A 56863-nucleotide genomic window follows, 5' to 3' on the forward strand; every position below is an offset into this window, starting at 1 on the left:
GGGCGTCGACTTGACCGTGCGCGAGGGCGAGTTCCTCTCCCTGCTCGGCCCCTCCGGCTGCGGCAAGACGACCATCCTGCGCATCCTCGCAGGGCTCGACGAGCCGACATCGGGGACGGTCGCAGGCCCGGTGTTGCCGCTGCGCAAGGCGGGCGGAGTCGGCTACGTCTTCCAGGACGCGACCCTGATGCCGTGGGCGAGCGTTGCCGACAACGTCTACCTCCCGCTGCGGATCGCCGGTACGCCGCGCCGTGACGCGGACGGTGCGATTGGCGAGATGCTCAGTCTCGTCGGGATCAGCGAGGCCGCGAGGCTGCTGCCGCACGAACTGTCCGGCGGTATGCGGATGCGCGTTTCCATCGCGCGGGCCCTCGTGACGCGTCCCGGGCTCCTGCTGATGGACGAGCCTTTTGCGGCGCTCGACGAGATCACCCGCTTCAGGCTGAACGACGATCTCGTGCGGCTGGCGGCCGAACTCGGCTGCACCGTCGTTTTCGTGACGCACTCGATCTACGAGAGCGTGTTCCTGTCCGATCGGATCGCGATGATGCCGCCGCGTCCCGGACGGATAGCGCGCGAGCTGCGCATCGAATTTCCGCAACCGCGCACGGCAGCGTTGCGGCGCAGCCCCGCCTATCAGGCCGCCTGCGCAGAGGCGTCGGCACTGTTCGAGGACGTGGTCAGGAGCTGAGCAGGCTCACCACGAGACCGGCCGCCGTGACGACGCCGAGCGTCTCGAACAGGCCGCGGCGCAGCACCAGAAGCATGAGCACCGCCAGCGCGCAGAGGCCGGCGCTGTCCAGCCTGACGCTGGAGGGATCGACGGTCGGGATCCGGAACGGGCCCGCCGCCGCCTCGCCCACATCTGCGAAGAGCACGTGGAGGCCGAACCACACGGCCACGTAGGCGATGACGCCGACGACCGCGGCGCTGATTGCGGCGAGCGCTCCGCCCAGGGCTTGGTTGTGGCGCAAGCGCTCGATGTAGGGCGCGCCCGCGAAGATCCACAGGAACGACGGCGCGAAGGTGACCCACGTCGTCATCGCCGCGGCGAGGACGGCCGAGACCGCCGGGTTGAGCGGTCCGGGCGCGCGAAGGCCGGCGAGGAAGCCGACGAACTGCGTGACGAGGATGGTCGGGCCGGGCGTCGTCTCGGCGAGGCCGAGACCATCGACCATCTGGGCCGGGGAGAGCCACCCCTTGGTCTCCACCGCGGCCTGGGCAAGCCAGGCCAAGAGCGCGTAGGCCCCGCCGAAGGTGAGGGCCGCCAGCTTAGCGAAGAAAAGCCCGACGTCGACCAGCACATGGCCCGGCCCGAGCACCGCCGCCGCGGCCGCAACCGGTGCAAACCATACGGCGAGCCACAGGACGACGACGCGAAGGGTCGCCATCCATGGCGGGCTGACCGCCGAGCCCGGCGCTTTGCCCGACGACGGAGCCGCACCCAGGGCCCCTGGCCAGTTCCGAACCACGACGGCGCCCAGCAATCCCGCGCCGACTACGATGGCAGGGAAAGGCAGCCCCAGCAGGATGGTGGCAGTGAAGGCGACGATAGCCAGCGCCACGGCGAGCCGCGTCTTCAGGGCTCGCCGCCCGATCCGGATGACGGCATCCACGACGATGGCCAGCACCGCCGCCTTGAGCCCCAGGAACAGTGCCGCGACAAATGGGATGTGTCCCGCATAGGCATAGACGAGGCTCAGCCCCAGCATCACCAACGCGCCGGGCAGCACGAAGAGGAGTCCGGCGACGAGCCCTCCCCGCGTCCCGTGCAGCAGCCAGCCGACATAGGTTGCGAGTTGCTGTGCCTCGGGGCCCGGCAGGAGCATGCAGAAGTTCAGCGCATGCAGGAACCGCTGCTCGTCCAGCCAGCGCCGCTCCTCGACGACGAGGCGGTGCAGCATTGCGATCTGGGCGGCAGCGCCCCCGAACGACAGGAAGCCGATCTTCGCCCAGAGCCGCGCGGCCTCCCCGAGGGTCGCCGGGGGCACGGCGGCCCGTTCGTCATGGTCGGGCATGGCCGCTGCGGTCATCGGCCTGCGTTCCGGCCATCATGCAGGGGAGACGCGCGCCGGAGCCAGTCGCCGGCAGCACTGCGCTGCGCTACAGGAGGACGGGGCTGGAGCCGGGCTGGGGGCATGAAGGAGGCGAGCGACGGGGCCGCTTCGCGCGACGCGAAGCGCGAGCGCCTGCTGGGCATCGGCATGATGTGCGGCGCGCTCCTTTGCTTCTCCGGCCTCGATACCAGCGCCAAGTATCTGGGGCACCTGCTGCCCAACGTTCAGATCGTCTGGGCGCGGTACTTCTTCAGCGTCGTCATCATCTTCACCGTCGTGAATCCCTGGACGACGCCGGGCGTCCTGCGCACGCGCCGTCCGGTCGTGCAGTTGGTCCGCTCGCTGCTGGTCCTGTGCTCGACCCTGCTCAATTTCCTCGCGCTCCGCTACCTGCAGCTGGCCGAGACCACCTCGATCACGTTCGCCACGCCGCTCATTGTCGCGCTGCTGGCCGTGCCGGTGCTGGGCGAGAAGGTCGGCGCCCAGAGGCTGGGTGCCATCATCGTCGGCTTCACGGGTGTCCTCGTCGTCACGCGCCCGGGCGTGGGCCACGTCCACCCGGCGGCGATCCTCTCCATCGGAGCAGCCTTCTGCTACGCCGGCTACGCCATCATGACGCGCATGCTGGCGGGCTGGGACCGGACAGAGACGACCCTCGTCTATTCCGGCATCGCCGGGGTGCTGGTCCTTCTGCCGGCCCTGCCGTTCGTTTGGGTGACACCGTCGGGCGCGCTGCAATGGGGCCTGATGGTCGCCATGGGCGCTTTCGGCACGGTGGGGCACTGGCTGCTGATCTCGGCGCATCAGCGTGCGCCGGCCGTGGTGCTGTCGCCCTTCATGTACACCCAGCTGATCTGGATGACGGGGCTGGGCTACGTCGTCTTCGGCGACCTGCCCGACATGTACACGCTGGCCGGCGCCGCGATCGTGGTTGCGTCCGGACTGTACCTGCTCAGCCTCGAGCGGCGGCGACCCTGAGTGTCACACCGCGGCGGAATGCCGCGCGGCGCCTGCATGGAGATAGGCGTCGAAGGCCGCCGCGGCGAGACGCATGAAGGGCCTGCCTTCCAGGGTCAGCGTGATCCTGCGCCCATCGCGTACCAGGACGCCCTGCTGCGCCAGCCCGTCCAGTTCCTCCGCGGCATCGTCCATCGCCGTTGCGTCGCCGAGCATGGTCCTGGAGATTGCGCCGAAATCCACGGCGAAGTCGCACATCAGCCGCTCGATGACGGCGGCGCGGGCAAGGTCTTCTCCCGAGAAGGCGACGCCCCGCGTAACGGGGATCGAGCCCGCTTCGACGGCCCTGCGCCAGCCGCCATTGTCGGACGCATTCTGCACGTAGCCCTCCGGCAGCCGACCAACTGACGACGGGCCGAGGCCCAGCAGCGCGTCGGCGCTGTCGGTTGTGTAGCCCTGGAAGTTGCGGCGCAGCGTTCCGTTGCGCGCCGCGACGGCCATGGGGTCGTCAGGCCGGGCAAAGTGGTCCAACCCGATCGTCTCGTATCCGAAGCCCTCGAGTGTCTCCCGCGCGGCGTTGGCCTGGGCGATGCGCTCGGCGGCTCCCGGAAGCGTCGCGGCATCGATGAGCCGCTGGTGCACCTTGAACCAGGGGACGTGGGCGTAGCCGAAGATCGCCAGCCTCGAGGGGGACAGCCCGGCAGCCAGCTCCGCCGTGCGCCGAACCTCGGCCAGCCCCTGGAAGGGCAGGCCATACATCAGGTCGAGGTTGACGGCCGAGATGCCGGCATCGCGCAGCATCGTCACGCAGTCCACGACCGTCTCGTACGGCTGGACGCGTCCGATCGCCTCCTGCACCTTGAGGTTCATGTCCTGGACGCCGAGGCTCGCCCGGTTGATGCCGATCCCGGCAAGCGCCGCGACGAGTTCCCGCCCGACGGTGCGGGGATCGAGCTCGATGGCGTGCTCGCGCATGGCGGAGAGGTCGAAGGCCTCGCCGATCCGGCCGGCGAGGCGTCTCAGCCGCTCCGGCCCCAGCAGGCTCGGGGTGCCGCCGCCCCAATGGATGTGGGTCACCTTTCGTGCGCGCGTTGCCGCGGCGAGATTCGCGATCTCGCGCTCGACCGTCTCGACATAGGCGTCGAGCGGCTCTTCCCGGCGCACAGCCTTCGTATGGCAACCGCAATAGGTGCAGATCGTCCGGCAATACGGCACGTGGACGTAGAGCGAGAGGGTCGCCGTGCGGGGAAGGTCGGCGAGCCAGGCAGCGGCGAGTGTCCCGTCAACGGCCGGGCCGAAATGCGGCGCCGTGGGGTAGCTCGTGTAGCGCGGGACGGCGCGTTCGGCCAGGACGAGAGAGGTGGGGAGAGTGCTCATCCCCCTTTGTCGCAGGACCCGGGGCAGCTCTCTTTGACGAACGTCAATGCGGACCGCCCCGGGCGAGATTCTGCGTCAGTCCTTCTTGGCAGGCTCCAGGTCGACGCCGTTCACGCCGGCGATGAAGGTCGCCAGCATCGGCACGAACTTGTCCAACTGGCCGGCGCCTCCAGCCAGCGCGAAGGAGTTCTTCACCGCGTTGCCGAGCGGGTTAGCGACGCCGGCCGCGTCCGCCATGGACTCCAGGTAGCGCAGGTCCTTGAACGCGTTGGACAGCGTGAACTTGTGCGCCTCGGGATCGCGGTCCAGCGTCCACTTCATGAAGGTCTGGTAGAAGCCGCAATCCATGCGGCCGCCTCGGATCACTGCGTCGAAGCGCGCCGGCGTGATGCCGACCTTCTGCGCCAGCGTCAGTGCTTCGGCGTAGAGCGCCGCGTAGCCGAGCGACACGAAGTTGTTGAGGAGCTTCATGCGGTGTCCGTCCCCGGTGCCGCCGATATGCACGACCCGGCCGGCCCAGGTGTCGATGACGGGCTTCACGCGGGCGAAGACGGCGTCGCTAGCCCCGACCATGCAGTCCAGCGTGCCCTCCCAGGCCTCCTTCGGCGTGCGGGAGAGTGGCGCGTCGACATAGTCGATGCCGAGCGGGGCGAGGTCTGCGGCGAGAGCGAGGGTCGAGTTGGGGTCGGCTGTCGAGCAGTCGACAATCACGGAGCCCTTCTTCATGGTCTCCTTCAGGCCGCCCGGCCCGCGCACGATCGCCTCCACCTCCGGCGACCCGGTGACGCACAGGAAGACGATGCTGGAGGCAGCGCCGACTTCGCCCACGCTGCCCGTTTCGCGTGCGCCACGCTTGACGAGGTCGTCGATCGGAGCCCGGTTCTTGCGCGCAAGGACGGTCAGCGGATAGCCCTTCTCGACGATGTTCTTGGCCATGCCATGGCCCATCAGGCCCACGCCGATGAAGCCGACACGTTCGGTGGGTTCACTCACTGCTTCCTCCCCTGTACATTCGCTTGCTGCCCGCAGCGCCGCCGGGCCGCGGGCATATGAAGCGAGCCGGACGCAACAGGCAAGCAGGGCGAATGCACGGGGGGAATGACGAGCGCGTCGATCAGGGACGCGTGACGCTGCAGGCGATCGCCGAGCGGCTGTCCGTGTCGACGGCCACGGTTTCGCTGGCGTTGCGGGGCAATTCCGTGGTGGCGGAGGCGACGCGTGAGCGGGTTCGCCGCGTCGCCGAGGAGATGGGCTACGTCTACAACCGCAGCGCGGCGTCGTTGCGGACGGACCGCTCGCAGATCGTGGCGGTCGGCATTCACGACGTCACCAACCCGTACTTCGCGGAACTGCTGGGCGTGCTGGACGAACAGGTCGGCGAGGTCGGGCGATCGCTTCTCCTGGGTACCTATGGCGAAAGCCGCGAGAGGCAGCAGCGCGTCCTGCGCACACTGAAGGAATACCGCCCGGACGGGATCGTGTTCTGTCCCGCCGACGGCAGTCTCCTGGAAGACTTCGTCAGCCTCGCCGCGAGCCGCATCCCGGCGGTCCAGATCGCGCGCTATGTCGAGGGCCTCGCCTTCGACTTCGTCGGCTGCGACGATTGCGGCGCCATCGGGCTCGGGATCGACCACCTCGTCGAACTCGGGCACAGGCGCATCGCCATGATCGGCGGTTCGGAGCGGACCTCAACCGGGCGCGATCGGCTGCGCGGCTACCGCGAGGCGCTCTCCCGCCACGGCCTGCAATATGATCGGGCCCTCGTCCAGACCGGTCACGGGACCCGCGACCATGGCATGCGCGCCATCGGCGCCGTGCTTCAGGCCGACCCGAAGCCCACGGCGGCGGTGTGCTTCAGCGATCTCGTCGCTTTCGGCGCGATGCTGGGGCTCCGTCATGCCGGGCTCGAGGCGGGACAGGACTTCTCCATCGTCGGGTGCGACGACGTCGCCGAGGCTGCGCTCTGGTTTCCGGCACTCACGACGTTGCGCCTGAAGCCCAGGGATCTCGGCCGCCACGCAGCGGCATTCCTGCACAGCCGCATCGCCAACCCGGCGCTGCCGCCACGCCGGCTCGTGCTCCCGGCGGAGCTCGTGGTGCGCGCCTCGGCAGTGCCAGCCTGATCCGCGGCGCGGCTTGCCCGGGGGCGCCCCGGCGGACAGAATGCCGCTGCGGTGACGAATCGAGAGAGTATGGGCGGTTGGCATGAGCAGTTTGAAGAGTGTCGAGATCCTCGCCGCCGGCCGCATGATGCCGCTGATCACCGATCAGTTGGAGGCCAGCTTCACCCTGCACAGGCTGCCGGACGAGGCGGAGCGGGAGGCGTTCTTCAGGGAGGTCGGGCCCCGCATCCGGGGCATGGCCACCGGCGGCCACGTGGCAACGGACGGCGCGCTGATGAGCCGCATGCCGTCCCTTGAGATCGTCGCCAATTTCGGTGTCGGCTACGACACGGTTGATGCCGCCTGGGCCGGCAAGCACGGCATCGTCGTCACCAACACGCCCGACGTCCTCACGGACGAAGTCGCCGACACGACGTTCGGCCTCCTGCTGATGACCGTGCGCGAGCTCTCGAAGGCCGAGGCGTGGCTGCGGCAGGGCCGGTGGGAGAAGGAGGGGCCCTACCCCCTCACCCATGGCACGCTGCGGGGTAAGCGGGTCGGCATTCTGGGGCTCGGGCGGATCGGCAAGGTGATCGCAGCCCGCTGCGAGGCCTTCGGGCTGGCGGTGGCCTACCACGGCCGGAGCAGGCAGGACGACGTACCCTACCGGTACGTGCCCTCGCTCATCGATCTGGCGAAGGAGTCCGACATCCTGATCAGCGTTGCCCCCGGCGGAGCCGCGACCCACCACATGATCGGCCGCGAGGTGTTCCAGGCGCTGGGGCCGCAAGGCGTCTTCATCAATGTCGGGCGCGGCAGCGTCGTGGACGAAGCGGCCCTGGTGGAGGCGCTTCGCTCCAAAACCATCTTCATGGCGGGCCTGGACGTGTTCGAGCACGAGCCACACGTCCCGGCCGAACTGATCGCACTCGACAATGCAGTGCTGCTGCCGCATGTCGGGTCGGCCACCCATCACACCCGCGGCCGAATGGGCCAGCTCGTCGTCGACAACGTCACGTCATGGTTCTCGGGCAAGGGCCCGGTCACGCCGGTCTCCGAGACACCGTGGCCGAGGGCGTGAGAGGGAGATGCCGATGAGGGCGATGCCGCGCCTGACGCTGGCCGGGTGCCTGGCGCTCCTGCTGGTCGCCGGAGGCGCCGCCCGCGCCGCCACCGCTGAAGCTCCTGCTCCCACCGCGCTGGTCAGCGCGATGGCGGGCGGCTGGGAGCTGGCGGACGGCAAGTCCGGGCGCAAGTGCCGGCTGACGCTCACCGACAACCCCGTTCCGCACGGCTACGGCCTCGGCGCGCCGCCGGCCTGCCGCACGGCCGTCCCGCTCCTCGTCCAGGCATCGGCATGGACGCTGACGCCGGAGAAGCGCATCGAATTCCTCGATGCGTCCGGCAAGGCCGTCCTCGGCTTCGACAGGGCCAACGCGCCGGGCGCCTTCACCGCGAGCCAGGGCGGAAGCTTTACGCTGGCTGCGGTGGGCGGCACGAAGGACGCCCCGCGTTCGGCCGTCGTTGCCGCCGCGCTGGATGCGAAGGCAGCCGCCCCCGCCACGCCGGAAGCCGTGCTGCCGCCGCTGAGCCCCGACGAGATCGTCGGCACCTGGGGGATGGCGCGCGAGCGGTTCAAGCCGCTCTGCTCGATCGACCTGCTTCCGGCGCGTGGAAAAAAGGTTGGCACGTTTGCCGCGAAGCTCTCCGGCGGCTGCATCGACATCGGGCTGAAAGTCTTCAGCCCGATCGCGTGGCGCACCGACCGGGGCCGGCTGGTCCTGATCGCGGCCAAGGGTCACGAGCAGAGCTTCGCGCCGGGCAAGGACGGCGTCTTCGGGAAGGACCCGCCGTCGGGGGCCGAGCTCTACATGCGCAAGCAGTAGGCTCAGGCGCGCCAGACCACGACGAGTTCGCGCCCGTCGCCCCCGGCCGGAACCGACACGCGAAGTTCCCCGCCCTCGTCGCGTGTCACCGCCGGCTGGCCGCCGACCGTCGCCAGCAGCACGGACCCAGGAGGAACGCGCGGCAGGGTGATCTCCCCGGCTCCGTCCGGCAGCACCATGGAGACGTGCCCGGTCTCAAAGCGCAGCCGGCTCAGGCGGCCCCGGATGCCGGTGCGCATCAGGACGCGCTCACCGCAGACCAGCTCCAGCACACCCTCCTCGACCCGCAGCGTGGCAAGTCCCGCAGGTGTGCGCAGCGGGCCCATGCCGACGTTGCCGCCGTCATTGACCACCGTCCATCCATGCCAGGGCGAGACGTCGAGGATCTCGCCGACAGCCATCATCGGCATCAGCGCGCCCCAGCCGTAGAAGCCCTCCGTGTCCGGCTGGTCCAGCGGCTCGCCGGTCACGGCATTGTAGTTCTCCGGGCAGAGCCGCCTGTCCCACGCCGAGCGGAACAGGCGCTCGCTGTCTCGGGCCAGAGCCGTGGCCTCGGCGAACCGCCCGTAGCGGCGCAACCCTTGCCAGATCGTCCAGTTGAGCGGCGGCCAGACGCGCCCGCGCCAGTAGACATTGTGGTGGAACGAGGGATCGTCCCGGCTGACGCTGGGCACGCGGAACTCGCCGCCGAAGGTCCCGTCATCGGCGAGATGGCGCAGAAGGCTCTCCACCTGCTCCTCGTCGGCGGCGGCGGCAATCAGTGGGTAGAAGCTGGTCGGCCCGACGCTGCGCACGAAGCCGCCGCCGCGCAGGCGGTTGGCGAAAATCCCGCGCGAGGCATCCCACAGTTCCGTGCGGATGTTCGTCCGCGTACGCTCGGCGAGGTGGGCAAACTTGGTCGCCTCAGCCTCGTGGCCGAGCTCGGCGGCGATGAGCGAAAGCATTTCCGCGTCGAGCGCCAGCATGCTATTGAGGCCGACATCGATCGTCGTCAGCGTCCGCGTCTCGGGGTCGTACTCCGCCTCGTCATGGATGGGCGAGTTGTCCATCGAGGATTCATTGCGGGCGCCGAACGAGGTGCCCTTGTAGAGCCCTTCCCCCACGTCGGACGTGCCGTAGGAGACGAGGCCGCGCCGCTCGGGATCGCGGTTCTCCCACCACCAGCGGTGGTTGCGGGCCAGCGTCTCCCACGCCTGCCGGAGCACGGCTTCGCCTCCGCCGCGCAGATAGAGCATCCAGACCAGCAGCGAGGCGACGGGGATCTGGGTGCGGTCCACCCAGGCGTCGTTGGCGGTGACGAGACAGGCCAGGTTGCCATGCGGCGTGACGTTTGCGAGAGCGGTGGCGAGGTTCTCGCGGGCCTGCTCCGGGTCGAACAGGCCGGCGAACAGCGCGGTGTAGAGCTGGTCGTCGAGCCAGACGCCGAAGCCGCCGAACTTGGTGAGGTCCCAGCTGCGGCTGATCGCGGTGTATGGGCGCCGGTTGACCGGGTCCCAGACCGTCAGCCAGCCGACGACGTCACGGATGGCGTCGAGCATGCCCTGTGACCGGCCGGTATGAATGGGCCGCGGAAGATCCCCGTGATCCCTGGCCGCGTCGCGGGCGCGGGCAGCGGCCAGCGCGAGATCATCCGCAACCGAGACGCCGAAGCCGAAGTCGGACTGCATTTCGAGGTTGAAGCGCAGGGCAAGCACAGGTGCCTCTTCCGCCCTCGCCGACAGCGAAAAGTATCCCTTTGCCTCGTAGTCGGCGGCCACCGCCTCGACCGTCTCGTGCCCGGTCACCTGGACCGGCTCGCTCCGGGGTGCGAGGGCGACGAACCGGTGCCCGACCTTGACCCATGCGACGCCGAACGAAGGATCCCATTGCACCGTCTCGCCGCCCTCGGCGGAGAGGCAGACGTTGACCCAGAAGCGCAGGCCCCACTCGCCGGTCTGGCGGGTCCGCCAGCCGCCCGAGAGATCGAACGGGCCCTGCTTTCGCCAGTGCCACTCCAGCAGCGTCCCGGCATGCTCGAGCTCCAGCGACACGGACGAGCCGTCCAGCGCGTGGACACCCTGCGTCAGCCCTTTCCCGGCCGGAAACAGCGTGGCCTTCCGGACGGAGTCGGCATAGGCGACCGGCGTCACCCGAACGCCCAGTGGCAGGAACACCATCTCCGCCGGCCGGCTCGACCACGTGTTCCAGGCGCGTTCAACGGGGATCGTGGTGTGGCGCAGCATGGGATGGGTCCGCTGGTTCGGAGCGCGGGTCTTCAGACCCGCCCTCTGCATGGCGAAAAAAGCGCGTCGGAAGACCTGCAGCCCGGCTGGTCAGCCGCGAGATCCGTGAGTGCGAGCGGACTTCCGCTTCCCGCTTTTACGCCCAGCCTTGTCATCCCCGGCCGGAGCGGCAGAGCCGCGGAGGGGAAGGGGATCCAGAGGCCAAAACGCGTCTGAGCAGAACGAGCCTGGTTCCCCTTCCCCGCCCTGCGGGCGGCCGGGGATGACAAGAGAGAGCCAAACATCACCGCCACGCCTGCAGGATCGTGGCGGTGTCCGCTATTTCGACCTGCTGGTCGAAGCGCGGGTAGACATGAGCCATCGCCGCCTCGTGCGCGGCCTGCGAGGAACTCGCCAGGGCGTCGGCGGCGAGCACGACGCGGTAGCCGAGGTCGATGGCTTGCATCACGCTCGAGAGAACGCAGACATCCGTCTCCACCCCGGTGACCACGAGCGTCGAGATGCCTTGCGCCGCCAGCAATTGGTGCAGGTCCGGCGGCCCGAAGGCGGAGTAACCGGGCTTGTCGATGACGGCCGCGGGTGGAACCAGCGAGGCGAACTCCCCAGCAAGCCCGATCAGCTCCGGATCCAGCCGTTCTCCGGTGAAGGCGCCCCAGCGCCGGTAGTAGCGCACCCATGCTCCGACGGCATGGTCGGCCGTCTCGGGCACCACGAAACGCGTGAACACCGTGCGCTCCGGCCGGTGCCGGGCGAGGGCAGCAACGTGGCGCAGGATGCCCGGGAGGCCCGGGACGTGCCACTCGCCGGGCTCGGCGAAGAGGCGCTGCACGTCGATGCAGAGATGGGCGGTCTCTGGCCCGAGCGGGCCGTGCGGCAGGGCCATCTCAGTCCTCCAGCGGCACGGCGTGGGCGGGGGAGAATGCCAGGTGCGCCTTCTCGCCGACCTGCGGCCCACCGCCCTCGCGGTTCTGGGCGAAGACCCGGAAGGTCCCGTCCATGATGCCGGCGGCCGGGCAGTCCAGCCGGTAGGTCGAGCTCGCGCCGGCATAGACCACCTGCCGGACGATGGCCTCGAGCCGGTTGCTCCCGTCCTCGGGTGTACCGGCAGGCACGAACGCGATCTTCTCAGGCCGGACGGCGAGCGTCACCGTGGTGCCCTGCGCGGGGAGTTGCAGGCTGCTGCGCAGCAGGCGGCCGCCCACCTGCACGCCCTCGGGCGTCGTGATGCCGGTGAGGAAGTTGGCGTCGCCGAGAAAGGCGGCGGAGAAGCGCGTCCGCGGATGCTCGTAGATCTCGCCCGGCGCTCCGTCCTGCACGATGCGGCCCCGGTCGAGGATGGCGATCCGGTCGGACAGCGTGAGCGCCTCCTCCTGGTCGTGCGTGACGAAGATCGTGGTCAGCCCGCTCTCGCGCTGGATGCGCCGGAGTTCCACCTGCATCTCGTGGCGCAGCCGCCGGTCGAGGGCAGACAGCGGTTCGTCCAGGAGGAGCACGGTGGGGTTGGTGACGATGGCGCGGGCCAGCGCGACGCGCTGCTGCTGTCCGCCGGAGAGCTGCTTCGGGCGGCGGTTCTCGAAGCCGGTGAGCCGGACGAGTTCCAGCGCGCGCGCCACTTCCCTGTTGGCTTCGGCACCTCTGACGCCGCGCCGGTGCAAGCCGAAGACGACGTTCTGCGCCACGCTCATGTGCGGGAAGAGGGCGTAGGACTGGAACACCATGCCGATGCGCCGCTTCCACACCGGCTCCTGTGTCACGTCGGCCCCGGCAATCGAAATGCGCCCCCGGTCGGGGTTCACGAAGCCGGCGATGATGCGCAGGAGCGTCGTCTTGCCCGAGCCGGACGGTCCCAGGAGGCTCGTGAACTTGCCGGCCTCGAAGCCGATCGAGACACCGCTGAGCACGGTCGTCAGGCCGTAGCTGCGCGAGACCCCCTCGACGTCAACGGCGCTCATCGGCCCGCCCCAGGTTGGAGAGCTGCGCAAAGACGAGGACGATGATCATCGAGGCTCCCAGCAGGATCGTCGACACTGCATTGATCTCGGGCGTGAAGCCCTTGCGGATCGAGGAATAGATTTCCACCGGCAGCGTGGCAAAGCCGGGGGTGGCGAGGAAATAGGACACCACGAACTGGTCGAGCGACACGGCGAAGGCGAACAGCGCCGCGGCGATGATGCTGGGCGCCAGCAGCGGAAGCGTGACGGAGATGAAGGCGCGCACCGGCGTGGCGCCGAGGCTCATCGCCGCCTCCTCCAGTTCCGGCCGGAGTGCCTGCAGGCCGGAGCCGACGACGATGACGACATAGGGGATGGCGAGCGCGACGTGGCCGAGCAGCATGGCGTGCAGGCCACGGCCGATTCCGGTCCAGAAAAAGAACACAAGCATGGACGTGCCGACGATGAGCCAGGGGATGGCGATCGGCGGCAGCAGCAGGATCTGCAACAGACTCCTGCCCCGCACCACGCGCCTGTCGAGGGCGACGGCGGCCAGCGTCCCGACCGTGGTGGCCACCACCATGGTGAAGAGCGCCACGAGAACGCTGTTGCTGCTGGCGGTCAGAAGCTTCTCGTTGCCGGCGAGATCGCTGAACCAGCGCGTCGTGAACGCGATCGGGAGCGTGTAGAATTGCGAGGCGTTGAACGCCATCAGCATCATCATGGCGATCGGCAGATAAAGGAAAGCGACGACGCCGAGGATCCAGGCGAGACCGAGCCGGCGCATCACCGCCCTCCCCCGGTCGCCCCGGCCAGCCTGCCGCGCAGCACGCGGGAGAACGCCGCAAAGATCACCAGCACCACCGCCAGCATGGTGAAGGACAGCGCCGAGCCGAGCGGCCAGTTGAAGCCCTGGGTGAACTGGTCCTCGATGGCGGTGCCGAGCACGATGCCCGACTTCCCGCCGAGAATGCGCGGCTCCATGAAGCTGCCGATGACCGGCACGAAGATCAGCACGGCGCCCGCGAGGATCCCCGGCGCGGCGAGCGGCAGGACGATTTTCCAGAACACCACCGGCGCGCGGGCGCCGAGGCTCTCCGCCGCCTCGAACACCTGGTCGTCTATCGACTGGATGGCGAGGTAGCAGGTCAGGATCATGTAGGGCAGGTAGGCATGCACCAGCCCGATGACGATGGCCGGGGTGCTGTAAAGGATGCCGAGCGGCGGGGCCGACGGCCAAGCGGCGTGGATCAGCCAGTCCAGCACGCCGCCGTCGCGCAGCACCATCGTCCACGAGAAGACGCGCACCAGCCCGTTGGACCAGAAGGGCAGGATGATGAGCAGGAACAGGATCGACCTGAACCGCCCCTGCGTCGCCCGCGACAGAGCGAGCGCGGCGGGCAGGCCGATGGCGACGCACAGGCCGGTGGTCCAAAGCCCCAGCGACAGTGACGACAAAGCGAGGTCGATGAGGTAGGGCCGCCGCGCGAAGGCGAGATAGTGCTCGATGGTGAAGCCGACCTGGCGGCCGCCTATCGGCGCGGCCGTCAGGAAGCTGAAGGCGAACATCGTGAGGAGCGGCAGGAATACGGCGATGGTCAGCCAGCCATAGGCGGGCAGCAGCATCGCGGCGGTGGTGATCCACCGCCGCCTCTCGCCCGGCCCTGCAGCGGCGGCCGGCGCTTCCGCCCCGGCCGTCACGGCAGTCGTCCTGCGTCGCGCCCGTTCACTTGGCGTAGAAGGCCTTCACCTCGGTCCAGGTATCGACGAAGGACTGGCGGACCTCGTCCGACAAGGGGCCGTTGATCTGCATCTTCGACAGGTATTTGGGGTCGTGGACGATCTTGTTGAGATCGTCGGCCGGCAGCGCGTTCATCGCCGCCGTGTTGGCCGAGGCCGGCGCTCCCACCTTGGTCGCCCACTCCACGTAGAAGCCGGGGTCGATCATGTAGTTGATGAAGGCGGCTGCGGCGTCCTTGTTCTTGCTGGAGGTCGGGATGGTCAGCGTATCCAGCCAGCCGATCGGGCCTTCCTTCGGGACGATGAACTCGACCGGCAGTTTGGAATTGCGGAACGAGCGCACGGCTGCGCCGGACCAGTACAGCGAGATGTCGAACTGTTCGGCGGCGAAGGCCTTGTTCCACTCGTCCTCGGACTGCCAGAGCAGCTTGACGTTGGGCTTCAGCGACTTCAGCTTCTCGGCCGCGGCCTTCAGGTCCTTCGGGGCGTTGATGTCCTGGCCGGTCATCATGCAGCCGAGCGCGATGGCGACGATCGGGTCGTCGTTCATCGCGAAGCGGTCCTTCCACTTCGGATCGAGGAACACGTCGAAGCTGACGTCCTTGCCGACCTTCCCCTGCCGTGCGCCGATGGCCGTCATGCCCCAGAGCCAGGCGACGCCGTAGGGCTTGCCGTCCACCACGAAGTTCGGGTGCATCTTCAACGCGGGATCGAGATCCTTCGCGTTGGGAAACTTCGAGAGGTCCACCGCGTCGACGAATCCGTCGGTCAGCTGGCGCACCCGGCCGCTGTTGACCAGCACGACGTCATAGGCGCCGGGGTTGGTCTGGACCTTGGTGATCATCTCCGATTCGGCGTTGAAGTAGTCGTGCTTGACCTCGATGCCGGTCTTCTCCTGGAAGAGCTTCAGCGCCCACGGCTCGTCGGTGCCGTAGCCCTGCCAGTTCAGAACCGTAATCGTCGTCGCAGCTTTCGCGGACGAGGCGCCGAGCCCCGTTCCGGCCAGCGCCCCCGCGCCGAGCATCAGGTTGAACTGCCGCCTGTCCAGACGCATCGTCATCACTACCCTCCACGGAAAGCAGGCTCTGCGGCCCGCGCCGGCGCGTTGTGCGCCTTGGTGAAGGGGAGCTTATGGCGTCTTTTGCAGCCGCGCGAGGGGGTTTCCGTGAGATTTGACGGAGTTTTCGACGCCTAGCGTCGTGCAGCGCGGATCAGCAGGCGGCTCGCCTCGGCAAAGGCGAGGCGCTCTTCCTCGGCCTTGCGCCAGGCCTGCTCGGTGGGTTCCTTCGCCAGCTCTCGCTCCGCCGCGGCGAGGCGCAGGCGCGCCAGCATGTAGGCTTGGTCGGGCGAGATGTCGGGCCGGTCGCGCAGGACGGCCGCCGTCGCGTCGGCCGGCGAGGCATTTGGAGCCGCAGAGCTGTCGTGGACCAGACGGAGGAAAGAGCGCATGCATCAGACCTTGCAGGCATCACACCGAATCCACGCAGCAGCGTGGCCGGGCAAGAGAGTATCCGCCTTGTAGCGTTCAAGGCGGCCCTCGTCGATGCCTGAGTCTTGAGTAGGATAACGGAGGTCAGGCCGAGAGCAGCCGCCGGATCTCGATGTCCAGTTCGTCCGGCGAAAGGCTTTGATGCCTCGAGACGTGGAGGGCCGCCGCGGCGTTGCCATAGCGCGCAGCGTCGACGAGCGTGTCGCCGGCGGCGAGCCTCGCTGCCAGCGCGCCCGTGAAGGCGTCGCCCGCGCCATGGGTCGAGACGAGCTTCACCGGGAAGGCGGGAATGGAAACCGGCTCGGAACCGCGCTGTGCCACAACGAGACCGGCCCCTCCCAGCGTCACGACCGCGGCCGGCACCGTCTCCAGCAGCGCCTCGGCCGCTGCCGGCGCGCAGCGCGCATCCCGCAGCAGGATGCCTGAGATTTCCTCGGCCTCGATCTCGTTTGCCACCAGCACGTCGACCGAGAGGTCGGCCGGCATCGGCCGGGCCGGAGCCGCGTTCAGCACGACCAGCGAGCCGGAGCGCCGCGCGATGCGGGCTGCTGCGGCGTTCGCGGCATCGGGGATCTCGTTCTGCAGCACGACAGCTCCAGCACCATCGAACGCGGCGCGCGAGGCTTCGACGAACTCGGCGCCGATGGCGAGGTTCACGCCGGAGACGATGATGGCGCCGTAGTCGCCGGAGGGATCCACGATGGCCACGCTCATGCCTGAGCCATGGCCCGCCACGACCTGCACCAGCATCGTGTCGACACCCTCGGCCGCGAGGTTCTCGACCAGCCGGCGGCCGAAATCGTCGGCCCCCACGGCGCCCACCATGCGCGCCGCAGCACCAAGACGTGCGGCGGCGACCGCCTGGTTGCCGCCCTTGCCACCGAACTTCTGGCCCCACGCGGTGCCGCGCAGGGTTTCGCCCTTGCGGGGCCTATCGGGTGCCTCGACCATGATGTCGAGGTGCAGGCTGCCGACGACGGTCACCGCCGGGCGGTTGGAGAGCGCCATGGCTCAGCCCTCCCGGCCGTACAGCGCGCGCTGGACGATGACGTGGCTCGCCACCGCGTCCTGCCGGGCCATCGCGGCCTCCAGGGCCGTGTCGCCCTTCAGCCGCCCGGCGACGGCCCGCAGGGCTTCCACCGAGGCGATGTTCGCGGCGCATTCGCGCACAGGGTCGAGGCCCGTGTGGTCGGGAAAGGTGTCGAAGTAGATCACGCCGTCATAGCCGATGCGCTCGAGCGTCCAGAGCAGTTCCACGGTCTGCACCGGGTGGACCGCCCCTACCATGAGCCCGTCATCGCGCTTGCCCCATCCGTCGTTGAGATGGACGCCGTGCAGGACGGCGCGCTTGGCGATGAGCGTCGCGGCAAAGGCGGGGATCTCGTCGGCGAACAGAACATGCGCGAAATCCAGCGTGACGCCGACGTTCCTGCAGCCCGTATCGGCCACCGCGAGCAAAGTCGTCGCCGCGTCCGGCAGGAGGCTGAAGCTTCGTGGCTCGTTGGGCTTGTACTCGATGCTGACCGCGACGGCAGGATCGTGCGAGGCCACCTCGCGCAGCGCCTCCACCGTGTGGTCCCACATGGCGGAATAGTCGCCCTGGAAGGAGTAGTCGACGCCGTCCTGTCCCAGCCAGATCGTCATGACCTTGCCACCAGCAGCCGACATCGCGTCAACGCCACGCTTCGTCAGGTCGATGGCGGCGCGGCGGATCGCCGGGTCGGGATTGGTGAAGGCGCCGAGGCGGTAGGCGGGTTCGCCGTAGTAGCGCATGGCGAAGCCGTTCAGCGCGAGCCCAAGACCCGCCAGCCTGCCCTTCAGGTCGGCCTCCGAGCCGACGACATGATCGGGGTAGTTGAGGTCGACGGCGTTGAGACCCTCCACCGAGGCGGCACGCGCGAGCATGTCCTGCGTCGTCACGGTCCCGCCCGGTCCCGTCCCCCGCGCCCCGATCTTGAAGGCGTTCAGGCGGGCGGCATAGCTGTAGGCAAAGTTGCGCGACATCGGGGGCTCCGGGCGGAGCGCGACACTAGGCTGGCCCGGCGACGGCGTGCAAGGGACCGGCAGGAGGTGAGTGAAGGCGGCAGGAGACGGCGACTTGTCATCCCCGGCGGCCCGAAGGGCCGGAAAGGGGATCCAGGCTTTTGCCCAATGGCCCCGGGGGCCCCTTTCCCTCCGCCGATTCGCGGCTCCGGCCGGGGATGACACCTAACTGCGCAGCCTCGCTCCCTCGGGATCGTGCAGTGGAGCCAGGCGCACGGTGGCGCGGCAGGGCTCTCCGAAAATGTCGATCTCGAACGTCTCGCCGTCCCGCGCGAGCGCCGTCGGGACGTAGCCGCAGGCGAGGCTGCGGCCGACCCAGTGGCCGAAGGCGCCGGAGGTGACGTAGCCCACTGCAGCCCCGTCCTTCATGATCGACTCGTAGCCGACCACGTCCGCGTCCCTCGCCTCGACCTCCATGACGACAAAGCGGCGCTTCGGACCCGCCGCACGCTCGGCCAGAACGGCCTCGCGGCCAGTGAAGCCGTGCTTGTCGAACGATACGAAGCGGTCGAGCGCGGTCTCGGCGGGGGTGTAGTCGGGCCGAAAATCCTTGTTGAACGAGCCGTAGCCCTTCTCCAGCCGCAGCGAGGACAGTGCCCTTCCGCCGAACCGCGTGAGGCCGAACTCCGCGCCCGCCTCATGCAATTCGTCATCGAGCGTCGCGAGGTAGTCGGGCGTGGTCCAAATTTCGTAGCCGAGCTCGCCGGTGAAGCCCGCGCGGCCGACGATGGCCGGCGCGAGCCCCACCGCCGTCTCGCGCACGTCGAACAGCCGAAAGGCCGCCGGCGAGAGGTCGTCGCGCACCAGCTTCCGCAGCACGTCGCGCGCATGCGGCCCCGACAGTGAGAACCCCGCCAGGGTGGACGATGCCGCGCGCACGAAGACGTCGGCCGGCGGCTCCTGCTGCCAGAACCAGCGCATGTGGAACTCCTCGGCAAAGCCGGAGCCGACGATCAGGAAGCGGTCCTCGGCGAGGCAGGCGATGGAGAGGTCGCCGACGATGCGGCCCGCCGGGTTCAGCATCGGCGCCAGCGCGATCCGGCCCGGGCGCGGGATGCGGCAGGCGAAGACCCGGTCGAGCCAGGCGCGGGCGCCGCGGCCCGTCACCTCGTACTTGCCGTAGTTGGTCGTCTCGTAGAGCCCCACCTTCGTCCGAACGGCGTGGCACTCGGCCCGGACGTGCTCGAAGGCCTCGGAGCGGCGGTAGGTCGGCGTCTCCGTCGGCTCGACGCCGGGGGGTGCGAACCAGAGGGCGTGTTCAAGGCCGAAATTGGCGCCCATCACGCCGCCAGCAGCGACCAGCCGGTCATGGATGGGCGAGCGGCGCAGCGGACGGGCCGCCGTCAGTTCCTCGTTCGGGTAGGCGAGCCGGAAACGCCGGGCGTAGTTCTCCGGCACCTTGAGGCTGGTGTATTTCGGCGTGGCGAAGGCGCCGAAGCGCGAGACATCCATGGAGATGACGTCCTGCCCGGGATCGCCCTGCGTCATCCACCGCGACAGCACGAGCCCGATGCCGCCGCCCTGGCTGAAGCCGGCCATCACGGCGCAGGCCACCCAGTAGTTGCGGATGCCACGCACCGGCCCGACCAGCGGGTTTCCATCCGGCGCGAAGGTGAAAGGCCCGTTGATCGCCTTCCGGATTCCCGCGCGACCAATGACGGGGAAGTGGCTGAACCCGACCTCGAAATACGGCGCCAGCCGCTCGAGGTCGTCGGGAAGCAGCTGCATGGAAAAGTCGTCGGGGGTCTTCACCGGCGCCCAGACAACACCGTCCGGCTCGTAGGTGCCGATGAGGGCGCCCCTGCCCTCCTGGCGCACATAGATCTCGCCGGAGTAGTCCGTCGTGTTGACGATCTCCTTCTCCAGGCCCTCCAGCTCCGGGATAGCCTCTGTGAGGAGGTAGTGATGCGCCATGGCGAGCACGGGCAGGTTCGCGCCCACCATGCGGCCCACCTCGCGGGCCCAGAGCCCGGCGCAGTTGACGACGTGCTCGGCGCGGATAGTGCCCTTGTCCGTGACTACGTCCCAGGAATGGTCGGCGCGCTGGTTCAGCTCCAGCACCCGCGTGAAGCGCTCGACCTCGGCTCCCAACGTGCGGGCGGCCCTGGCGTAGGCGTGCGTCGTTCCGGAAGGGTCGCAGTGGCCACCGTCGGCTCGCCAGAGCGCGCCGATGAAGTGGCTGGTGTCGATCAGCGGGTTCAGCCGCTTCGCTTCCTCGAGCGGGATCATCTCGGTCTCCATGCCGAGATAGCGGGCGCGCGAGCAGATGAGCTTCAGCGAATCGAGCTCGCCCTGGTTGGCCGCCAGCATCAGGCCGCCATTGGGGTGGAGCCCGCAGGACTGGCCGGAGAGCTCCTCGATCTCGCGGTAGAGGTCGATCGTGTACTTCTGCAGGCGCGAGATATTGGCTTCGCCGTTGAAGGTGTGCATGCCGCCGGCGGCGTGCCAGGTCGAGCCCGAGGTCAGCTCGCTCTTTTCCACGAGCACGACGTCGCGCCAGCCCGCCTTGGCCAGATGGTAGAGCACGCTCGCGCCCACCACCCCGCCACCGATCACCACCGCCCTCGCCGTCGTCCGCATGCGCCTGCTCCCTTTGCTCCTCATTGAAGCCGGTTTCGGCGCCGCACAAGCGGAAACCGGGCGGCATTGCAGCGCGGATCCCACGCCCGCTGTGCTGCTGTTTGGCCAACGGGCGCGTCTGAAGACACGCGCTCCGGACCGCAGGTCTTCAGACCCGCATGGCGCCAGCGCTGGCGGAAAAAGCGCGTCTGAAGAGGCGCGGTCCGAGCGGCGGCGCTCTGGCGCGAGGTCCGCCCTGCCTGTAGCTTCCGACGGCCATGAGCGACACCGCATCCGCCGCGCCCGAAGCCTCCTCCCGCCGCAGGGAGCGGCGTGCCCCACGCGCGGCCCACGCCGCGACCCCGCCCTTGCCGAGGCTCGTCAACCGGTCGGCGCCTGTCGAGGTGCTGAGCGCCGAACAAGTCGAGCGGATCGTCGACGCGGCCTTCCGGGTCCTCGCCGAGCAGGGGCTCGAAATCCGCGGCGCCGCGGCACGCGAGATCTTCCGGCGGAACGGCGCGCTGGCGGACGAGGACACCCAGCTCGTGCGGATCCCGCGCGAGGTGGCCGAGGCCCATCTGGCGCATGCGCCTGCGAGCTTCGTCCTGCACGCCCGCAACCCCGCTCGCGACCTCCATGTCGGGGGCAACGTCGTCAATTTCGGCCCGGTGAACGGCGCACCGCACATAGCCGACGCCGAGGGCGGGCGCCGCTACGGCGACATTGCCGCCTTCGAGGACATTCTCAAGGTCACGCATGGCCTCGGCGTGCTGCACTGGCAGGGCGGCGTGGTCGTGGAGCCGACCGACATTCCCGTGCCGCTGCGGCAGCTCGCCATGTACCGGGCCCATGTCACATTGTCAGACATCGTCTGGGCGGCGCGCGGCGTCGGCGGCACGGCCGCCGAGGACGCGCTCGCCATCTCCGCCATCGAGCACGGCACGACGGTGGAAGCGCTGGCGGAGCGCCCTACCCTCCTCACGGTCACCAACGTCAACTCGCCCCGGCGGGTGGACGAGGAGATCCTCGACAACATCTTGGTCATGGCGCGGCATGGCCAGTGCGTCTGCATCACGCCCTTCACGCTGATGGGGGCGATGGCGCCGGTGACGCTGGCGGGAGCGCTGGTGCAGCAGACGGCCGAGGCGCTCGGCATCGTGGCCCTGGTGCAGATGGTCCGGCCGGGCTGCCCCGTCGTCATGGGCGGCTTTACCTCCAACGTCGACATGCGCACGGGCAGCCCCGCCTTCGGCACGCCGGAATACGTGAAGGCGACGCTGGCCACCGCGCAGCTGGGGCGCCGGCTCGGCCTGCCGGTCCGGGCCTCCGCGGTCTGCGCCTCTCCCTGCGTCGACGCCCAGGCCACCTACGAGACGGGGTTCTCGCTGTGGGCTGCCATCGCGTCCCACTCCCACCTCATCAACCACGCCGCGGGGTGGCTGGAGGGCGGGCTGACGGCGTCGATGGAGAAGATCGTCGTCGATGCCGAGATGCTGCGCGGCTGGGCCGAGATCCTCAAGCCGGTCGAGTTCACCGACGACGACATCGGGCTCGACGCCATCGCCCATGTCGCCCCGGGCGGGCACTATTTCGGCGAGGCGCATACGCTGGCGCGCTACGAGACAGCCTTCTACCGGCCGATCCTGTCGGACTGGTCCAACTACGAGAACTGGCGCGACGCGGGGGCAAAGGACGCGACGGCGCGCGCCTCCGGCGTCTGGCGAAGGCTGCGCGACGAGTACCAGCCGCCGCCGCTCGATCCCGCTATCCGCGAGGCGGTCGACGACTATGTGGCGCGGCGCTCCCGCGACATCGGCGCGTGAGCTCGCGCTTCGTCGTCAACGCGAGGATGTATTCGGTCACCGCCGAAGCGGAAGCCGCCTGGCAGGGCCTGCTCGCGCACGTGCTGGACGATGCGGGGCTGGGCGGCCTTGCCGGAGACTACGCCTACCTTCCCTGGCCCGCCCCGAAGCCGCTGGAGGATCTCTGGCGGCGGCCGGACCTCGGCTGCGCCTTCATGTGCGGCTACCCGATCGCTCTCGGCCTTGCCGACGTGACGCCGATCGCTGCGCCCCTGATCGACGCGCCATGGACGCAGGGGGCTCCTGTCTACCGGAGCGACCTCATCGTGCGCGCGGATTCGCCCTGGACGACACTGGAAGAGACCTTCGGCGGACGGGTGGGCTGGACTGTCGACCACTCGCATTCCGGCTTCAACGCCTTGAGGCGGCACCTGCTCCCGCACCTGCTCCCGGGCCGGCGAACGGTCTACGCCGGCGTGACGGGCAACCTCGTCACCGCACGCGCCATCCTCGATGCGGTGAAGGACGGCCGGATCGACATCGGCCCCCTCGATGCCTACTGGCACCTGCTGCTTCGCGCCTACCGGCCGGACCTCGTGGAAGGAGTCCGTACCCTCGTCTCCACTGACCTCGCGCCCGCCCCGGCCTTTGTCGCCGGACCCGATATGCCGGCTGAGCACGTGGCGCGGCTTGGTGCCGCGTTCGAGGCTGCTTCATCGCGGGTTTGGTTTCCCGACTTCGCGCACAAGTTGAAGATCGTCGGCTTTTCCCGAGTCACGCGAGTCACTTACGCGCCGATGTTGCAGTGGCGTGACGAGGCGCTGGCCGCGGGCTATCCGGAACCAAGGTGATCCACACAGGGGTGTCATCCCCGGCGCGCCGAAGGCGCGGGAAGGGGATCCAGCGTTTCGTTGCGGGCAGGGCCAGGGTGTCGGCGTAGCGTGCCCCTGGATCCCCATCCCCTCCGCCGCTTTGCGGCTCCGGCCGGGGATGACAAGGGTTGGGCCGTTCGCTCGGCGGAATGAAGCGCGGGCCCTCAGCCGCCGCGCTTGACCCTGCCGAAGGGGTGCAGTGCGCCGTCGTGTGAACGCAGGAGGAAACGGCGCGCCACGTCGAAGTAGCCTTTGTAGACGAGCCCGCCATTCTCCCGGACCAGCCGCTCGCGGTTCTCGGCATACCAGGCCGGGATCCTGTACCACGGTACCGTCGGCGCCTCGTGGTGCACGGCGTGGAGATTGTTGAACAGGAAGAGCGGCCCGAGGATCCAGGCATTCTCGACGATGGCGGTGCGCTCCGCCACGCCCTCGGCCGCGCGGTGCTCGGCAAAGGAGCGGATCAGCATCAGGCTCGTACCGGGATAGACGAAGGCGACCAGATAGAGCCAAAGCGGCATGCCGCAGACGACCGTGACCCACAGCACGACCGGGATGCACCAGAGCAGGTGCTCCGCCCAGACGCTCCTGACCTCCCGGTCGCCGGCCAAGACGGCGCGGATTTCGCCGCGCAGGAACAAGCCGGCGCTCCAGGCGGGCCCGATGACAAGGCGGCCGAGCAGCGTGGTCTGCGCCTGCACGAGGAAGCGCCCCACTGGCCCCAGCTCCTCCCAGGCTCCGGGCTCCCAGTAGTAGGATTCGGGGTCGTCGAAGGGGTCGGTCAGCCGGTCGTCCACATGGTGGAGAAGATGGCTGCGACGGTAGCGCTCATAGGGGATCCAGAGCGACAGCGGAACGATGCCGAGCAGCCGGTTGATGCGGCGCGAGCGCGTGGGGTGGCCGTGCAGGATCTCGTGCTGGAGAGAACTCTGCCACGCGACGAACCACGCTCCGCCGGCAACCAGCGCCCAGACCGGCAGGCTCTCCCACGCGAGCGTGAGCGCGATCCACCCACCGTAGATCACCGTCGTCAGCGCTGCCGTCGGCCACTCGACGGCTGCACGCGAGCGATGGACGGTCTTCGTGTCCCAGCGCTGTGCCGCCGCCCCGATCGCCTGATCCGACATGCCCGTTCCGAAGTGACGATATTCCAGTCACTTAAGCTCGCCGACTCACGACGTTATGGCAACGCTCGTGTTGTTACCGATGTGCAGCTTCTTATCGTTTCATCGCATGTTGTTGTGTTATATGAACGCTGTTTCCTGATATCTACAGTGGGGACAGGTTGTGGCCGTGAGACGTGTCGCCGACCCGGAGGAATTCCGCTCCCGGCTCAGGTCGGTGATCGATCGAACGGGCCTGAGCTTCGCGGCGTTCGCCCGCAAGGCGGGCATCGACCGCTCGACCCTCTCGCAGCTCCTCGATTCGGATGCAGACCGCCTGCCGCGGGCCGAGACGCTCGCCGCCATCGCAGCAGGCAGCAACGTCTCCGTCGACTGGCTGCTGGGACTGAGCCAGCGCGAGGAGATCGGCGCCGCCATCATCGAGGCCGTGCTTCGCATCGAAACGAGCCAGCAAAGTCCGCTGGACGACCGCTACGTCGAGTGGCTCAAGGAAGCCGCGGGATTTCGCATCAAGACGGTGCCGGCCACACTCCCCGACTTCCTGAAGACGGAAGCGGTCCTGCGGTTCGAATATGCGCCCTCGGTCAGCGTCGACGCGGAACGCAGCCTGGAACTCGCCCGCGCCCGGCTGGACTTCTGCCGCCGGCCGGACACCGAGGTGGAAGCGGCCGTGCCGCTGCAGGCCTTCCAGGCCTTGGCCTCGGGAGCCGGCATCTGGGCCGGCATGCCGGCATCCGACAGGCGTGCCCAGCTGCAGCACGCCGCCACGCTCTACGACGAGCTCTACCCCGGCGTGCGGCTCTATCTGTTCGACGCGCTCGCGACTTTCTCGGTGCCTTTCACGGTCTTCGGGCAGAAGCGGACGGTCGTCTATCTCGGCGACAGCTACCTCGTGCTTAACGCGATCGAGCACATCCGTGCATTCGCCCAGCGCTTCGACGCGCTGATCCGGGCCAGCGTGGTGCAACCCCACGCCGCGCGCGACCACATCGTCGCTCTCGCGGCACAAGTCCGGGGGTGAGAACCTCCTCCGCGGACCGGGGCGGGCATTACCCTCGCAACGTCTTTGCGGTCGCCTCGTCGGCAGGGAAGAACGCCTCGATGGCGAGTTCGGCCAGGGTGACGTCGACCGGGGTGCCGAAGACGGTCGTCGTCGACAGGAACGAGAGCGTGCCCGCGGGCGTGGCGAGTTCGAGAGGCACCGCCACCCCCGCATAGTCGCGCTGCTCCACCAGGCGCGGCCTGGCGCGGGGCGCGGGAAGCGCCGCGAGTTCGTCGGCCAGAGCCGCGAGGACGGCGTCCGCCGTCGTCCAGACCTGCTGGCGGAGCCGTTCCAGGATATGCGCGCGCCATTCCGCCAGGTTGAGAATGCGCGGCGCAAGGCCGCCGGGGTGAAGCGACAGCCGCAGCACGTTCACCGGCGGCTGCAGCAGGGACAGGTCCGCAACGCCTTCGAGCAGCGGCGGAACGGCGGCGTTGGCAGCCACGAGCGTCCAGTGACGGTCCACGGCGAGCGCGGGGAAAGGCTCGTGGCCCTTCAGCACGAGGTCCACGGCAGCGCGGGCGGCCTGCATGGCGGGGTCGGTGAGCGGCCGTTCCTGAAACATGGGCGCGTACCCGGCGGCGAGAAGGAGGGCGTTGCGCTCCCGCAGCGGCACGTCCAGCTCCTCGGCGAGGCGCAGCACCATCTCGCGGCTGGGCAGCGAGCGGCCGCTCTCGACGAAGCTGAGGTGCCGTTGCGAGATCTCGGCATCGAGGGAGAGGTCGAGCTGGGAGCGGCGGCGACGCAGTCGCCACTCGCGAAGCTGCTGGCCGACCGTTCCTGCAGGGGATGGGGCAGTGCGCATGAGCCCTCCTACCAGGCGGGCTTGCGCGGCGCGATGACGTGAGAGGTAATCGCCCTACCGCGCCACCCGTGCGCTCACCGTGACGACCAGCATGAGCGAAGCGACGAGCAGGAGCGCGATGGGCAGGCTCGTGCCCTGCGCGACGAAGCCGACCATCGCCGGACCGAGCAGCACACCGGCATAGCCGATCGTCGTGATCGCCGAGACCGCATGGCTGCCGGGCATGAGCGTCTGCCGGCCACCGAGCGAGAACAGCACCGGGACAATGTTCGACGCGCCCGCGCCGACCAGCACGAACCCCGCGATCGCGGCCACCGGCGAGGGAGCCGCCACGGCGAAGGTGAAGCCGGCCGCCACGAGCAGCGATCCGAACAGGAGGATGCGCACCCCACCGAGCGCGGCGACCACCCGGTCGCCGACGAGCCGCCCGATGGTCATCGCCGTGGCAAAGGCGGCATAGCCGAAGCCCGCGCTCGCGGGGTCCATGCCCTTGCCGGAGAGGAACAGCGCGCCCCAGTCGAGCACCACGCCCTCGGCGAGGAACACGATGAAGCAGAGCACGCCCAGGAACAGTACGGGTCCTCGCGGGGCCACGAAGAGCGGCACGTCGCTCTCCCTGTTGCCGTAGGTCAGCAGCCCGGGCGCCGCCACCGCGAGAAGCGCCGCGCAGACCAGGGCAACGAGGCTGATGGCGAAAAGTGGCGTTGCCCCGAGCCAGAGCAGCAGGCTCACGAAGGCGGAGCCGACGATGCCGCCGACGCTCCACAGGCCGTGAAAGCCGGACATCATCGGCCGCCCGGCGTCTTTCTCGACGTGAACGGCCTGCATGTTCATCGCCACGTCCATGGTGCCCATGGCGCCGCCGAAGGCGAGAAGCGCCACCCCCAACGCAGCGAAGGTCGAGCCGATGGCGAGGAGCGGCAAAGCGAGGCAGAGCACGATTCCGGGGATCAGGATCAGGGCTTTGCAGCCGAAGCGGCCCAGCAGGATGCCGGTGACCGGCATGGTGACCACCGAGCCGAGACCCAGGCAAAGCAGCAGCGCGCCGAGGGACGCGTCGTCGGCGCCGAGGCGCTCTTTGGCGAAGGGAACGAGCGGCGCCCAGCCACCGACCGACACGCCGACGACGAAGAACGCCGCGCGGGTCGCCCACTGCTCGCGAAGACCCGACACATGGTCCATCGCGGAAACGGTGCCGGCCCTCGCGTTCATGCCCTCGATCTCCTCGCCCGGCAATGCGGCCGGGGCTCGAGCGGCTGACTCGCACTTCCCGCCGCGCCGGGCAAGCAAAGGCTTGGCGCTGAGCCCTACGCCGGACTGCGCGACAGCAGGAATGTCCGGACAGCGGGATCGTCGGTCAGGCCGGCGGCGCGGGAATAGGCTTCCGACGCGTCGGGGATGCGCCCGAGACGCGCCAGCATGTGCGCCCTCGCGGCCCAGTAGGGCTGGTAGCCTGCCATGCGGTCAGCCGGCAGTTCGGCGAGCAGCGCGAGACCGGCATCCGGCCCGTAGGCTTCCGCCCGGGCTGCGGCGCGTGCCACGAGCACGCCGAGAGTGGGCGCGATGGCGGCCAGCCCTTCGTAGAGCACCGCGATGTTCTCCCAGTCCGTCCGGCCGGTGATGCCGCGCCCGGCATGGACCGACTGGATGGCCGCTTCCAGTTGAAACCTCCCGAGGCGGCCAGCCCGTCCGGCCTCACCGAGGTGGCGCTCGGCCTCCGCGATCATCTGCACGATCCATAGCTCTGGATCCTGCTCGACGAGGGGCACGAACTCGCCCTTCATGCGCCGGGCCGGACGCCTCGCCTCGCAGTGGAGCATGAGCGCCAGCAGCCCACGCGGCTCCGGCTCTCCCGGCAGGAGGTCGACGAGCACGCGACCGAGCCAGATTGCCTCCTCGGCAAGGCCCTGCGTGGCGCCGCCGGCGCCTGCGACATCGTCCCAGCCGCTGCCGAAAGCGGCGTAGACGGCCTGCAGCACGGCATCCAGCCGCTCGGGCATATCTGCCCTCTCGGGTACGGCGAAGGCGAGGCCGGCCTCGCGGATCCGCGTCTTGGCCCGAACGAGGCGCTGGCTCATCGTCGCCGGGTGAACGAGAAAGGCGGAGGCGATCCGGGCAGCGTCGAGGCCCAGCACGGCCTGCAGCATCAGGGGCGTACGGGCCGCCTCGTCGATGTCGGGGTGGGCGCAGACGAACATCAGGCGCAGGCGCTCGTCCGGGATGGTCGATGCTTCGGTGCCTGCCTCGCCGCGCGCCGCGGCCAGCATCTCCAGCGTCGGCTGCGCGCCGGCATGAACGGCACGGGACCGCCCCGAACGGATCAGCGACCGCCGGGCGACCGTCAGCAGCCACGCCTCCGGCCGGTCGGGGATGCCGCGCTCGGGCCAGGCCTCGAGCGCCTTGCGAAAGGCTTCCGCAAGGGCGTCCTCGGCGGCGGTGACGTCCCGCCACTCGCGCGCCAGCCAGGCCAGGAGCCGGCCGTAGGAGAGCCGCGCGGCCTGTTCCGCCGCGCGGCGAGCCTCCGTGTGGCCGGCTCCCGGCATCGGCTCAGGCCACCGGGGCGCCGGCCGGCGGCCGCATGATCGGGCGCACTTCCGAAAAGCCGTAGCTCGCGGCCGGCGAACGGGCCGCCCATTCCAGCGCCGTCTCCAGGTCCGGCACGTCGACGACGAAGAACCCGCCCAGATTTTCCTTGCTGTCGGGGTGGGGGCCGTCCTGCACCTGCCTGCGCCCGTCGCGCACCCGCACCAGCGTGCCGGTGGGGGGCGGCTCCAGACCGTAGCCCGTCACCACGATGCCGCTCTCGCGCAGTGCACCGATATAGGCGCCCCACGCGCCCCAATACGGGCCCGACCGCTCGGGATCCGTGCGGACAGCGACTTGTTCGTTCGGTTCCCAGAAGGAGATCATGTACTGCATGGCTCGACCCTACCTTTGGCTTGGCTTTTGTCAGCGTGGCACGCCGTCCCGTCCGGGAGGCATGGAGGAGGTCCTTGCCGCCTCAGCCACACCGACGCCTGGGCCGCAGCGGTTTCGACAGGATGCCCGAAAATTTTCGGGGGCGCAGTTTCCGGCGGGAATCAGGTATGGAAACGAATCCAGAACAGCCGCGTGCTGATGCGGAGCCTGCCATGCGTTTCACGTTCCTCCATGCCGCCGACCTTCACCTCGGCAGTCCCTTCTCCGGACTCTCCCTCAAGGACGAGGCGGTGGCACGGCGGCTGGCCGCCGCGAGCCGGGACGCCTTCTCCGACCTCGTCAGCCGCGCGCTCGAGGAGAAGGTGGCGTTCGCCGTGATTGCCGGCGACGTTTATGACGGCGACTGGAAGGACACGTCGATCGGGCTGTTCTTCAACCGTGAAGTGTCGCGGCTCCACCGCGCGGGCATCCCGGTGTTCATGATCCGCGGCAATCACGACGCGGAAAGCGAGATCACGAAGGCGATCACGCTTCCCGACAGCGTCACCCTGTTCCCGGCCGGCAAGGCTGCCACGCACCGGCTGGCCGAGTTGCGGGTGGCCCTCCACGGCCGCAGCTTTCAGGATCGCGCCGCCGCCGAGAACTACGCCCTCGCCTACCCGAAGCCGGTCGAGGGCTGGTTCAACATCGGCATCCTGCACACGTCGTGCGAAGGCCACGCCGCGCACGCCACATACGCGCCCTGCACCGTCGCCCAGCTCACGCAGCACGGCTACGAATACTGGGCGCTGGGGCACGTCCACGAGCACAAGGTGCTGTCGACCGCCCCGCACATCGTGTTCCCCGGCAACCTCCAGGGCCGCAGCGTGCGTGAATGCGGGCCGAAGGGAGCGGTGCTCGTCGACGTCTCGGACGGGCGGGTAGAGGGCCTGAGGCTGGTCCACGTCGAGAAGGCGCGCTGGCTGCACGAGACGGTGGACCTGTCCGGCGCGGCCGACCAGCGCGAGGCGCTGCACCGCGTCCGCGAGGCGCTTGCGCCGCCGCTGTCCGCGGCGGCCGGGCGGCCCGTCGTCCTGCGGGTCACGCTCGCCGGCGCCACGGCCGTGCATCATCGCCTCAAGGCCGATGCCGCCCAGTTGCGGGCGGAAGTGCAGGCTCTCGCAGACCAGTGCAGCGAGGATGTGTGGATCGAGACCGTGAAGGTGGCGACCGCCCCGGCCGAGGCTCCGCCTGCTCCCGCCGGAGGCGACCTGCCGGATGCTGCCGCCCTGTTCGAGGACGCGGATACCGACCCAGCCATGAAGGCACTGGCTTCGGACCTTTTGGCGCAGGTTCTCGCCAAGATCCCGCCGGCCGCGGACGGGCGCGAGGCGCTCGAAGCCGAGATCGACGCCATCCTGGCCGATGCCCGCTCGCTGGCGCTGGCCCGCGCCGAAGCCGCCGGGGAGCGCTGACGCTTTGCGGATCCTGTCGCTCGGGCTCGACCGCTTCGGCCCGTTTACCGGCCGAACGCTCGCCTTTCGCGGCGATGCGCGGCTGCACGTCGTCTATGGGCGGAACGAGGCGGGCAAGAGTTCATCCCTTGCCGCCGTCACCGACCTGCTGTTCGGCATCGAGCGCAGCACGGCGTGGGACTTCCAGCATGCCGGCAAGGACCTGCTGCTCCAGGCGACGGTGGCGGACCGCGCGGGGGTCACGCTCACCTTCCAGCGCCGCAAGAACCGTCCCGTTCTCTCCGCCCCGGACGGCGCCGTCCTCCCTGACGACGTCCTGGCGCCCTTCCTCGGCGGCATCACGCGGGATGTTTTCCGCCGTGCCTTCGGACTCGATGCGGAAGCCCTCCGGCGCAGCGCCGAGGAGTTGCAGAAGAGCGACGGCGAGCTCGGCGCCGCGCTTCTCTCGGCCGGCTCGGGACTGCGCGGCTTCACGGCCTTGCGCAAGGAACTGGACGCGGAGGCAGATACCATCTTCGCCCCGCGCTCCGGCAAGGACCGCCGTTTCTACCAGGCAGCAGAGCGCTTCGAGCAGGCTCGCAAGCAATTGCGCGAGACCGAGACGCGCGCCGGCGCCCTGAAGAGCCTGCGCGACGAGATCGCGGCATGCGAGGACGACATCGCACGCGCCTCGATCCGCCGGTCGGAGATCGCCGTCGACAGGGCCCGCATCGAGCGGCTGCGGCGCGCGGCACCGATCATCGCCGCGATCGACGACGTGCAGGCCCGCCTCGCGGGCCTGAGCGGGCTGCCCGATGCGCCGGAGGGGTCAGGGGGCCGGCTCGCGAAATCCCTGGAGGCGCTCGACGCAGCTAGAAGCGCTCGCGACCAGGCGGCGCAGCGCGAGCAGAAGCTGGCCCGTGACAGGGATGCACTGCATCTCGATGGGTCCGTGATCGAACACGCCGACGAGATCGAGCGACTCGCGGAAGAGGCCGGCGCCTTTCTGAAAGCTCAGCAGGATTTGCCGCGCGTGCAGGCGGACACCGACGCGGCCATCGCCGCGCTGGACCAGCTCGCCAGGCGGCTCGGCCTTGCCGACGCCGACGCTGTGATCGCCAGGCGCCCGGATGATGCCGCGCAGGCAAAGGTTGAAGAGCTGCTGTCGCGCGGCGTTGCTCTCGAGGCCCGGGCGCGCTCCGCTACCGAGGCGCTGGAGCGGCATGCCGAGCAGCTCGCGGCGCGGCGGCGCGAGCGGGAGGATCGGGGAGCGCTGGCCGATCCGGCGCCGCTGCGCGAGCGCCTCGCCGCCCTGCGGCCGGCCCTGCGCCGCATCGCCCAGGCCCGCGGTGATCTCGCCCTTCTCGCCGGAGAGGATGCCGAACTCGCCCTGCGCGCCGCGCGCCTCGTGCCGCCTGTGCAGGATCTCGAAGCGCTGGCGCGTGCACCCCTTCCGGCCCGCGAGACGGTGCTGCGTTTCGGCCAGCGCCTTGCCGCACTGGAGGAGAATATGCGCCGTGAGGCGGCGGCGCTGGAGGCGGCGGGGCTGGAGGTCGCCCGGACGGAAGCAACGCTCGCAAGCCTGTCCGCCGGACGTCCCGTGCCCACGCCCGAGGCCATCGCTGCCGCGCGGGCCGCCCGGGGACAAGCGTGGGGGCGGCTGAGGCCCGTGCTCTTCGGCGAAGGCGACGCGCTCTCGCCGGCCGCTCTCGCGGCAGCTGTGGCCGATTTTGAAACGCGCATGGTGGGTGCCGACGTGCTAGCCGACGCGGCGGTCGATGATGCCGCGCGGGTGGAGAGCCATGCGGCCGAGACGCGCAGGCTCGCCGACCGCCGCGCCACTGCGCTGGCGGCTTCCGTGCGGCTCGACGAGGTCACGGCTTCTCTCCTCGCGCTGGAGGCCGAATGGACCGCCGCATGGCGGCCGGCGGGCGTCGAGCCGCTGCCGCCCGGTGAGATGGCGTCCTGGCTGGAAAGGCTGGCGGGATTGATCGAGGCGCGCGAAGGGCATGCGCGCCGCCGAGTACAGATCGAAGCCGCGCTGGCGGAGGAAGAGCGGCTGCAGCCTCACCTCGCGGCGCTGTCGGGGGAGCTGGCCCTCGCGCCGCTCGCCGGCCTCGATGCCGAGACGCTCGGCGGCCGTATCGAAACCGAGATCGAGCGCATGGCGCGCCGCTGGGGTGACGCACGCGAACTCGACGGCGCCATCGCAGGGCTTGCGAAGCAGGTGGAGACCGGCACGGCGGAGAACGAGGCCGCCACGTCTGCCCTCGCGTCCTGGCAGGCCGCGTTTGCCGCTTCCCTCCCCGCCATCGGACTGCCGGAGAGCGCCGGCGCGCGCGAGGCAGCCGCCGCCCTGAAGGCGTGGCAGGAGCTGCCGGGCGTGCTGCGCGAGCGCAACGACCTGCAGCGGCGCGTCGCGGGTATTCGCCGCGACACGTCGGAGTTCGAGAAGGCCGTCGGCGCCCTCAGGGCCGTGCTCGGACCGGCGGAGCGCGGCGAGACAGCCGATGTCGCCATTCGCCGCCTCGTGCAGAGGCTGAAGGGCGCGCGCGACACTCATGCCCGGCTGGGACAGATCGACGAGGCGCTCGCAGACGCGAGGGAGGAATTGGAGGGCGCGGACGCCACCCTTGCCGCGGCACGCAGCGCCGCCGCGGCACTCGGCGCCGGGCTCGGCTGCGAGGATCCCGATGCGTTCGCGGAAACCGCGCGCAACCTGACGCGCCGCGACGCCCTCGCCGAAATGCTGCGCGGACGCCGGCTGGAACTCGCCAACGCGGCCGACGGGCGCGACGAGGCGAGCCTGCGTGAGGCGCTCGCCGGTCACGATCCCGACCCCGCGGACGCGGAGCTGGCCTTGTTCAAGCGGGAAGAAGACACGCTGGATGCCGCCATCCGGCAGGCCTCGGCGGCCAAGGCGCTGGCCGAGCAGCGGCTGGCGGCCATCCAGGGCTCCGTGGGCGCCGAGACGGCCCTGATCCAGCGCCGCGGCGCCGAAGCGGAGATGGTCGAGGCGGCAAGGGACTGGGCAGTGGTGAAGCTCGCCGCGCTGATGGTCGGCGCGGCGGTCGAGCGGCGCCGTTCCGCCCAGCACGGCCCCATGCTGGCGCGCACCGGCGCCCTGTTCGCCACGCTGACGGGCGGGTCATATACCGGCATCGCGCAGCGTTACGACGACCATGATGCGCCGCACCTCGTCGGCTGCCGTGCCAGCGGCGAGGAGAAGCCGGTCGCGGCGATGAGCGAGGGCGCGCGGGACCAGCTTTGCCTGGCCCTGCGGCTCGCCTATCTCGAAGACTTCGCGGCGCGGGCGGAACCTGCCCCTTTCATCGGCGACGACCTGTTCTCCTCCTTCGACGAGGAGCGCACCGCGCACGGCCTCGCGGCGCTGGCCGCGATCGGCGGGAACGTTCAGCCGATCCTGTTCACTCACCATCGCTTCGTTGCCGACACGGCCGTGCGTGAGCTCGGGACAGCGGTGGACGTGATCGAGCTCTGAGGCGTCGCATCGAGCCCGCTATGGCGCGGGCCGCCTGAGGTCCAGCGTCATCGGGAACTCGATCGATGGCTCCGCCGGCGGCACACGCATGATGCCCGGAGTATGGCCGATGGCCTCGAAACGCGCGAGACGCCGGGCCTCCGCCTCGTAGGCGTTGACGGGCATCGTCTCGTAGTTGCGACCGCCGGGATGCGCGACGTGGTAGACGCAGCCGCCCAGCGAGCGCCCGTTCCACCTGTCGAGGATGTCGAAGGTGAGCGGCGCGTGCACGGGGATGGTGGGGTGCAGGCCAGAGGCCGGCTGCCAGGCCTTGAACCGGACGCCGGCGACCGCCTCGCCCGGCCTGCCTGTGGATGTCATCGGCACGCGCCTGCCGTTGCAGGCGATCACGTGGCGCTCGGGATTGAAGCCGTCCGCCTTCACCTGCAGGCGCTCGACGGAGGAATCGACGAAGCGAACCGTGCCGCCGATGGCGCCGGTCTCTCCCATGACGTGCCAGGGCTCCAGCGCCTGCCGGATCTGCAGCCGCACGCCGCCCTGCTCGACCTGTCCGTAGAAGGGAAAGCGGAACTCCAGCTGCGCTGCGAACCAGGCGGGGTCGAAGGCGTAGCCCTGGCCCTGCAAATCGCCGAGCACGTCGAGGAAGTCGCTCCACACGAAGTGCGGCAGCATGAAGCGGTCGTGCAGGGCGGTGCCCCACCGGACCAGTCGCCCGTCCTGCGGCCGGGTCCAGAACCACGCGATCAGCGCCCGCAGCAGCACCTGCTGTGCCAGGCTCATGCGCGCATCCGGCGGCATCTCGAAGGAGCGGAACTCGACAAGCCCCAGCCTTCCCGTCGGCCCGTCGGGCGAGAACAGCTTGTCGATGCAGATCTCGGATCGGTGCGTGTTGCCGGTGACGTCGACCAGCAGGTTGCGGAACAGCCGGTCGACGAGCCAGGGCCGCGTCGGGACGTCCGACGGGGCCGAGACTTTCGCCATGGCGATCTCGAGCTCGTAGAGCGCGTCATGCCGCGCCTCGTCGATGCGCGGCGCCTGGCTGGTCGGACCGATGAAGAGCCCGGAGAACAGATAGGACAGCGCGGGATGGCGCTGCCAGTAGACGACGAGGCTCTTCAACAGGTCAGGCCGGCGCAGGAACGGGCTGTCGGGAGCGGTGGCCCCGCCGACGACGACGTGGTTGCCGCCGCCCGTCCCGCAGTGCCGGCCGTCCACCATGAACTTGTCGGTGCCCAGCCGGGCGAGGCGTGCCTCCTCGTAAACGCCCTGCGTGATGTCCACCGCCTGCCGCCAGCTCGCGGCCGGCTGCACGTTCACTTCAATGACGCCGGGGTCGGGCGTGACCTTGATGACGTCGATGCGGGGATCGGGAGGCGGCGCATAGCCTTCGACGCGAACGGGCGTGCCGAGCCGGCGGGCCGTGTCCTCGAGCGCCGTGACGAGGTCGAGATAGTCTTCGAGCGCCTCCACCGGGGGCATGAAGGCGTAGAGGTTGCCGTCGCGCACCTCGAAGGCGATGGCGGTCCGTACGGCATCGGCGGAGGCGACCTGCTCGACGACGTCCTGCCGTTCGGCGCCGCCCACCTCCGACGCATGTTGCACTTGCGCCTGGGCGTGGAGGCGATGGCTGAACACCTCGGGTGGCGGCAGTGGCTCGCGCGGCGCGAAAGGATCGACGGTGTGGATGTAGGGATAGGCGGACGGCGGGACGTGCGGCAGCCCTCCCAGCGGAAGCCGGAAGCCGACGGGGCTGTCGCCCGGGACGAGGAACAGCTTGCCGCGGCGCACCTTCCAGCGCTCGGTCCGCCAGCGGCGGTCCGACGCTGCGGCGTTCCATCGCTGGATCGGGAGCACGTGGCCGACGGGATTGGACAGGCCCCTTTCGAAGACACGGGCCATGCGGGCCCGGGCCTCAGGGTCGTCTAGCTTGGAGTCGAGGGGGTCGACGTTGACGGGAAGGTCCGCCTCCTTCTTCACCCACTCGCCGGGATCCTCGTAGGCCGGAAGGACGTACTCTGTGGGAAGGCCGAGTTCTTCGGCGAAAATCGTCGCGGCACGCTGCGTCGCGTCGGCAGGCGGCGGGTCGTGTGGCGTCTCGACGGCGAGGAGCGAGGGGTCGCGCCAGACTGGCTGGCCGTCCTTGCGCCAGTAGAGGGCGAAGGTCCAGCGCGGGAGGGACTCCCCCGGGTACCACTTCCCCTGCCCGTGATGCAGCAGGCCGCCCGGAGCGAAACGCGCGCGCAGCCGGCGGACGAGGTCGTCTGCGCGCAGCCTCTTGGTCGGCCCCACCGCAGCGGTGTTCCACTCGTCGCCCTCATAGTCGTCGACCGACACGAAGGTGGGCTCGCCTCCCATGGTGAGCCTGACGTCGCGGGCGGCGAGATCCCGGTCGACTGCCTCGCCCAAAGTGTCGAGTGCCTGCCAGGCCTCGTCGGAAAAGGGGAAGGTGACGCGCGGCGCCTCGTGCACCCGCTGCACGTCCATGTGGAAGGCGAAGTCGACCTCGGCATAGCCGACCAGGCCGGAGATCGGGGCGGCGGACCGGTAATGCGGCGTCGCGGCAAGCGGGATGTGCCCTTCGCCGCAGAACAGGCCGGAGGTCGGGTCCATCCCGATCCAGCCGGCTCCGGGTACATAGACTTCCGCCCAGGCGTGCAGGTCGGTGAAGTCGTGGTCCGTGCCGGTTGGGCCGTCGAGCGCCTTGAGGTCGTGCTTGAGCTGGATGAGGTAGCCGGACACGAAGCGGGCGGCGAGCCCGAGGCGGCGCATGACCTGCACCAGGAGCCAGCCGGAGTCACGGCATGAGCCGCGACGCAACGCCAGCGTCTGGTCCGGGGCTTGCACCCCCGCCTCCAGGCGAATGACGTAGCCGATGTCCTGCTGCACGCGCTGGTTCAGCCAGACTAGGAAATCGACGATCTGGCGCTTTTCCAGCGGGATCGAGGCGACGTAGTCGTCGAGGAGCGGCCCATCCTCCTCGCGTTCGAGATAGGGAAGAAGCTCGTGCCTCAGTTCCGGCGGGTATGTGAACGGAAACTGGTCCGCATAGTCTTCGACGAAGAAGTCGAACGGGTTGACGACCGCGAGGTCGGCAACGAGGTCGACCTCGATCTTCAGCTCCGTCGCGGGCTCCGGGAACACGTATCGCGCCAGCCAGTTGCCGTGGGGATCCTGCTGCCAGTTGATGAAGTGATTGGCCGGCAGCACCTTGAGCGAATAGCTCTTCACGATCGTGCGGCTGTGCGGGGCCGGGCGCAGCCGGATCACCTGGGGGCCGATGACCACCGGACGGTCGTAGCGATAATGCGTGACGTGGTGGAGGGCAGCGACAATGGACACTGGGCGGTGCTTCCGGTGAGACTGGCTTCGGGCGGCGCGGCGTTGCTGCAGCCTAGTCGGCACCGTTCGAGAGGCAAGCGCCGTGCCGTCGCCCCAAGCTGCAACCAAGCCGTCCAATCGCCGTTGATGGCGGAGCCGCGTTAGGCCAACTACGGCCTGCCGCGCCGGCGACATCCCGCAAGCCCGTCCGCGCCAAGCCGAACCCCGCGCAGGCAGTCCGGAGAATACCGTGAGACCCTTCACCTGCGACGCCTGCGACCATCCGCTTCATTTCGAGACCATCCGCTGCGATAGCTGCAACCGCAGGCAAGGCTTCGACCCCGGCGTGATGGACCTGATCGCCTTCGACGAAGACGGAATGCCTGTCCGCGGCGGCGCGTCGGCCGTGTTCTGTGCCAATGCCGAGGGTGCGGGCTGCAACTGGATGGCTGTGCCCGGCGAGGTATTCTGTGCCGCCTGCCGTTACAACCGGACCATTCCGGACCTCTCCGTCCCAGATAACCGCGAGCGCTGGACGCGGATCGAGGCGGCCAAGCGGCGCATGGTCTACGGGCTGTTCCGCCTTGGCCTGAAGCCACCGACCAGGCAGGAGGCGCCGGACGGCCTCGCTTTCGACTTCCTCTCGGACGCGCCGCATCTCGAGCAGCGGGTGATGACCGGCCATGACGAGGGCCTGATTACGCTCAACATCGTCGAGGCCGACGATGTCGAGCGCGAGCGGCTGCGGCTGCAGATGGGCGAGCCCTACCGGACGCTGGTCGGACACTTCCGGCACGAGGTCGGGCACTATGTCTGGATCCTAATGGCGCAGTCGCCCGATACGCTGGCCCGCTACCGCGAGGTGTTCGGGGACGAACGCGAAGACTATGGCGAGGCGCTGAAGCGTCACTATGCCAACGGCCCCCCGGAGCGCTGGCAGGACCACTTCGTCAGCGCCTATGCGAGTTCCCATTCCTGGGAGGATTTCGCCGAGACTTGGGCACACTATCTGCACATCGTCGACACGCTCGAGACGGCGCATGCGCTGACGATGTCGTTCCGGACGGGAAAGAGCCGGACGTTCCGGATCGACTTCGACCCCTATGTGGAGCCGCGGTTTCCCGTGATGGTCGAAGCGTGGATGCACATGGCCTTCGGGCTGAACGAGCTCGCCCGCAGCATGGGCACCTCGGACCTCTACCCGTTTGCGCTCTCGCCGGAGGTGATCGGCAAGCTCGCCTTCATCCACACCTGGCTCGCGGCACGATCCGGCCGGCTGCCGGCGGCGGCGGTCGAGACCCAGCCGCTGGAGGCGATGGCGGCGGGCCTGCGCTCCGGCTTCGCGGTGCCCGCCCCCGAGCCGCAGCCCGAGGCGAACGTCGCCCCGACCTAGGCCTGCTCTTCAGGCGGAACGGGCCTCGGGCGGCCTTCGTCGTCGATCGCGACGAAGGTGAAGGTGGCCTCGGTCACCTTTTCGCGGAAGTTCTTGCGGAAGCGCCGGGCCCAGGCCTCGATCTCAATGCGCATCGAGGTGCGGCCGACCGAGACGATGCGGGTGTAGACGCACAGCACGTCGCCGACCTGCACGGGGCGGTGGAAGGTCATTGCCTCCACGGCAACCGTCACGACACGCCCCATCGCCCTCTCGACGCCCGCGATACCACCGGCCTGGTCCATCTGCGACATGACCCAGCCGCCGAAGATGTCGCCGTTCGCGTTCGTATCCGCCGGCATCGCGATCGTGCGCACGGTGAGTTCGCCGCGCGGCTGGTCGCCTCCGGAGGTGACTTCGGCCTTCGCGCTCATGCGGTTTGCTCCCTTGCTCGCCTACCCTAGCACGGGAGGGGCAGCCGGACGGAAGGGCTCCCCGCCGCTTGCGCGCGCGGCATTTTTTGTGATACGTAAACTCATATTTCGAGCAGTTATTCGATGATTGAATTCGACGTCGCGAAGGATGCCGCGAATATCGCCAAGCATGGGATTTCGCTCGCTCGGGCAGCGGAAATGCAAGTTGTCACGCGGGTTTTGGACACCCGTTTCGAGGAACGACGTTTTCGGGCTTACGGCTTTTTGGATGGGAGAATGTACTGCCTCGCCTACACGCTACGCTCGGATGTCGTCCGTGCCATCAGTCTGCGAAGAGCCAGGACGAAGGAGTATCGCCAATATGTCCCGTGAGCCGCTTCATCCCGAAATTCTGGCGAAGCTGGCGGCGATCGACCTTAACGACATGAACGACGACCCCATCGACGACCCCGACAATCCCGAGTGGACGGCGGAGGATTTCGCGCGTGCAGTGGGGCCCGAAGGTTTGTCGGACGTCGAACTCGCTGCCTTCCCCAACACCAAGGTGCGCGGCCGCCCCCGGGCTGCCAGCCCGAAGGTGCAGATCTCCATCAGGCTCGAGCCCGACATCGTCGACGACCTGAAGGCACACGGTCCGGGTTGGCAGAGACTGGCCAACGACATGCTGCGCGAGGGCCTGCGCAACCGGAAGAAGCGGGCCTGAGCGACGCGCTCAGCCCTCGTGCAGCGCAGCCGCCTCGTCCTCGCCGAGCGCGTCGGGGCGCACGGCTGTCGCCGGCAGGGTCACGGGACCGGCGCCCTGCGCCGCGGAGGCAAGGATTGCCTCCATGATCTCGAGGACGTGCAGAGCGAGGGCGCCAGAGGCGCGCGGCGTCCCGCCGGTCGCAATTGCGCGGGCGAAATCGGCCACCCCGAGCATGCGGTAATTGGCGAGCCGCGGCGCGTCGAAGGGCCAATTGATGCGCCCGTGCAGACCCTCGCCGGTCGGGAAGTCGCGCCAGGGCGCTCCCTGCTCGGAGAGCGACACCGTTCCGCCAAAGGTGTCGGGGTCGGGCAGGCGGAGGGATCCCCGGTCGCCATGGATTTCGAGCGGCTCGCTGGAGTGGCGGAACACGTCCCAACTCATGCCCAGCGTAACGATGGGACCGGCGACGAAGCCGATCACGGCCATCAGCGTCGTCGGTGTACCCACCTTGAACGTCGTGTTCTTGTAAGGCCCGTCCGCTGTGATCAGGCGCTCGGCCGAGCCGGTCGCCGCCATGGCCGTGACGCTGCGTGCCGGGCCGAGGAGGTTCACCAGCATGGTCAGGTAGTAGGGCCCCATGTCCAGCACGGGGCCGCCACTCGGCTGGTAGTAGAATTGCGGGTTCGGGTGCCAGTGCTCCATGCCGCGGCCCATCATGGTGGCCGTGCCCGCCACGGGCCTTCCGATCGCGCCCTCGTCGATAAGCCGCCGTGCCATGCGCCCGGCCGCGCCGAGGAACGTGTCCGGCGCCGAGCCGATCCCGAGCCCGCGCGAGGCAGCCTCCTCGACGAGCTTGCGTCCGTCCGCTGCCGTCACGGCCAGGGGCTTTTCCGTGAAGACGTGCTTGCCGGCCGTCAGCGCGGCGTGGCTTACGGCGAAATGAGCGTTGGGCACCGTAAGGTTGAGGACGAGGTCGATGTCCTCCGCCTTCAGGAGATCGTCGAGCGGCAAGGCGCGGATGCCGTACTCCTCCGCCCGTCTGCGGGCGAGATCCTCGGACAGGTCCGCGCAGGCGCGCAGTTCGACGCCGGGAAAGAGAGATGCATTGCGCATGTAGGTCATCGAGATGTTGCCGCATCCAACGACACCGATGCCGAGCTTGCGCATGACTTGGCTCCTCCCCTGCTGAAGCGGGATTGGGGCATGATCCCGTCGGGCGCAAGCCGCAAGGTTGCGATCAGGCGCGCAGCACCCTTGCACGACGCTGGCTTGACGGCGGCAGGCCCACGCCGACAATCGCGCGCCTCGACCGAGCCGCCGGAGCGCCCATGCTGAAGATCGGATGCCAGACCTACACGTGGGAGATGCTGGGAGACGCCTGGCGGGGCGACCCAGACGACCTCCTGCGCGCCGTCGCAGCCGGAGGCTACGCGGGCATCGAGATCACCGACACCATGATCGGGCGCTATGCCGACGACGCACCAGCCTTCGCGGAGGCACTGTCACGCCAGGGGCTCACCTTCGTCGCTTTCGCCGCCGCGAGCCCGTCCGGCTACACCGAGCCCGCAATGCTCGCCTCCGACCTCGCCATGGTGGAGAACCACGTCCGCTTCCTGTCGGCCTTTCCCGGCACCATCCTGTCGCTCGGCAGCGCGACGGTGATGTCTCCCGGCACGCGGGAGGACAAGTTCGACGCGGCCGCGCGGCTCTACAACGATGCAGCGAAGATCGGCGCCCGCCACGGCGTCGACGTGGCGGTGCATCCGAGTTCACACCACGACACGCTGCTCTTCACGCGCGAGGACTACGACGCTCTGATGGCGCGGCTGGACCCGGCGGTCGGGTGGGTGCCGGATACCGGCCATATCCTCAGGGGCGGGCAGGACATCCTCGACGTCCTCAGCACCTATCGCGACCGCATCCGCTACCTGCACCTCAAGGATGTCGATGCCGGCGGCCACTGGGCCATGCTCGGCCGCGGCATATGCGACACGGCCGCAGTGGTGAAGAGCGTCGCGTCGGCGCCGCACTTCAACGGCTGGCTCGTGCTGGAGGAGGAATCCGACGAGGCGCGCGCCGATCCCGCTGGAGCTGTCAGGGCGAACCGGCAGACTCTGCGAAAACTTCTCGACGCCTGAAGCCGTCAGGCTGCCGCCGGCGCTTCCCCGCGCAGCCTGCGTGTCCACGCCGCCAGCGCCTCGAGGTGCTGGCGGATCAGCGCACGGGACGTCTCGTCGGTCAGCCGCAATCCGTCGTCAAAGCGCGTGGCTGCCTGCCCGATCATCACCTCCGGCCTGTTCACCGGGAAGGCGTTCAGGAAAACCAGCATTTGCCGAAGATGGTACTGGGCTCGCGCCGTGCCGAGCAGGCCGGTGGCCGCTCCCATGATGCCGACGGGCTTTCCGTCGAAAGGCTGGCTCGGCGGGCGGGAGGCCCAGTCGATGGCGTTCTTGAGCACTCCGGGGATCGAGTAATTGTACTCGGGCGTCACGAACAGCACGGCGTCCGCAGCCGCGAGCGCGGCCCGGAACGCCTCGACCGGCTCGGGATAGCCGGCAATACGGACATCATCGTCATAGACCGGAATATCGCGGATCGGGATCTCGTCCACGGACACGCCCTCGGGCGCGAGTTCCCGGGCGGCGCGCAATGTGGCGGTGTTGAACGAGCCCTTGCGCAGGCTTCCGGAAATCGCGGCGATACGGACATGCGAGGCCATGGACACTGCTCCTGTGGGAATGTCTCTCCAGACATAGCGCGGCACGCAGCCGCCTCGAACCGCGGAAGCTGCAAGGTCCGCCTTGCATCAGTGCCCGTCACGGAATCGTCTGGCCTGCACCGGGATCGGGAGAGGGCCGGGGGCGAAGTGCGCGCCTGAGAACACGGCCGAGCAGGCGAGGCTTGCGCTCGCCGCCGCCCTGCCCTTCCCGGCCAATCTCGGCCCCGCGGGGCTTGCGCGTCAGCTCGATCGTGCGGTCGTGATATTCGTCGAGCCCCGGCCGATGCCCGACGCTGATCAACATCGCGCCGGCGAGCTCGTCCTGGAACAGCGACATCATCGAATCCTGGCTCGCCTCGTCCAGCGCCGAGGTGGCCTCGTCCATGACGACGATTTCGGGCTTCTGGACCAGCAGCCGCGCAAAGGCGAGGCGCTGCATCTCGCCTCCCGAGAGCATCTTGTCCCAGCGCTCCTCGTCGTCGAGGCGGGAGGCGAGGTGGCGCAGACCGCACCGGCGCAGGGCGTTCTGCAACGTCTCGTCGCCGACCTCCTCGCCGCCGTCGGGATAGAGGAGCGCCGCCCTGAGCGTGCCGTGCGGCACGTATGGCTTCTGCGGCACGAAGGCGACACGGGCGCCCTTCGGCACCAGGACGTCACCACTGCCCCACGGCCAGAGACCCGCGATCGCCCTGATGAGGGTCGACTTGCCGCTTCCGGACTCGCCACGCAGCAGCACCTTCTCGCCGCGCTCGAACACCGCCTCGGCGCCGTTGATGACGACGCGGCCATTGTGCTGGGCGACGCGCAGATCTTTCAGACGCAGCGCATCGTCGGGGCTCTCCCCAAGCACAATCCGCTCGTCGCCGGAGCCGTCGCCGGCGAGGTCGCGGAAGGTCTGCCAGAGCGCGACGGCGCGGCCGGCCGAGGCTTCCCATTCCGCAAAGCGGATATAGTTCTCGACGAGCCAGTTGAAGGCGATCTGCACCTGCACGAAGGCGGCGGCGATCTGCATCAGCTGGCCGAGGCTCATCTCGCCGGTGAGGTACTTCGGCGCGCCCAGCAGCAGCGGCACGACAGGGGCGAGCACGCTGTTGCCGTGGATGATGAAGGTCATCTTGGCCTGCTGCGCGACCACCTTCTTCCAGCGCGCCAGCACCTCGTTCAGCGTTCCGCCGAGGGCGCGCTCCTCATCCTCCTCGCCGCCGATCATGGCGATGCTCTCGGCGTTTTCGCGCACCCGGACCAGCTCGTAGCGGATCTGCGCCTCTGCCGCGTTCTTTTCGCCGGTGTAGCGGATCAAAGGGCGACCGAGCACCACCATCAGTCCCGAGGTCAGCAGCGCATAACCGGCAGCGGCGACGACGAAATAACCAGGGATCCTGTAGCCGAAGGCGGTGATGGCGCCGCCGGCCGTCCACAGCACGCCGACGAAGACGGCGGCCAACAGCACGGCATTGAGCAGCCCGATGGCGAAATCGACCAGCGGCTCCGTGGCGATGCGGACGTCGTCCGTCATGCGGAACTCGGGGCTGTCGATCTCCGGAGCCGCGATGTTCATCTGGTAGAAGCGGCGCTGTTCCAGCCACTGCCCGGCCAGCGACGCCGAGAGCCAGCGGCGCCAGCGCGCCTGCAGCGTCAGGCGGCAGAAAACCTGCACCACCATCGCGGTCACGGCGGCGGCGGCAAGCCCGGCGAAGACCAGCATCTCCGTGCTGACCCGCGCCGCGTCCTTTGCATCGAGGGCGTCGAAGAAGGTCCGGTTCCAGCGGTTGATGCCGTACTGGACGCCGATGGTGATCGCCACCAGCGTCAGGATCGCGAGCGTCAGCAGCCAGGCCTCGCGGGCCGTCGTACCTTTCCAGAAGCCGGACGCCATCGCCCAGAAGGCACGCGGCATCGATTTCTGACGCTGCGGCTCGACTTCTTCGGCGGTGAACAGCGTATCCCGCGGTTGCGCCTGGCCATCGGCATCGGGCTGCAACATCGGGGATCTCCTGGCGCGGTTTGACATCCCGCAAACCGGCGAGGTGGCTACAAGGTTCCGATTCAGCTTGTGAGCTTGTGCTGCTCTCAGCGCCACGCCATCGCGCAGGAATGATCCTGCAGCATCTCGGCGGAGGCGCCCTGGAACATGCCCTCCCCGGAAAACGCGGCGAACAGGACGAACCCGTCCCCGCCATGCGCAAAGGTCGCCCCGACGGCTGCGATGGAGGCCCGGCCCATGTCGCTTCCCGGTGCTGCCGCCAGCAGCCGGACAGGATCCTGCCCCGAGAGAGTCGCGCCGACGACCCGCATGGCCCGCCACGTCCGCCCGGCGAGCGGGACGGGGAACTCCGCCCATTCAGCAGCAACCTCGTCGGCATGAGCCTTTACGGCATCGCGGACGTCTGCCGACACGCAGTCGATGTGGATGTGCAGCTCGTTCTGCGAGCGGGCCTGCGGCGAGTTGAGGGCGAGGCTGGTCTCGGCCCGGGTCAGCGGACGTGGCAGGCGCCGGGAGACGAGGTCGCGCGCCGCCCAGGCCGCGGCGAAGTAGTCGGGCGCGCCAGGCGCGAGCAGGCGGGGATCCTCGATGCCGGTCAGGCGCGCGGTGGGGATGAGCAGGTACTGCGCCACGCCGACGCGGTCCTTCAGCAGGACATGGCCGCGCTCCAGCCCTTCCGACACGTCCACGTCGTCGCAAGGGAGGGGAGGAACCTTGCCCTCGGCTGCCGCCGGGACGCATTCCGTGTGCACGATCTTCCAGAGAGCGTCGGGATCGCCTGCCGAGGCGGAGGTGACGGACCCGACAACTCCCGCGATAAGCAGGGCAAAGGCGGCGAGCGCCGTGCAGCGACGTTGCAAAATCCCCTCCTCCGTGGGACCGGAGCTTGCTCCGGCGGAGCATGGCAAGTCAAAGCACCGCTTGCTCCGGGACCGCCTGCCGGCGCAAGGATCGCGCAGGGAGGACGCGCCGATGGCCAGCCTGCGAACCGACATCCCATCCATTGCCCGCGAGGTGCTTGCGAGCCTCGACGGCCGTACGCAGATCGAGCTGCTGACCCGTCGCCATCCCGATCTGGACCTCGCAGGCGCGTATGGCGTGACCGCCGCGGTGAAAGAGCTTCGGTTGGCGCGGGGAGAGCGGCCGGTCGGGCGCAAGATCGGCTTCACCAACCGCACGATCTGGGACGAGTACGACGTGCATGCCCCCATCTGGGGCTACATGTACGACACGACGCTGCGCGACGCGGCGGGAACGCAGGCCGATCTACCGGCCTCCTCGCTGGTGGAGCCCCGCATCGAGCCGGAAATCTGCTTTTGTATTGCCCGGACGCCGGACGCCGGGATGGACGAGGCGGCGCTGCTGGAGTGCATCGGCTGGGTGGCGCATGGCGTCGAACTCGTCCAGTCGCTGTTCGCAGGCTGGCGCTTTGCAGCGCCGGACACGGTGGCGGGGCTGGGGCTTCATGGGGCCTACGTGGTAGGCCCGCGCCAAGAGATCCGCGCCGGTGACAGGGCGCAATGGCTGGACGTGCTGTCCGGCTTCTCGATCGATCTCTCCTGCGACGGGCGGCATGTCGACACCGGCCAGGCCGCCAATGTCCTCGATGGCCCGTTGTCGGCGCTGCGCCACCTCGTCGGACTGCTCGCCGAAGACGGACGTCACCCCGCGCTGGCTCCCGGCGAGATCGTCACGACCGGCACGGTCACCCGCGCCTTCCCGGTCAAGCCGGGCGAGACCTGGACCACGAGCCTCACCGGCAGCGGGCTGAAGGGGCTGACCCTGCGCCTGGTCTGACCCAGGCGGAACCCCGGGGGAAGACTGGTATTCCGGCATCCGAAAGCTTGCCGGGCTCAGCGCTTCCTGCCCGCCGCGGCGGCCTTGCGCTGGACGGCCGGCCGGACCTTGCCCATGTCGAGGATGTCCGCGAACAGAGGCTCGAATGCCTGCCCCGCGGCGGCGTCCCCGGTCTCCTTGGCGACCAGCGCCTTCAGACTGACGACGAGATGGGCCCGCATCGCCTCGGCCGCGGCATCGGCGTCGCCTGCCGCGATGGCGTCATGAATCCGTTGATGATCCTCAAAAATTTCGTTCGTGTCGCGGGTGTACCCGCCGGAGGTCCCGCCGGCGATCATCTGCTGGTCGAACAGGGAATCGAGGATGCCCGCCAGCCTGCGGCTGCCCGCCACCACCGCAATGCAGCGGTGAAAGCGGCCATCGGGTTCGAGGTGCGCGCGCGCGTTCGACACGGAGGAGCGGTAAGCCTGCTCCACCTCGCGCAAGGCCTGACCGAGCTTGCGGATGTCCGCCCTGGTCGCTCGCAACGCGGCGCGGGCTGCGGCGGGGACTTCCAGTAGCAGGCGGATGCTGTAGATCTCTTCGAGGTCGTGGACGGTGGTCTCCAGAATGCGGGCTCCGCGGTTTCGCTCGAAACTGACCATTCCCTGCTCTTCCAGCTTGAGCAGGGCTTCGCGCACGGGCGTCCGCGAGACGTTCAGCTTCTCCGCGATCTCCTGCACGGAATGCAGGCTGCCCGGCTCGAACTCGCCGAGCACGATGGCGCTGCGCACCACTTCGAACACCCTCGTCGCCAGGCTCTTCTGGCGCATGTCCGGAATGTCCATCGGCCGTCCGTTCCGTGCTGTCCGGAGCCCTCGGCGCAGGGTGTCGGGGAGCCCATCCGGAGCACCTCGTCGGAGGCCGGCGACCCGCCTCTCCTGCCCGGCCGATCCCGGTAACCAGATTGACACGAGAGTAGCACGTGACATGCTACTCCGCGAACCCGGTTCTGCGCTTTCCGCCAGGGCCGGATGCATTGTCCCCGTGCCGGCCGCCCTGGCCGCCGGCCACCTCTGACGGGAGCGACCCATGTGCGTGGCGTGCTATGTCGACGAGGAGGCCAAGCGCAGGATCATCGCCTACAGCGCCGAGTTCCATAAGGTCACGAAGAGCCCCTTCGGCTCGGACGACGAGATCGGCATGCTGCACCTGGTCGATGCCGAGTCGCGCTCCGCCATCATGAGCCGCGCCGATGCCTCGAAGGTCTTCGACCTCTCGGTGGATCACTTCATCGGCATGCCCGGCTGGTTCGGGGCAGGCGACCAGCCCTACCAGATCTGGATGACGCACACGCCGCAGGGCGAGGTCGTCGGCAACTCGATGAACGTCAGCCCGTCGGCCAATACGCTGGTGGGCTACTCGGGCGACGCCATCTCGATGTACACGCATTGCGGCACGCACATCGATACGTTCAACCACTTCGGCTATAACGGCGCCATCTTCAACGGCTTCACGGCGCAGGAGCATCTCACCAGCCGCGCCTGGGACGTCTGCGGTGCCGAGAAGCATCCGCCCATCTTCGCGCGGGGAATCCTGCTCGACATTGCCGGGCTCTACGGCGTCGACACGCTGCCGCCCAGCCACGTCATCGGCGCGGAAGACCTCAACAACGCCATCAAGAAACAGGGCGTGAAGCCGCAGCTGGGCGACGTCGTCCTGATCCACACCGGGCAGATGAAGCTGTGGCCAAAGCCGCTCTTCACCGCGAACACCCCCGGAATCAACCGCGAGGGCGCGGAGTTTCTGTGCAAGAATGGCGCGATCATGATCGGCGCCGACAATCTCACGCTGGAGCACACGCCGACGCCGCCCGGGGACAATTTCTTCCCGGTCCATACCTATCTGCTGGCCGAGGCCGGCGTCCCGATCCTCGAGATGGCCTATCTCGACGAACTCGTGGCGGACAAGGTTTGGGAATTCGCATTTTTCGGAGCCTGCATCAGGCTGCGCGGCGCCACTGGCGCGCCGATGCGGCCGGTTGCCATGCCCCTGTCCAGGTAGAGCGTGCCGCGCGGGTCTGGACCCAGAGCGCGGCACAAGGAGGACTCACGGAAAGCGCGACGCCACGCCGGACAATGCACGCTGAACGGTGCTGCCGCGCGGCCGGAGTGAGAATGGCCGCCAGCGGACGGGGACATCCGGCGGAGCGGGCGCGCAAGGCTGAAAGAAGAGGGAGAGGATCATGACAAACAAGACGAAGGGGATCTCGAGGCGTTCGCTGCTGAAGGGCGGCGCCGCCGTCGCCGGCGCTACCGCCATCACCGGCTTTCCCACGGTCTGGGCGCAGACCATCAAGGACATCACGCTGAACCACACCGGCATGTCCTACTCGACCATCGCCGATATTGCCCGGCAGGCGAGCAAGGACCTCGGCTTCAAGGTCGAGATGTCGGTGGTCGACCATCCCGGTCTCACCAACCGCCTCGTCAACGACCCCAAGTCGATCGACATCGCCGACATGGAAATCTGGCAGGCGAAATTCGCCGTGCCGCAGGGCGTGACGCAGGCCGCTGACATCAAGAAGATCAAAGCCTGGGGAGACCTCACCCCGCTCTATACGGAAGGCAAGTTCCTCGGCAAGGAAGTCTCGCTCCAGGGCGACGCCCCGATCGAGGTGATGTACCGCGAGTCGAAGGACGCCAAGACCTTCTCGAAGTCGAAGACCGACTGGGCCACCTTCGTCCCGAGCGTCTACAACGCCGACACGCTGGGTATCCGCCCCGACCTCGTCGGCCGTCCGATCACCACCTGGGCCGACCTGCTCTCGTCCGACTTCAAGGGCAAGACCGCGATCCAGAACATCCCGACCAACGGCATCATGGACGCCATGATGGCGCTCGAGGCCGCCGGTGAGCTGAAGTACGTCGACAAGGGCAACCCGACGAAGGAAGAGCTCACCAAGACGATCGCCAAGCTCATCGAACTCAAGAAGGCGAAGCACTTCCGCGCGCTGTGGAACACCTTCGACGAGTCGGTGAACCTGATGGCTGCCGGCGAGGTGGTGATCCAGTCCATGTGGTCGCCGGCCGTGACGGCCGTGAAGACGCAGGGCGTCAAGTGCGTCTACCAGCCGCTCAAGGAAGGCTATCGCGGCTGGGGCAACGGCCTCGCTTTGCTGTCCCACCTCGAGGGCAAGAAGCTCGATGCCGCCTACGAGTACCTGAACTGGTACAATTCGGGCTGGGTCGGCGGTTTCATCGCCAAGCAGGGCTACTACAGCGCCAACGTGAAGACCGCCATGGCGGCCCTCACCCCGAACGAGCGCGGCTTCTTCTACGAGGGTAAGCTGGCCACCGGCGACATCACCAGCCCGACCGGCGAGAAGACGAACTCGGCCGGCGAGGTTCGCGACGGCGGCTCCTACGAGGAGCGCTTCTCCAAGGTGGCGGTGTGGAACAACCTGCCCGACGAGGCGGAATTCCTCTTCGCCAAGTGGAACGAGTTCAACGCTGCCTGACAAGGCCGTCCAGCGACACGGGGAGCGGCGGTTCGCACCGCCGCTCTCTCGCCTTTCACCCAGTGCCGAGGACCTGCGGACACCGCGATGACGCCTTCGCCCTCCAGCCGACCCCCTTCCCTGATGCCGTATCTCCAGGTCGCGCCGCTGACACTGGTACTGGTCCTGTTCTTCGTGGTCCCGGTCATCCTCGTCCTCGTCGTCAGCGTCTTTCGCTACCAGATGCTGGTCGGCGTCGTTCCCGACTTCACCTTCAAGAACTATGCGGACCTGCTCGCCAGCCCGACGACGTGGACGCTCTATGCGTCGACGGTGAAGTTCACGCTGATCGTCCTCGCCATCACCTTCGTGCTCGGCTTCTGGATCGCGTATTTCCTCGTCTTCCACGTCAGGAACCTGCTGGTCTCGATCGGCCTGTTCCTGGTCTGCACGGTGCCGTTCTGGACCTCCAACATCATCCGCATGATCTCGTGGCGGCCCATCCTCGGTAAGGAGGGCCTGATCAACAGCGCGCTGCTCAGCACCGGGGTCATCGACCAGCCGCTCGATTGGCTGCTCTATTCCGACTTTTCGGTCGTGGTGGCCTATGTCCACCTGTTCACGCTGTTCATGATCGTGCCGATCTTCAACTCGATGGCGCGCATCGACAAGTCGCTGCTGGAAGCGGCGCTCGACGCAGGCGCCACCAAATGGGGCACGGTCGTCAACGTGGTCCTGCCGCTCTGCAAGACGGGCATCGCGCTCGGATCGCTCTTCGTCGTCACGCTCGTCATGGGCGACTTCTTCGTCGTTTCCGTCATGAGCGGGGGCATGTCGGGATCGGCCACATCGGGCATCTTCAACGACCTGCAGTTCCTCAACTATCCGCGCGCCGCGGCAAACGCGGTGATCCTGCTCATCGTCGTCCTTCTCATCGCCGCGGCGATCTTCCGGCTGGTGGACGTCCGCAAGGAGCTCGTGCGCTAAATGGCTGGTGGTGGATCCGGAACCGTCTCCTACGGCCCGCGGCCCTGGACCTTCTATGTCCTCGCGGCGCTCTTCACGCTGTTCGTCATCTTCCTGTACGGCCCGATGATCTCGGTTCTCGTGCTGTCCTTCCAGGGACCTTCGGGCTCGCTGGTGTTCCCGCTGCGCGAGCCGTCGCTGATGTGGTTCGACGAGCTCTTCAACCCCAGGCGCACGGGTGACGCCGTCGGCGCGTTCAACCGCTCGCTGCCGCTGGCCTTCCTGGTGATGATCATCACCGTCGTGATCTGCGTGACGGCCGGCTTCGCTTTCCGCCGGCGCTTCGTCGGCTCCACGGTGATCTTCTACACCGCCGTGGCGAGCCTGATCGTGCCCGGGCTGGTGTTGTCGATCGGCATCCTCGTCACCTTCCGCTATCTCGGGCTTCCGGCCACGTGGTGGGGTTCGGCGCTGGGCGCGCACCTCACCTGGTCGCTCCCGTTCGGCCTGCTCATCATGTTCGCGGTGCTCGGGCGGTTGAGCCCGTCCTATGAGGAAGCGGCGTTCGACCTCGGCGCCTCCAAGTGGAAGACGGTCAGGGAAGTCGTCGTCCCCATCGTCTTCCCCGGCATCATTGCCGTCGCGCTGTTCGGCTTCACCCTCTCCTACGACGAGTTCCCGCGGAGCTGGCTGACCGTCGGCACCAAGAACACTCTCCCCCTCGAAATCTGGACGATGACGACGAACGTGACATCGCCGGCGCTCTATGCGCTGGGAACGGTCACGACGGTGGTGTCCTTCGCGGTCATCGCCATCGCGCTGTCGTCCATCGTCCTGATCCAACGCAAGCGGTTCCGCAAGAAATGAGCAGCACCCCGACGGCCTCCCGCGGGCCGGGCGAAATTCGCCTGGTCAACGTCGCCAAGCAGTTCGGATCGTCCTACGCGGTCCAGAACATCAACCTGACGATCCCGCACGGGTCCTATTGCTGCCTGCTCGGACCATCGGGCTGCGGCAAGACCACCATCCTGCGCATGATCGCCGGGCACGAGACACCGACGACGGGCGAGATCTGGATCGGCGACCAGATGGTCGTCGGCAAGCTGCCGGTCGAGCGCGGCACGGCCATGATGTTCCAGAGCTATGCGCTCTTCCCGCACCTCACCGTGCTCGACAACGTCGCGTTCTATCTGAAGATGCGCGGCGTCGGTAAAGACGAGCGCCGTTCGCGGGCCGAGGAGATGCTGCAGCGCGTGCAGCTCGACCAGCTCAAGGACCGGATGCCGGCGCAGCTCTCGGGTGGCCAGCAGCAGCGTGTCGCCCTGGCACGCGCGCTGATCACCAATCCCCGGGTGCTGCTGCTCGACGAGCCCCTCTCGGCGCTGGACGAGTTCCTGCGGCTTCGCATGCGCGGCGAGCTCAAGAGCCTCCAGAACGAGCTCGGCATCACCTTCGTCCACGTCACCCACACCCAGCCCGAGGCCATCGCGCTGGCCGACATGGTGGTGGTGATGGACACCGGCCGCATCGACCAGGCGGACTCCGCCGAGATGATCTTCGACAAGCCAGCGACGCCCTACGTGGCCCGCTTCATGGGCGGCCAGAACGTGCTCACCGGCACGGTGGAGGACACCGGCGCTGCCGGGCGTTTCCGGCTCCGCCATGCCGATGGATCGGTGTTCGAGGCGCAGGCGGAATCGGCGGTCCCCAAGGCGGGCTCGCAGATGTCCATCTCCGTGCGGCGCGACCGGATCCACCTGCGCAAGCAGGCCGCGGGCGAGCAGGCGTCCGGTATCAACGAGCTCACCGGGACGGTCACGGGCATCGAGTACCAGGGCAATTTCTTCAAGATGACGGTGGACCGGAAGGGCGAGGTCTTCGTCGTGAACCAGCCCGACACCGACTATTTCCGCAGCCCGATCGCCATCGGGGACGCTGTGTTCGCCAGCTGGGACGCCGCCGACGTGCACGTCCTCAACAAGGTCGACAGCGGCCGGGCGGGCGATCCGTATCTCGACGCGGCCGAATAGCAGCGCAACCCGGGGGGAGAGACCACATGGAAAACTGGGCGAACCGAAAGACGCTCATCCTGGGCCGCAACGAGATGATCGGGCTGCTGACCCCGAAGGAGTACAATGACTGCGTCGAGCAGGCCTATCGCATGCATGGCGAGGGCCGCTTCTACATGGACCCGAAGGGTCACATCGTGCTCGACAAATTCCCCGGCGAGTGGGAGGCGATGCCGTCCTACATCGAGGAGCCCCATGCCGCCGCCTGCAAGTGGGTGTCGATCCGCGAGTGGAACCGCGAGCGGTTCAACCTGCCGACGGTGTTCTCGATCCTCATCTACACCCATCCGGAAACAGGCTTCCCGCTCGCCATCGTCGACGGCAGCTACCACACCGTGATGCGCACGGGATCCTCCGCCGCGGTGTCCGCCAAGTGGATGGCGCGAAAGGATTCCCGCAAGCTCGCCATCGTCGGCGCGGGCCACATGGCCGAAGGCGCCCTGGCGACCTGCAACGAGGTGTTCCCCTGGACGGAAGTCCGCGTGTGGAGCCGAAGCCAGTCGACGCTTGACCACTTCGTCAAGGAGCAGCAGCCGAAATACGAGAGCTTCGAGATCAAGCCGTCCACGAACCTCGAAAGCGTGGTGCGGGGCGCCGACGTGGTGGTGACGCTCACGCCGGCGCGCGGACCCATCGTCATGAACGAGTGGATCACGCCCGGCATGCACATCGCTGCCGTGGGCGCGGACAAGAAGGGCGACCAGGAACTCGAGGGCAAGATCCTCACCCGCGCGCGCATCTTCGTCGACGATATCCGGCAGTGCAGGCACGACGGCGAGATCAACGTGCCGCTGTCCGATGGCCTGATCACCGAGGCAGACATTGCCGGCGAGATCGGCGAGGTCGTGACCGGCAAGAAGCCCGGCCGTACCTCCGACGACGAGATCACGATCTTCGATTCCACGGGCATCGCGCTTCAGGACAGCGCGACGGTTCCGCTCGAATACGAGCGCGCCATGGCGGCCGGCGTCGGGATCGAGAAGAAGATGATCTCCACCTGAGGCGGCATCGAAAGGACTTACAATGTCTGAGAAGCTGTTCGAGGAAGGCCTGGCGGTCCGCAAGGCCGTTCTCGGGGAGGAGTACGTCAACAAGTCGATCGCCAATGCGGACGACTTCAACCGCCCCTTCCAGGAGCTGGTGACGGAGTATTGCTGGGGCGCGATCTGGACCCGCGAGGAGCTGCCGCGCAAGACGCGCAGCATGCTGAACCTCGCGATGCTGACCGCGCTGGGCAAGCCGCACGAGCTGAAACTGCATCTCAAGGGCGCGTTGCGGAACGGCTGCACGCCCGTCGAGATACGGGAAGTGCTGATGCAAGCTGCCGTCTATGCCGGCATCCCCGCTGGCGTGGATGCCTTCCGCGTGGCCCGTGAGGTGTTCGCCGAGGAAGCAGCGGAAGAGAAGGGCGCCGCAGCGCCCTGACACGGGCCTCGCCGGCTGGATCGTGCGCCGTCCTGGCGCCGGCGTGGAGCTAAGCAGGCAAGGCACATGCCCGATTGCCAGCCTTCGTCTTTCAAGACCCCGCTTGACCAACCCGGAAGTCAGTCTTTCAACCTTGGGCTGCAAGTCAACGTGAGTTGAGCCGTGTTCTCGTTGCCAATCCGGCTGACATTGCAGGTCGGGTAACGTCGAGAATACCAATCGCCACGGCTGTGTCTCAGCTGTTTCTTTACGCCTGCGTGTCACAAGCACTGGTCAGACGGGCATGCCGCACGGGGTCGGCGGAAGCCACCGGGACAGTCAGTGACCATTCTTTCCGATACGATTGTTGCGGCGGCCCGCCCCCGCCGCCGAACCTCCCGCGTGCTGCAGATGCTGGCGAGGCGTCTGCCCCTGCTGCTGGCCGTGGCCGTGACTGCGGTCTCAATCCTGCTCGTCTGGCGGGAAGCGAATACGGTAGGACTTGCGGGGGTCGAAGCGGCGGTCGCCAATGTGGAGCCACACGCGCTTGTGCTCGCGCTGCTCTTCACCGCCGTGAGCTTCTTGGCGCTGGGGGTCTACGACGTCGTCGCGGTGCGCACCGTCGCTCCCGGCCGGGTCTCGCCCTGGCTGGCCGGCGCCACGGGAGCGGCAGCCTACGCCGTCTCCAATGCGCTCGGCTTCCCGCTGGCGACGGGTGGGCTCGTCAGGTACTGCATCTACCGGTCCCAGGGTCTCGACGGTGCCGATATCGGCCGGGTCGTCGGGACGGCGTGGCTGGCGCTCTGGTTCGGCTTTGCCGCCGTCATCGGGCTGGCCATGGCCTTCGCACCCCCCGGCAGCACGACGTTGCCGGGTCTGGACAATACAACGCAGCGCCTCGCCGGCCTCGGCCTGCTCGCCGTCGTCGGCGGGCTCGTCGCGGCCATGGCGCTGGCGCGCCGCGAGCCCCGCATTCTCGGCGTGCCTTTCCCGCTTCCCTCGGCGTCCGGCAGCCTCGTGCATCTGGCGGCCGGCATCGTCGACGTCGCCGCCACGCTGCCACCCGACGCGGTGACCAGCCTGCCGGTGTTTGCCGTCGTCTTCAGCGCGGCCACACTTGCCGGGATCCTCGCGCATACGCCAGGCGGAATCGGCGCCTTCGAGGCTACCATCATCGCCGGCCTGGGCCTGGCCGGGCGGGCCGACGCGGTGGCGGCACTCGTCATGTACCGGGTCGTCTACACCGCCCTGCCCTTCCTGATCGCGACGGCCGCCCTGGCCGCGATCGAGGTACACCGGGGCCGCGACGCACTTGGCGAGCGGTTTGCGACAGGCTTCCACATCGCCGGCCCGCTTCTGGCGATGAGCAGCGCCTCGCTCGTTGGCGGCTCAGCGATCGCCCTTTTGTGCGTCGCGCTCGGCTGGTGGCCGGATCATGTCGCAGCCGAGCCGGGTGAAGCCGTCCGGGCGGCCGCCGGGATTGCCGGCATCATGCTGCTCAGCGTCGCGCGCGGGCTCCTGCACCGCCAGGCGAGAGCCCGGCGGGCATCCCTGCTGCTGCTACCGACCGGCCTCGCCGCCGCACTCTCCCTCGGTCTCGGCACGGGCAGCATTGCGGCTGTCGCTGTCCTTAGCCTGGCGCTCTACGCCGGCAAGCCCGCCTTCTACCGGGGCAACGTCCGGCGCAGCGAGCATGGGCCGGCCGGCATTCGGCTGTCAGGCGTCGCCACGGCCTGGCTGGCCAGGCTCGGCTTCCGTGAGGTGACCGCCGGGCCCTCCGCCACCGAGGAGATCCCGCGCGCCGTCGAGACCCTTGTCGCGCAGAGCCCGCGCGCGTCCGCCGCGCTGGCTTTCCTGGGCGACAAGCGGTTCCTGGTTTCCCCGGACGGGTCGGCCTTCCTCATGTACGCCGTCTCCGGCCGCAGCCTCGTCGCGCTGGGCCATCCCGTCGGTGACCCGCAGCGCGCGACGGAACTGGCCTGGGCCTTCCGCGAGCTTGCGGACCGGCTGGATGCGCGCCCGGTATTCTACCAGATCGGGGCGGAGACTCTGCCGACCTATCTCGACATGCGCCTCAGCGTGCTCAAGATCGGCGAGGTCGCCCGGCTCGACCTTTCCACCTTCTCGATGGCCGGCACGGCCAAGCAGAACCTTCGCAACGCCCGAAGGCGGCTTGAGAAGGACGGCCTCGTCTTCTCGCTCGTTCCCGCGGCCGAGGTCCCCGCCCTGCTCGACGAGATGCAGGCGGTGTCGGACGCGTGGTTCGCCGGCAAGTCGGGTGGCGAGAAGGGCTTCTCCATCGGGTGCTTCGACCGTGACTACCTCTCTCGCTTTGACGCAGGCGTCCTCCGCCGCGACGGGGAGCTCGTCGCATTCGCCAATCTCTGGCGCGGCGCGGACAAGGCGGAAATGACGGTGGACCTGATGCGCTACCGCCCGGGCGTGTCGCGCATCATCATGGACGGCCTCTTCGTCGAGCTCATCCTGACGGCGCAGGCGGAAGGCTATCGCTGGTTCGAGCTGGGTCCTGCCCCGCTCTCGGGGCTCGTCGACCACCGGCTCGCCAGCTGGTGGAACCGCATCGGCTCGTTCATCTACCGGCAAGGCGAGGAGTACTACAATTTCGAAGGGCTGCGCACCTTCAAGCAGAAGTTCGGGCCGGAGTGGACACCGCTCTACGTGGCGTGCCCCGGCCTGCTTGACACGCCGAAGGCGCTGGTGGACCTGACAGCGCTCATCGCCGGCGGCAGCCCGCTGCGGGTCTTCAGGAACGCA

General features: G+C 68.7%; 48 protein-coding genes (2 of these 48 running past the window's edge). 23 read left to right on the plus strand and 25 right to left on the minus strand.

What is annotated here, in order from left to right:
- Positions 1-691, plus strand: the 3' portion of a protein-coding gene (locus AC5JCN_RS11785; protein WP_495755253.1) for an ABC transporter ATP-binding protein. 98 nt of this gene lie to the left of the window's left edge; 691 of the gene's 789 nt are visible here — the last part of the coding sequence; the start codon falls outside the window, past its left edge; its stop codon occupies positions 689-691.
- Here AC5JCN_RS11785 and chrA read toward each other — a convergent pair.
- Complete coding sequence (gene chrA, locus AC5JCN_RS11790; protein ID WP_495755254.1) at positions 681-2033, minus strand: chromate efflux transporter; 1353 nt, start codon at positions 2031-2033, stop codon at positions 681-683. The genes AC5JCN_RS11785 and chrA overlap by 11 nt on opposite strands.
- Positions 2034-2138: 105 nt before the next feature.
- On the opposite strand from chrA, the gene AC5JCN_RS11795 reads away from it, so the two are divergent.
- The gene (locus AC5JCN_RS11795; RefSeq protein ID WP_495755255.1) at positions 2139-3035 is read left to right on the plus strand and encodes a DMT family transporter; all 897 of its coding nucleotides are present in this window, start codon (positions 2139-2141) and stop codon (positions 3033-3035) included.
- Between the two features lie 3 nt (positions 3036-3038).
- On the opposite strand, the gene hemN is transcribed toward AC5JCN_RS11795, so the two are convergent.
- A complete protein-coding gene (gene hemN / locus AC5JCN_RS11800) occupies positions 3039-4391 on the minus strand; it encodes an oxygen-independent coproporphyrinogen III oxidase (protein WP_495755256.1) in 1353 nt (450 codons plus the stop codon).
- 75 nt (positions 4392-4466) lie between these two features.
- On the minus strand, positions 4467-5384 hold the full coding sequence (locus tag AC5JCN_RS11805) for an NAD(P)-dependent oxidoreductase (protein WP_495755257.1): 918 nt from the start codon (positions 5382-5384) through the stop codon (positions 4467-4469).
- A gap of 92 nt (positions 5385-5476) precedes the next feature.
- Between AC5JCN_RS11805 and AC5JCN_RS11810 the strand changes: the two genes are divergently transcribed.
- The 3 genes from AC5JCN_RS11810 (at position 5477) to AC5JCN_RS11820 (ending at position 8379) form a co-directional block, all read left to right on the plus strand.
- On the plus strand, positions 5477-6514 hold the full coding sequence (locus AC5JCN_RS11810) for a LacI family DNA-binding transcriptional regulator (RefSeq protein WP_495755258.1): 1038 nt from the start codon (positions 5477-5479) through the stop codon (positions 6512-6514).
- Positions 6515-6596: 82 nt separating this feature from the next.
- Entirely contained in the window at positions 6597-7574 is a 978-nt protein-coding gene (locus AC5JCN_RS11815; protein ID WP_495755259.1) for a 2-hydroxyacid dehydrogenase, read from the plus strand.
- Between the two features lie 13 nt (positions 7575-7587).
- Complete coding sequence (locus tag AC5JCN_RS11820; RefSeq protein ID WP_495755260.1) at positions 7588-8379, plus strand: AprI/Inh family metalloprotease inhibitor; 792 nt, start codon at positions 7588-7590, stop codon at positions 8377-8379.
- A 2-nt stretch (positions 8380-8381) separates the two neighbouring features.
- Here AC5JCN_RS11820 and AC5JCN_RS11825 read toward each other — a convergent pair whose 3' ends face one another.
- The 10 genes from AC5JCN_RS11825 to AC5JCN_RS11870 all read right to left on the minus strand — a co-directional run bounded on the left by AC5JCN_RS11825 (position 8382) and on the right by AC5JCN_RS11870 (position 20384).
- Positions 8382-10601 carry an amylo-alpha-1,6-glucosidase gene (locus AC5JCN_RS11825; RefSeq protein WP_495755261.1) on the minus strand — a complete coding sequence of 740 codons (2220 nt, stop codon included), beginning with the start codon at positions 10599-10601 and terminating at the stop codon, positions 8382-8384.
- Positions 10602-10884: 283 nt separating this feature from the next.
- Positions 10885-11484: a cysteine hydrolase family protein gene (locus AC5JCN_RS11830; RefSeq protein WP_495755262.1), complete on the minus strand. Its 600-nt coding sequence runs from the start codon at positions 11482-11484 to the stop codon at positions 10885-10887.
- A gap of 1 nt (position 11485) precedes the next feature.
- Positions 11486-12553, minus strand: a complete 1068-nt coding sequence (locus tag AC5JCN_RS11835) for an ABC transporter ATP-binding protein (RefSeq protein ID WP_495755263.1) — start codon at positions 12551-12553, stop codon at positions 11486-11488.
- Entirely contained in the window at positions 12540-13319 is a 780-nt protein-coding gene (locus AC5JCN_RS11840; protein ID WP_495755264.1) for an ABC transporter permease, read from the minus strand. The genes AC5JCN_RS11835 and AC5JCN_RS11840 overlap by 14 nt, the downstream gene beginning before the upstream one ends.
- Positions 13319-14158, minus strand: a complete 840-nt coding sequence (locus AC5JCN_RS11845) for an ABC transporter permease (protein WP_495755506.1) — start codon at positions 14156-14158, stop codon at positions 13319-13321. The genes AC5JCN_RS11840 and AC5JCN_RS11845 overlap by 1 nt, the downstream gene beginning before the upstream one ends.
- A gap of 100 nt (positions 14159-14258) precedes the next feature.
- The gene (locus tag AC5JCN_RS11850; RefSeq protein WP_495755265.1) at positions 14259-15332 is read right to left on the minus strand and encodes an ABC transporter substrate-binding protein; all 1074 of its coding nucleotides are present in this window, start codon (positions 15330-15332) and stop codon (positions 14259-14261) included.
- 131 nt (positions 15333-15463) lie between these two features.
- On the minus strand, positions 15464-15721 hold the full coding sequence (locus AC5JCN_RS11855) for a hypothetical protein (RefSeq protein WP_495755266.1): 258 nt from the start codon (positions 15719-15721) through the stop codon (positions 15464-15466).
- A 124-nt stretch (positions 15722-15845) separates the two neighbouring features.
- Positions 15846-16769 (minus strand): PfkB family carbohydrate kinase, encoded by a 924-nt coding sequence (locus AC5JCN_RS11860; protein WP_495755267.1) that lies wholly within the window; start codon positions 16767-16769, stop codon positions 15846-15848.
- A 3-nt stretch (positions 16770-16772) separates the two neighbouring features.
- A complete protein-coding gene (locus AC5JCN_RS11865; RefSeq protein WP_495755268.1) occupies positions 16773-17765 on the minus strand; it encodes a TIM barrel protein in 993 nt (330 codons plus the stop codon).
- A gap of 204 nt (positions 17766-17969) precedes the next feature.
- A complete protein-coding gene (locus AC5JCN_RS11870) occupies positions 17970-20384 on the minus strand; it encodes a GcvT family protein (protein ID WP_495755269.1) in 2415 nt (804 codons plus the stop codon).
- A 257-nt stretch (positions 20385-20641) separates the two neighbouring features.
- On the opposite strand from AC5JCN_RS11870, the gene AC5JCN_RS11875 reads away from it, so the two are divergent.
- Together AC5JCN_RS11875 and AC5JCN_RS11880 are read left to right on the plus strand one after the other, a co-directional pair.
- The gene (locus tag AC5JCN_RS11875; protein WP_495755270.1) at positions 20642-22186 is read left to right on the plus strand and encodes a trimethylamine methyltransferase family protein; all 1545 of its coding nucleotides are present in this window, start codon (positions 20642-20644) and stop codon (positions 22184-22186) included.
- Positions 22183-23016 carry a phosphate/phosphite/phosphonate ABC transporter substrate-binding protein gene (locus AC5JCN_RS11880; protein ID WP_495755271.1) on the plus strand — a complete coding sequence of 278 codons (834 nt, stop codon included), beginning with the start codon at positions 22183-22185 and terminating at the stop codon, positions 23014-23016. The genes AC5JCN_RS11875 and AC5JCN_RS11880 overlap by 4 nt, the downstream gene beginning before the upstream one ends.
- Before the next feature lie 185 nt (positions 23017-23201).
- On the opposite strand, the gene AC5JCN_RS11885 is transcribed toward AC5JCN_RS11880, so the two are convergent.
- Positions 23202-24164 carry a fatty acid desaturase gene (locus tag AC5JCN_RS11885; RefSeq protein ID WP_495755272.1) on the minus strand — a complete coding sequence of 321 codons (963 nt, stop codon included), beginning with the start codon at positions 24162-24164 and terminating at the stop codon, positions 23202-23204.
- 166 nt (positions 24165-24330) lie between these two features.
- Between AC5JCN_RS11885 and AC5JCN_RS11890 the strand changes: the two genes are divergently transcribed.
- Positions 24331-25182 (plus strand): helix-turn-helix domain-containing protein, encoded by an 852-nt coding sequence (locus tag AC5JCN_RS11890; RefSeq protein ID WP_495755273.1) that lies wholly within the window; start codon positions 24331-24333, stop codon positions 25180-25182.
- A 28-nt stretch (positions 25183-25210) separates the two neighbouring features.
- Here AC5JCN_RS11890 and AC5JCN_RS11895 read toward each other — a convergent pair whose 3' ends face one another.
- The 4 genes from AC5JCN_RS11895 to AC5JCN_RS11910 all read right to left on the minus strand — a co-directional run bounded on the left by AC5JCN_RS11895 (position 25211) and on the right by AC5JCN_RS11910 (position 28927).
- Positions 25211-26008 (minus strand): helix-turn-helix transcriptional regulator, encoded by a 798-nt coding sequence (locus AC5JCN_RS11895; RefSeq protein WP_495755274.1) that lies wholly within the window; start codon positions 26006-26008, stop codon positions 25211-25213.
- Positions 26009-26062: 54 nt separating this feature from the next.
- On the minus strand, positions 26063-27220 hold the full coding sequence (locus AC5JCN_RS11900) for an MFS transporter (RefSeq protein ID WP_495755275.1): 1158 nt from the start codon (positions 27218-27220) through the stop codon (positions 26063-26065).
- 95 nt (positions 27221-27315) lie between these two features.
- Entirely contained in the window at positions 27316-28551 is a 1236-nt protein-coding gene (locus AC5JCN_RS11905; RefSeq protein ID WP_495755276.1) for an RNA polymerase sigma factor, read from the minus strand.
- A 4-nt stretch (positions 28552-28555) separates the two neighbouring features.
- Positions 28556-28927, minus strand: coding sequence for a YciI family protein (locus tag AC5JCN_RS11910; protein WP_495755277.1), 372 nt, complete (start codon positions 28925-28927; stop codon positions 28556-28558).
- Between the two features lie 212 nt (positions 28928-29139).
- On the opposite strand from AC5JCN_RS11910, the gene AC5JCN_RS11915 reads away from it, so the two are divergent.
- On the plus strand, positions 29140-30381 hold the full coding sequence (locus AC5JCN_RS11915) for a metallophosphoesterase family protein (protein WP_495755278.1): 1242 nt from the start codon (positions 29140-29142) through the stop codon (positions 30379-30381).
- Between the two features lie 4 nt (positions 30382-30385).
- Positions 30386-33862: an ATP-binding protein gene (locus AC5JCN_RS11920; RefSeq protein WP_495755279.1), complete on the plus strand. Its 3477-nt coding sequence runs from the start codon at positions 30386-30388 to the stop codon at positions 33860-33862.
- Between the two features lie 18 nt (positions 33863-33880).
- Here AC5JCN_RS11920 and AC5JCN_RS11925 read toward each other — a convergent pair whose 3' ends face one another.
- Entirely contained in the window at positions 33881-37201 is a 3321-nt protein-coding gene (locus AC5JCN_RS11925) for a transglutaminase family protein (protein WP_495755280.1), read from the minus strand.
- Between the two features lie 229 nt (positions 37202-37430).
- Between AC5JCN_RS11925 and AC5JCN_RS11930 the strand changes: the two genes are divergently transcribed.
- On the plus strand, positions 37431-38573 hold the full coding sequence (locus tag AC5JCN_RS11930) for a zinc-binding metallopeptidase family protein (RefSeq protein WP_495755281.1): 1143 nt from the start codon (positions 37431-37433) through the stop codon (positions 38571-38573).
- Here AC5JCN_RS11930 and yciA read toward each other — a convergent pair.
- Positions 38570-38986 (minus strand): acyl-CoA thioester hydrolase YciA, encoded by a 417-nt coding sequence (yciA, locus tag AC5JCN_RS11935; RefSeq protein ID WP_495755282.1) that lies wholly within the window; start codon positions 38984-38986, stop codon positions 38570-38572. The two genes, AC5JCN_RS11930 and yciA, sit on opposite strands and share 4 nt — an antisense overlap.
- A 123-nt stretch (positions 38987-39109) precedes the next feature.
- Between yciA and AC5JCN_RS11940 the strand changes: the two genes are divergently transcribed.
- Together AC5JCN_RS11940 and AC5JCN_RS11945 are read left to right on the plus strand one after the other, a co-directional pair.
- Positions 39110-39358, plus strand: a complete 249-nt coding sequence (locus AC5JCN_RS11940; RefSeq protein WP_495755283.1) for a BrnT family toxin — start codon at positions 39110-39112, stop codon at positions 39356-39358.
- Positions 39348-39689, plus strand: a complete 342-nt coding sequence (locus AC5JCN_RS11945) for a BrnA antitoxin family protein (RefSeq protein ID WP_495755284.1) — start codon at positions 39348-39350, stop codon at positions 39687-39689. Before AC5JCN_RS11940 ends, AC5JCN_RS11945 begins: the two co-directional genes overlap by 11 nt.
- A gap of 9 nt (positions 39690-39698) precedes the next feature.
- On the opposite strand, the gene AC5JCN_RS11950 is transcribed toward AC5JCN_RS11945, so the two are convergent.
- Positions 39699-40838: a Gfo/Idh/MocA family protein gene (locus tag AC5JCN_RS11950; protein WP_495755285.1), complete on the minus strand. Its 1140-nt coding sequence runs from the start codon at positions 40836-40838 to the stop codon at positions 39699-39701.
- A 161-nt stretch (positions 40839-40999) separates the two neighbouring features.
- Between AC5JCN_RS11950 and AC5JCN_RS11955 the strand changes: the two genes are divergently transcribed.
- Complete coding sequence (locus AC5JCN_RS11955) at positions 41000-41809, plus strand: sugar phosphate isomerase/epimerase family protein (protein ID WP_495755286.1); 810 nt, start codon at positions 41000-41002, stop codon at positions 41807-41809.
- A 5-nt stretch (positions 41810-41814) separates the two neighbouring features.
- Here the strand turns inward: AC5JCN_RS11955 and AC5JCN_RS11960 are convergent, their stop codons facing one another.
- The 3 genes from AC5JCN_RS11960 to AC5JCN_RS11970 form a co-directional block, all read right to left on the minus strand.
- Positions 41815-42390: an NADPH-dependent FMN reductase gene (locus AC5JCN_RS11960; RefSeq protein ID WP_495755287.1), complete on the minus strand. Its 576-nt coding sequence runs from the start codon at positions 42388-42390 to the stop codon at positions 41815-41817.
- Between the two features lie 97 nt (positions 42391-42487).
- Positions 42488-44374: an ABC transporter ATP-binding protein/permease gene (locus AC5JCN_RS11965; protein ID WP_495755288.1), complete on the minus strand. Its 1887-nt coding sequence runs from the start codon at positions 44372-44374 to the stop codon at positions 42488-42490.
- 86 nt (positions 44375-44460) lie between these two features.
- Positions 44461-45234 (minus strand): CDP-diacylglycerol diphosphatase, encoded by a 774-nt coding sequence (locus tag AC5JCN_RS11970; RefSeq protein ID WP_495755289.1) that lies wholly within the window; start codon positions 45232-45234, stop codon positions 44461-44463.
- Positions 45235-45346: 112 nt separating this feature from the next.
- Here AC5JCN_RS11970 and AC5JCN_RS11975 point away from each other — a divergent pair, with 112 nt between their 5' ends.
- Complete coding sequence (locus tag AC5JCN_RS11975) at positions 45347-46171, plus strand: 2-keto-4-pentenoate hydratase (protein ID WP_495755290.1); 825 nt, start codon at positions 45347-45349, stop codon at positions 46169-46171.
- 56 nt (positions 46172-46227) lie between these two features.
- Here the strand turns inward: AC5JCN_RS11975 and AC5JCN_RS11980 are convergent, their stop codons facing one another.
- The gene (locus AC5JCN_RS11980) at positions 46228-47244 is read right to left on the minus strand and encodes a GntR family transcriptional regulator (protein WP_495755291.1); all 1017 of its coding nucleotides are present in this window, start codon (positions 47242-47244) and stop codon (positions 46228-46230) included.
- On the opposite strand from AC5JCN_RS11980, the gene AC5JCN_RS11985 reads away from it, so the two are divergent.
- From AC5JCN_RS11985 to AC5JCN_RS12020, 8 genes are all read left to right on the plus strand, one after another.
- Complete coding sequence (locus AC5JCN_RS11985) at positions 47243-48214, plus strand: cyclase family protein (RefSeq protein ID WP_495755292.1); 972 nt, start codon at positions 47243-47245, stop codon at positions 48212-48214. The two genes, AC5JCN_RS11980 and AC5JCN_RS11985, sit on opposite strands and share 2 nt — an antisense overlap.
- Before the next feature lie 181 nt (positions 48215-48395).
- A complete protein-coding gene (locus AC5JCN_RS11990) occupies positions 48396-49670 on the plus strand; it encodes an ABC transporter substrate-binding protein (RefSeq protein WP_495755293.1) in 1275 nt (424 codons plus the stop codon).
- Between the two features lie 87 nt (positions 49671-49757).
- Positions 49758-50636, plus strand: a complete 879-nt coding sequence (locus AC5JCN_RS11995) for an ABC transporter permease (RefSeq protein WP_495755294.1) — start codon at positions 49758-49760, stop codon at positions 50634-50636.
- Positions 50637-51482 carry an ABC transporter permease gene (locus tag AC5JCN_RS12000; protein ID WP_495755295.1) on the plus strand — a complete coding sequence of 282 codons (846 nt, stop codon included), beginning with the start codon at positions 50637-50639 and terminating at the stop codon, positions 51480-51482.
- Positions 51479-52645 (plus strand): ABC transporter ATP-binding protein, encoded by a 1167-nt coding sequence (locus AC5JCN_RS12005; protein ID WP_495755296.1) that lies wholly within the window; start codon positions 51479-51481, stop codon positions 52643-52645. The genes AC5JCN_RS12000 and AC5JCN_RS12005 overlap by 4 nt, the downstream gene beginning before the upstream one ends.
- A 26-nt stretch (positions 52646-52671) precedes the next feature.
- Positions 52672-53685 (plus strand): ornithine cyclodeaminase family protein, encoded by a 1014-nt coding sequence (locus AC5JCN_RS12010; protein ID WP_495755297.1) that lies wholly within the window; start codon positions 52672-52674, stop codon positions 53683-53685.
- 22 nt (positions 53686-53707) lie between these two features.
- Complete coding sequence (locus AC5JCN_RS12015; RefSeq protein WP_495755298.1) at positions 53708-54109, plus strand: carboxymuconolactone decarboxylase family protein; 402 nt, start codon at positions 53708-53710, stop codon at positions 54107-54109.
- A 321-nt stretch (positions 54110-54430) separates the two neighbouring features.
- On the plus strand, positions 54431-56863 hold the 5' portion of the coding sequence (locus tag AC5JCN_RS12020; RefSeq protein WP_495755299.1) for a phosphatidylglycerol lysyltransferase domain-containing protein. Its footprint extends 12 nt past the window's final position; the window shows 2433 of its 2445 coding nt (coding positions 1-2433); it begins with the start codon at positions 54431-54433; its stop codon lies beyond the right edge, outside the window.

It is taken from the genome of Alsobacter sp., from assembly GCF_059501845.1.

Coding starts and splice junctions, on each gene's coding strand:
- AC5JCN_RS11855 (WP_495755266.1), bottom strand. CDS start 15,721: ATGCGCTCTTTCCTCCGTCTGGTCCACGACAGCTCTGCGGCTCCAAAT.
- AC5JCN_RS11875 (WP_495755270.1), top strand. CDS start 20,642: ATGAGCGACACCGCATCCGCCGCGCCCGAAGCCTCCTCCCGCCGCAGG.
- AC5JCN_RS11825 (WP_495755261.1), bottom strand. CDS start 10,601: ATGCTGCGCCACACCACGATCCCCGTTGAACGCGCCTGGAACACGTGG.
- AC5JCN_RS11795 (WP_495755255.1), top strand. CDS start 2,139: ATGAAGGAGGCGAGCGACGGGGCCGCTTCGCGCGACGCGAAGCGCGAG.
- AC5JCN_RS11840 (WP_495755264.1), bottom strand. CDS start 13,319: ATGCGCCGGCTCGGTCTCGCCTGGATCCTCGGCGTCGTCGCTTTCCTT.
- AC5JCN_RS11815 (WP_495755259.1), top strand. CDS start 6,597: ATGAGCAGTTTGAAGAGTGTCGAGATCCTCGCCGCCGGCCGCATGATG.
- AC5JCN_RS11835 (WP_495755263.1), bottom strand. CDS start 12,553: ATGAGCGCCGTTGACGTCGAGGGGGTCTCGCGCAGCTACGGCCTGACG.
- AC5JCN_RS11940 (WP_495755283.1), top strand. CDS start 39,110: ATGATTGAATTCGACGTCGCGAAGGATGCCGCGAATATCGCCAAGCAT.
- AC5JCN_RS11990 (WP_495755293.1), top strand. CDS start 48,396: ATGACAAACAAGACGAAGGGGATCTCGAGGCGTTCGCTGCTGAAGGGC.
- AC5JCN_RS12015 (WP_495755298.1), top strand. CDS start 53,708: ATGTCTGAGAAGCTGTTCGAGGAAGGCCTGGCGGTCCGCAAGGCCGTT.
- AC5JCN_RS12005 (WP_495755296.1), top strand. CDS start 51,479: ATGAGCAGCACCCCGACGGCCTCCCGCGGGCCGGGCGAAATTCGCCTG.
- hemN (WP_495755256.1), bottom strand. CDS start 4,391: ATGAGCACTCTCCCCACCTCTCTCGTCCTGGCCGAACGCGCCGTCCCG.
- AC5JCN_RS11980 (WP_495755291.1), bottom strand. CDS start 47,244: ATGGGTCGCTCCCGTCAGAGGTGGCCGGCGGCCAGGGCGGCCGGCACG.
- AC5JCN_RS11950 (WP_495755285.1), bottom strand. CDS start 40,838: ATGCGCAAGCTCGGCATCGGTGTCGTTGGATGCGGCAACATCTCGATG.
- yciA (WP_495755282.1), bottom strand. CDS start 38,986: ATGAGCGCGAAGGCCGAAGTCACCTCCGGAGGCGACCAGCCGCGCGGC.
- AC5JCN_RS11975 (WP_495755290.1), top strand. CDS start 45,347: ATGGCCAGCCTGCGAACCGACATCCCATCCATTGCCCGCGAGGTGCTT.
- AC5JCN_RS11810 (WP_495755258.1), top strand. CDS start 5,477: ATGCACGGGGGGAATGACGAGCGCGTCGATCAGGGACGCGTGACGCTG.
- AC5JCN_RS11985 (WP_495755292.1), top strand. CDS start 47,243: ATGTGCGTGGCGTGCTATGTCGACGAGGAGGCCAAGCGCAGGATCATC.
- AC5JCN_RS11910 (WP_495755277.1), bottom strand. CDS start 28,927: ATGCAGTACATGATCTCCTTCTGGGAACCGAACGAACAAGTCGCTGTC.
- AC5JCN_RS11820 (WP_495755260.1), top strand. CDS start 7,588: ATGAGGGCGATGCCGCGCCTGACGCTGGCCGGGTGCCTGGCGCTCCTG.
- AC5JCN_RS12000 (WP_495755295.1), top strand. CDS start 50,637: ATGGCTGGTGGTGGATCCGGAACCGTCTCCTACGGCCCGCGGCCCTGG.
- AC5JCN_RS11900 (WP_495755275.1), bottom strand. CDS start 27,220: ATGAACGCGAGGGCCGGCACCGTTTCCGCGATGGACCATGTGTCGGGT.
- AC5JCN_RS11915 (WP_495755278.1), top strand. CDS start 29,140: ATGCGTTTCACGTTCCTCCATGCCGCCGACCTTCACCTCGGCAGTCCC.
- chrA (WP_495755254.1), bottom strand. CDS start 2,033: ATGACCGCAGCGGCCATGCCCGACCATGACGAACGGGCCGCCGTGCCC.
- AC5JCN_RS12010 (WP_495755297.1), top strand. CDS start 52,672: ATGGAAAACTGGGCGAACCGAAAGACGCTCATCCTGGGCCGCAACGAG.
- AC5JCN_RS11895 (WP_495755274.1), bottom strand. CDS start 26,008: ATGCGCACTGCCCCATCCCCTGCAGGAACGGTCGGCCAGCAGCTTCGC.
- AC5JCN_RS11905 (WP_495755276.1), bottom strand. CDS start 28,551: ATGCCGGGAGCCGGCCACACGGAGGCTCGCCGCGCGGCGGAACAGGCC.
- AC5JCN_RS11865 (WP_495755268.1), bottom strand. CDS start 17,765: ATGTCGCGCAACTTTGCCTACAGCTATGCCGCCCGCCTGAACGCCTTC.
- AC5JCN_RS11860 (WP_495755267.1), bottom strand. CDS start 16,769: ATGGCGCTCTCCAACCGCCCGGCGGTGACCGTCGTCGGCAGCCTGCAC.
- AC5JCN_RS11995 (WP_495755294.1), top strand. CDS start 49,758: ATGACGCCTTCGCCCTCCAGCCGACCCCCTTCCCTGATGCCGTATCTC.
- AC5JCN_RS11955 (WP_495755286.1), top strand. CDS start 41,000: ATGCTGAAGATCGGATGCCAGACCTACACGTGGGAGATGCTGGGAGAC.
- AC5JCN_RS11870 (WP_495755269.1), bottom strand. CDS start 20,384: ATGCGGACGACGGCGAGGGCGGTGGTGATCGGTGGCGGGGTGGTGGGC.
- AC5JCN_RS11960 (WP_495755287.1), bottom strand. CDS start 42,390: ATGGCCTCGCATGTCCGTATCGCCGCGATTTCCGGAAGCCTGCGCAAG.
- AC5JCN_RS11830 (WP_495755262.1), bottom strand. CDS start 11,484: ATGGCCCTGCCGCACGGCCCGCTCGGGCCAGAGACCGCCCATCTCTGC.
- AC5JCN_RS11885 (WP_495755272.1), bottom strand. CDS start 24,164: ATGTCGGATCAGGCGATCGGGGCGGCGGCACAGCGCTGGGACACGAAG.
- AC5JCN_RS11850 (WP_495755265.1), bottom strand. CDS start 15,332: ATGACGATGCGTCTGGACAGGCGGCAGTTCAACCTGATGCTCGGCGCG.
- AC5JCN_RS11845 (WP_495755506.1), bottom strand. CDS start 14,158: ATGCTGCTGCCCGCCTATGGCTGGCTGACCATCGCCGTATTCCTGCCG.
- AC5JCN_RS11945 (WP_495755284.1), top strand. CDS start 39,348: ATGTCCCGTGAGCCGCTTCATCCCGAAATTCTGGCGAAGCTGGCGGCG.
- AC5JCN_RS11965 (WP_495755288.1), bottom strand. CDS start 44,374: ATGTTGCAGCCCGATGCCGATGGCCAGGCGCAACCGCGGGATACGCTG.